The organism is Sphingomonas arvum, assembly GCF_026013565.1.
GTDB lineage: Bacteria > Pseudomonadota > Alphaproteobacteria > Sphingomonadales > Sphingomonadaceae > Sphingomicrobium > Sphingomicrobium arvum.
In genome coordinates, this window is the sequence record NZ_JAPDOB010000002.1 from 938,598 (window position 1) to 991,642 (window position 53,045).

Genomic DNA, 53,045 nt, shown 5'->3' on the forward strand with positions numbered 1-53,045 from the left:
CGAGCGGCAGGCCGGTGAGGATCGTCGGCTTGAGGTGCGCCACGGCGTCGAACAGCTCGCGCGCATCGGGCATCTCGGGCAGGGTTGCGTAGAAGTCCTTGGCGCGGGTCAGTTCGCGCCAGAAGGCGCGCTTGCCGTGTCTGGCCTCGAACTGTTGGACGCCCATGCCCAACACCTTGCGCGCGCCCGCGTCGAAGTCGGCCAGCACGCCGTCGCAATCGAGGAACAGGTGCGGTTCGGCCATCAGAAGCGGGCGGGGGTGAGCGTCACCGGCACCGGGTGATCCAGCTCCTGCCAGCCGCGCTGCTTCAGCACGTCATTGCTCTCGCGCGCCTTGCGCCCGGGCCCAAGCGACCAGGTGATGTGGTAGGTCGAACCGTCCGGCCGGTCCACGCTGCCATCGATGGTGACCACCATCGCCTCGACGCCGCTTTCGTCATCGGTGCGCCCGACGATGCTTGCCTTGACCTCGGCCGGCACCTGCTTGCCGCCGACTTCCAAGGTGACGTGATCGGCAACCGCCTGCTCGTAGCGGGGCGGGTGTCGTTCAAGCAGCTGCTCGCGCTCGGAACGATCGAGCTTCCAGCCAGTAACGGTGCCGGGTTTGGCCATGGCCGTTCAATCAGCCGCGGCGCTCCAGGTTCCGCACCAGCTCGGCGGTGAACTCGCTCAGCGTGTCGTCGCGGGCGCCGAGGATGGCGATCGTGTCGCCTTCGCGCGCTTCGGTGAGGAGGCGAGCGCCAATGTCCGAACGGGCCGCGATGTGCTCCGCGGTGCCCCCGGCGGTGCGGATCGCGTCCGCCAGCCAGTCAGACCCGCGCGAGCGGTCCACGGTGCCGCCCTGGTAAACGGGGTCGCTGAGCAGCAGTAGGTCTTGGCGCCGCATGCCTCGGGCGAAGGTGGCGGCCAGTTCCTCGCCCATCTTGGCCAGCGGCCCGTAGCCGTGCGGCTGGAAGAACAGCAGCAGCCGGCCCGACCGCGCGGTGAGGGTCGCCAGTGTGGCGGCGATCTTGTCGGGGTTGTGTGCGAAGTCGTCGATCACGGTGACGCCGGCGGCAGTGCCGACCGTCTCCAGGCGGCGCTTGAGGCCGGTGAAGCGGCCCAGCGCCTCCGCCGCGTCGGCCAGCGGAACGCCGAGCGCACGCACGGCCGCGAGCGCGGCAAGGGCGTTGGATGCGTTGTGGCGACCCGGCAAGGAGAGGGCGACCGGGTAGCTGCCGCCGTCGGCGCTGGCGGTGAACCGGCTGCCGTCGGGCGCGAGTTCCAGGTCGTGCCCGCTCACCGCCGCACCCGGGCTGTCGAAGCCGTAACCAGCGACATTGGGCAAGCGTTCTGACAACAGCCGGCTTTCGGGATCATCAAGGTTGACGACCGCTGTCGCCGCCCGATCGAGAAAGCCGCCGAACAGCTCGCGCAGTTCCGCCATCTCCTTATGGTCGAGGCTGACGTTGTTCAGCACCGCCACTTGCGGCCGGTAAAGGGCGATGGAGCCGTCGCTCTCGTCCACCTCGCTGACGAAGAGCCCGGCGTCGCCGACCAGCGCGCTGGCAAACGGCGTGTCGGCGGAAACGAAGTTCTTCATCACCGCGCCGTTCATCACCGTCGGGCGGCGGCCGAGCGCGTGGAGGATCCAGCCGATCATGCCCGTGACTGTGGACTTGCCGCTGGTGCCGCCGACCGCGACGCTGCTGCCCGCGGCGTTGAGCAACTCGGCCAGCAGCTGCGGCCGGGTCAGGTGCGGAAGGCCGAGTTCGCGAGCGCGGACCACATCTGGGATGGTTTCTTCCACGGCGGCGGAGGTGACCAGCGTCGTGCCTTCGGCGAGGCCCGACCCGTCCTGTGGGTAAAGCGCGATGCCAACTGAGCGCAGGAAATCGAACTTGGGCGTCAGACGGCCGGCGTCGAGCGCGCGGTCCGAACCGGCGACGGCATGGCCCTGCGCCCGGACGATACAGGCCAAGGGGAGCATGCCGCTGCCGCCCACGCCGCAGAAGAAGTAGCTGGATTCACTCATCGCAGCCGCCCTATTGGGCACCGGGGCACAAGACAAAGGAAAAGCCATGCGGATCGCGGTTGTCGCGCCGAGTTGCCCGTTGAAGGCCGAGGCCGCGGAGGCCGTGAGCGCGATCGTCGCGGCGCGGGGCGATGCCGAGTTGGTCGTTAATCCGCAATGCTACCTGAGCGACGGCCATTTCGCCGGCTCGGACAGCGAGCGGCTGGCGGCGCTGCGGGAGGTCATGGTTGATCCGGCGGTGGACGCCGTGTGGTTCGCGCGCGGCGGTTACGGCTCAAACCGGATCGCGGAAGCGGCGGTGCGGGACCTGCCGGACGCGGCGCGATTGAAGACGTTCCTCGGCTACAGCGATGGTGGCTTTCTGCTGGCGGCGCTGCATGGCGCGGGCTGCAGGGTGGCACACGGGCCGATGCCGCAGGACGTGCTGCGCGCTGGCGGCGAGGGGGCGGTCGGTCGCGCGCTCGACTGGCTGGTGCGGCGCGATCCTGGAGCCGTGGAGGGGCAGGTCGCGGGACCGGCCTTCGCATTCAACCTGACCGTGCTATCCTGCCTGCTCGGCACCGCGCTCGAGCCGGACTTCGCGGGCCGCGAGCTGCTGGTCGAGGAGGTGGACGAGGAGCATTATCGGATCGACCGGCTGATGTTCCACCTGACCGGCAGCGCGGCGGTGCGGCGCTGCGCCGGCATCCGGCTGGGTCGCTGCATCGTGCCGGAGAACGATCGGCCGTTCGGCAGCGACGAGGAGGCGATCGTGCGCGATTGGTGCGGCCGCTCGGGCGTGCCTTACCTCGGCCGGGCGGACATCGGCCATGATGCGGCCAACAAGATCGTGCCCTTTTTCTTGGGCGTTTAGCGCTTTTTGGTCACCCAACAGGCTCTTGCGCAGCGCTTCGCTTTGCGCTCTATCGATTGCGGAACAACAGGAGGGCCTAATGGCAAAAGAATCGAGCGGGACTGGTCGTAAAGCAGGGGGCGGCCTGGCTCGTCCGGTAACTCCGTCGCCGGACCTCGCCGACATCGTCGGCAAGGATCCGCTGCCGCGCAGCGAAGTGGTGTCCAAGGTGTGGGACCACATCCGCAAGAACAACCTGCAGAATCCGCAGAATAAGCGCGAAATCGTCGCTGACGACAAGCTGAAGAAGATCTTCGGCAAGGACCGCTGCACCATGTTCGAGATGAACAAGCACCTGTCCAAGCACCTGTCGTAACCGCCGGCCGCAAGGCTACGCGAACAGGAAGGGGACTCGCCGGGGGGCGGGTCCCCTTTCTCGTGGGGGCTCCAGTGAGTCGACCTTAGCGGCAGGCGCGCCAGCCGCCCGGACCGCGATAAGCCGTGTCGAGATGCAGGTGGTCGCGGTGCGCGGCGTTGTAATCGGGTGACAATACGGTCGTAAACAGGCGGCAGGCGCCGTCCCTGGCATCGCGCAGAAAGGCGGCGTCCTGTCCCGATCCGGGCCAGTCGCGCAACACGGAAACGGTGCGCCCGTCTGTGAGACGGAAGCCCAGAATATCGACGGCGTCGGCAGTGGCATGCTCCGACCAGGCCCCGCTTGCTCGCCCGTATAGGCGACGGCAGCTGAAGCTGCCCGCATGGCTGAAGGCGGTGACGCTGGTTCCGAAGTGGCGGCGGGCGGCCGGCTGAACCACCCGCTCGTCCCACAGCAGCAGGGCGGTTGCGACCGGGCAACTGGTGACGAGGCCGGCCGGCGCGAAGCCGCCCTGGCGGGCGTTGCCGCCGGCGAGGATCATGCCGTCGTCGTAGCCGCAGGTCGGCGCCGGGCGGCGCGGCGGCGCCGCGCGGTCGCGGGTGCCGGCCGCGGCCAGCAGCGCACGGCATTGGGCCGGTGCTTCGCCCAGGGCGGCGATCTTGCCGGCGGTGAAGCGCCCGACGGGATCGTCCAGGCGAAGCGCCGTCCACGGCAGGTCCTGCGGGCGGCGGTCAAACCGGGCCTTGAGCTCGATCACGGCAACGGCCAGGACACAGAACAGGAGAAACCAGCGGACGGCGCGAACCATGGCGGCCGAACGCTTGGCGGCTGGTTCAGGCCCGCATGGCCGTGTCTAGCCGCTCGCGAGTCACCGGATAGCCGAGGTGATCCGGGATGCGTAGCCACTGCTCGCCGCCGTCCTCCTCGACCCACGGGGTGATGGTCTCGACCGGAATCGCGCGGGCGTGGGCCTCGGCCTCGGCGAAGCTGCCGAACTGCGCCAGCCGCTCCAGGTTGCGCAGGGTAGGGAAGATGGCCCTCGCCTCGCCGCGCGCGATCTGCGCCAGGACCTCGGCCGCCGCCAGCCACTCCGCCCGCTCGCACTCGCCCGGCTGTGGACGCAGCGGGCCGGCATCGGCCGGGCAGGGCGCAAGGAAAAAGAAGGTGTCGAAGCGGCGGTGGTGGCGGAAGTTCGGCCGCCAGCGGGCGAACGGCACCAACGCCTCGGGTATGACCTCCAGCCCCGTCTCTTCCCGCGTCTCGCGCACCGCGGCGATGCGGGCGGCGTCGACCAGGGCGCCGCCGTCGGTCCAGTCCTCCGCATCGATCCGGCCGCCGGGAAAGACCATCGCACCTGCGGCGAAAGCCATGGTCCGCGGCCGTTCCACCATCAGCAACTCGGGCGGTCCGCCCGGACGGTCGCGTATGACCACCAGGGTCGCCGCGGGAATGGCGTCGTCGCTCATGCCGCCGACCTAGGGAGCCGTCGCCCAAAGAAAAAGGCCGGTCCGAGCCCGGACCGACCTTTCCCAATTCGCCAGAAGCGAAGCTTACATCGCGTTGACGGCGGCGTTCGCTTCGGCCGGGTTGGCGGCGTTGACGTCGGCGTCGTCGATCGCCTCTTCCTTGCGGTTGCCCTCGGCCTTCAGCGCATCGGCCTGGTTCTCCAGGCTGTCGGCGACGGCGGCGTTGCCGGTGTTGTCGGCCATCGCGTCGAGGTTCTCGGCGGCGTTCTCGTAGTTCGACTGCACGTTCTCGCCGAGCGAGTCGTCGCCCTTGCCGCCGCAAGCCGCGAGCGCCAGCGAAGCCGCGCCAACCAGCGCGAAAGTGATCTTCTTCATGTGTGCTTTCCCCTTACATGTTTATCGTTCTAGGCGGATGCTCTTATCCGCTTGGCGCGGCACAACGCTAGCCCCAACTGTTGAGTTCCGTGCGCATCGTGCTTGAGAGTCGGGGTCTGAAGCCTTAGATAGGTCGGGCCGGGCAACCGGCTATGCTGGTAGAGTGCACGTTGGAATAGGCACTTCGGACCCGGGGGGCAGTACCCCGGCGCCTCCACCAGCAGCGGCGCGATGAGGCTTAGCGGACCTCGGGTGCGCGCCGTTGCTGATGGGGGCGAAACAGGATCGACGGGTGCAATAAAGATCGGGCTGCCAGTCGGCTGAGGTGAGCCGTAAAACCGCCTTTCACACAAGTGCCAACGATAACGAGGCGCTCGCGATTGCCGCGTAACCCGATCCTCACGGATTAGGTTACTAGGACAAAAGCGCGGTCGGACCCCACCGGGCAACAGAAGGGGATTCCAGCGGCCTCCGAGGGAGCCGGGCAACAGAATCCCTCGGACTTTCTGTCCGAGGCGCAGGGCGCCGGGCAACCCAAGCTCCCCACCGTCCGTGCTCCCTGACGTTCGTGACTTGGACCCTCCTGCATTGAAACGGGTTGGTGTCCCATCTACCTAAGTCACCGAACAACGTTCTGCAGGGGAAACGACGCATGACCTTTCGTACGCGCCTGGGCCTTCTTGCCCCCGCCGCCGCGCTCAGCCTGTCGGCGTGCGGCGTCAACGCCGTCCCGACCTCGGAAGAAAACGTCAACGCCAAGTGGGCGCAGGTGCAGAACCAGTACCAGCGCCGGGCGGACCTCATCCCCAACCTGGTGAACACGGTGCAGGGCGCCGCGGCGCAGGAACGCAACACGCTTCGCGAGGTCACCGAGGCCCGGGCACGGGCTACCCAGATCACGCTCACGCCCGAGCAGCTGTCGGACCCGGAGGCGGTGCGCCGCTTCAGCCAGGCGCAGGGGCAGCTGTCCACGGCGCTGATCCCGCTCCGTCAGCTGCAGGAAGCCTATCCGCAGCTCCAGACGAACGCCAATTTCCGCGATCTTCAGCAGCAGTTGGAAAGCACGGAGAACCGGATCACCATCGCCCGGCAGGACTACAACGAGGCGGTGCAGAGCTATAACACCACCATCCGCACCTTCCCCAACGCGATCGGCGCCAAGATCTTCTACGGCGCCAAGCCTAAGGTGCCGTTCGAGGCAGTGACGCCGAATGCCGAGGTGGCGCCGACGGTGACCTTCAACCAGCAATGAGCGCCCGCACGTGAGCTTCGCTGGCATGACCAGGTGGTTGGCGGCGGTGCTGCTGTTGCTGGTCGCGGTCCCGGCAATGGCGCAGCAGTTTCCCAAGCTGACCGGTCGCGTGGTCGACGAGGCGCACCTGCTGTCACCGGCGGACGTGGCCGACCTCACGTCCAAGCTGGAGGCGCTCGAGACCAAGAGCAGCCGGCAGCTGGTGGTCGCAACCGTGCCGTCGCTCGGTGGCTACGAGATCGAGGATTATGGGTACCGGCTCGGCCGCGCCTGGGGCATCGGCCAGAAGGAAGCGGACAATGGCGCCATCCTGCTGGTGGCGCCCAATGAACGCAAGGTGCGGGTAGAAGTCGGCTACGGCCTGGAGCCGATCCTGACGGATGCCTTTTCCAACCGGGTGGTCGACGAGGTCATCGTGCCCCGGTTCAAGGCGGGGGACATGCCGGGCGGGATCAGGGCTGGAACCGATGCGCTGATCGCGCAGCTACAAGCGCCGCCCGAGGTGGCGGAGCGCGCCGCGATCGAGGCGGCGCAGCAGCGGGCGCAGCAGCGCCAGCATACGGGCCCCAGCGGTGGCGTGCCGTTCGGGCTGGTCTTCTGGGGCCTCATAATCCTGTTCGTGCTCATGTCCTTCGGCCGGCGTGCCGGTGGCCGTCGCTATCGCGGGCGCTCGCGCGGCGGGATCAGTCCTTGGGTCGTGCTGTGGGGCCTCAATGAACTGAACCGGTCGTCGCGGCGCGGCGGCTGGGGCGGTGGAGGCTGGGGCGGCGGCGGCTTCGGCGGCGGCGGTGGCGGCTTCGGCGGTTTCTCGGGCGGCGGCGGGTCGTTTGGCGGCGGGGGAGCGTCGGGGTCATGGTGAAGCTCAACATCGGCGAGGCCGATCAACAGCGGATCACGCAAGCGGTCGCGGCTGCCGAGGCGAGGAGCAACGGCGAGATCGTCACCATCCTGACCGACCGCTCCGACCCGTACCATGATGTGGCGTTGCACTGGGCAGTGGCGACGCTGCTGGCCGTGCTGGCCTGGGCGGCGGCGTTTCCGAGCTGGCTGACCTGGTGGCGCGACCTGCTGCTTGGCGGCGGCTGGGGCACGGAGCCGCGCCTCGGGCCCTTGCTGTTCTTCCTGATGGTGCTGGCCGTGCTCAAGTTCACCGCGGTGCTGCTGATCCTCAAGTACATGCCGCTGCGGCTGGCGCTGACACCGGGGGCGACCAAGCACCGCCGGGTGCGCCGCCGCGCCTGCGCGCTGTTCAAGGCGGCGGCCGAGCGGCGCACCGTGGGCCGCACCGGCGTGCTCATCTACCTGTCGATTGCCGAGCACCGGGCGGAGATTGTCGCGGACGAGGCGATCGTGGAGGTGACCGGACCGGAGACCTGGGGCGAGGCAATGGCGGGGCTGGTTGCCGAGCTCAAGCAGGGTCGCCCGGCCGAGGGGCTCATCGCGGCCGTCGGCATCGTCGGTGATGTGTTGGCGGAGCACTTCCCGCGGTCCGAGCGCGACGTGAACGAGCTTCCCGACCGGCTGATTGAGCTATGACCCTTCGACAAGCTCCGTTCGACTCCGGTCAGGGCAGGCAGGACGGGCGCGACCCCGACTTCGACGCGCCGGTCGAGACCATGTGGCAGGGCCGGTTCGTGCAGGCCTGCCGTCGCGGCAAGTGGGAATATGCCGGCCGGGTCGGCGGCATTCGTGCCGTCGTCATCCATGCCGAGCATGACGGCAAGTTGATCCTCGTCGAGCAATATCGGGTGGCGGTCGGCGGGCCCTGCCTCGAATTGCCGGCGGGGCTGGTCGGGGATCACGATCCCAGCGCGACGGTTGAGAGCACCGCCGTTGCGGAGCTTGAGGAAGAAACTGGCCATACTGCCGAGCGTATCGAGCGGCTCGGAGAATTCCATGCCTCGCCAGGCATGCTGACCGAGAGCTTCACCCTGGTCCGCGCGCATGGCGTCCGGCGGGTCGGCGAGGGCGGCGGCGTCGCGGGTGAGGAGAACATCACCGTCCACCTGGTCGCGCCGGCCGACCTGCCCGCCTTCGTGGCCGAGCGCCGTGCGGCGGGCGTGGCGATGGACGTGAAACTGCTGCTGCCGCTCGCTCCCTATCTACTCGGCACGCCGCCCGCCTGATCACTCCGCCGAGGCGTAAGCGGCCGTGGTGCTGAGCGCGTCCAGCTGGGCCGTGCAGCCGGCGCGGACGAACGCGCTGCCGAGGTCAGCGAAGCCCCTGCCGCCGTCCACGGCCTTCATCACCGTCTCAACCGAGCCCATGCGATAGCGGTTGCCGTCGGTGACCGGCAAGTTGGTCGGCCAGTCGGCCAGTTGCTGGGCGGCGTCGAACTCGACCTCTGCCGACTTGCCACTGGCTAGGTCCTTGATCGTAACCGTGCGAGTCGCCTGGATGTCCTCGCGACGGAGGCGCAGGCCGGTGCCCGGGGCGACAAAGCAGAAGGTCTCGGAGCGATCCGCGCTGACCTGCCAGACCTGGCGGGGCTGGGGCGCCGGACGCACTGCTCCGACCCGGCCGCGGCGACCGTTGGCGGAAGCGAGCAGCGCCGAAAAACTGGTGGCGCTGCCGCCCCCGCTGCCGCCGGCCGCAGGATAGGTGCCGGGCCCCTTAAGGGTGCGCGAGCCCTTGCCGTCCAGCACGACCACCATATCGCCGCCCTTGAGGCTGATCCTGGCGTTATCAGCGAGCGACTTGCCGATCGGATATTGCGTCGCGCTGGGTCCCGAAGAGCGCACCACAATAACCCCCGCGGATGCCGCGCCCGCCGCCGCCAGCAGCATTGCGCCGGCAAGCAGTCTCGGAAGGTTCGCCACCCTATTTCTCCCGAAGTTCGAAGTGGCGTCCGGGGCCACAATCCTCCAGACGATACACGAAAAACTGCAGCGCCGCATCATCCGGATAACGCGCGGTTAATGCGTGCAGGGTGTTGAGGGCCGAGAGATCGCCCGCGTCAAAGGCCGTCCAGGCCTGCGCCAGCGCGCGTCGGTCGGCAAACGGCATGTCCGGCGCCGGCTCCCACACCTCGATCGGGGTCGAGCGGCCAGCCAGGGTCACTCGGCCCATCGGCCGAAATGCATCACTGTTGCTCCGTTCTAGCGCCGTGGCGCTGATCAGGCCGGCGGTCTTCAACGCCTTGTTCGCCGACTCAAGCCGCGCGGCGGCGTTCATGACGTCGCCAAGCGCCGTGTACTGGAAGCGATCGCGGCCCCCGAAATTGCCGACGATCGCCTCGCCGTAATGGACACCGACGCGGGTTCGGCCAAGGCGCACCGCCGCCTGATCACCGCGGGTGCTGAAGTCGCGGGCAAAGGCGACCATCTCGAGCATCGCATTGGCGGCGCGCTCCCCATCGTCATCGCGGGCGATGGGCGCTCCCCAAAGTGCCACGATCGCGTCACCGACGAATTTGTCGATCGTCCCGCCATGCCGCAGCACGATCTCGCACATGCCGTCTAGATAGGCGTTGAGTAACGGTGCGACTTCCTCCGGCCGCAACCGGTGCGACAGCCTGGTGAAGCCTTCCAGGTCGGTGAACAGGGCGAAGATCGCCCTTTTCTCTCCCGTCAGAGACAGCTTGTCGGGGTCGCGCAGGATCTCGGCAGCAATGTCACGTGGGAGATATTTGCCGAGCGCCGCCTGGGCGAAGCGGCGCTGCTCCGAGCTTAAGGCGCGGACCGCCGCTTCCGTCGCCATGAACGCGAGCAGCCAGCCCGCCACCCAGCCCACGGCGGGCAGGTCGCGGGTGTCGACGCCGATGTTCTGCAGCCAGAAGGGCGTGGCGATGAAGAAGGCCATCTCACCGCCGAGGATTACCCCCAGTACCCACGGCCGCACGTCGAGCATCGCGGTGAACGCGCCGGCGAGGACCACCAGGAAGGCGAGCAGCCAAAGACCGCTTGCACCAGTTGGCGTCGGCATGCGGGTATCGAGCAATTGGGCGAGCATGGTGGCATGGACCTCCAGCCCCGGGATGTTTTCCCGGAACTGGCGGCCGAACGCCGTGTCCGGGTTGGCCAGGCGGCCTTCGGGCGTGACGAACCGGTCCGAGTCCGGCAGGTCGCCGCCGATCAGAACGATGCGGCCGCGCACCTGGTCGGCGAGCGCGGCGGCGGTCTCCGGCTGCGCGAACAGGTCGATGGGCAGGCTGAGGAACACCTGCCGTTCGGGATCCGCCGGCATCCGATAGCGGATGCTGCCGTCGTAGTGCGCCCCGTTCGAATTCCCGGCGAGCGCTTGCGGCAGGAAGGGCGGCAAGTCCCGCGGCGTGCGCGGCCAGCTGCGGATCGCATTGTCGCCGTCCGCTTCGAGGTGGATGCTGGCGGGGCGCACCCGGGAGCCCCGAAGGTCGCGGAACAGGGCGTCGAGCCGCGCTTGTTGCCAGGGCTGCATGTCGGCGCCGTTGTGGGCCGCGCTGGCGTAGGCGAGCCAAGTCGGCGTGCGCATGGCGCGCAGGGTGGAGCGGAGCGCATCGTCCTCGGGCTGCGGCTGGTCGATCAAGATGTCGATGCCGACTGCTTTGGCTCTAAGCCGATCGAGGTTGGCGAGCGCCCGTGCCAGGATCGCGCGGTCGAGGGGCGAGCGCTTGCCGGTCGCCTCCTGGGTCGCGGGAGTATAGACGACCAGCAGGATGCGCGGGTCCTGCGCGGCGGGCCGGTGCATCGCCGCCTGCAGCGAGCGTACGTCGAACGCCACCCGCTCGGCAAAGCTGCTCATCGGCAGGTCCCAGCTGAAGCGGGCGACCACCACCGCCAGCGCCAGCAGCAGGCCGGTGACCAGCGCCCGGGCGAACGGCACGCTTCCCAGGCCGCGCTTGGCGTCCGCAATGCTCGCCGCGGCGCCGGGGGGGTCGGATGAGCCTCCCTGGCGGACCGCGTCCATCGCCTGTTACAGCCGCGCCCGCTGCGCCTGTTGCCAGGCGAGTTCAGCCAGCGGCTCCAGCGCCTTGACCGATTCCGCGGCATGGCCGCTCGATGCATTGCCACGCACTAGCCGGCCCTTGATGCCGTGGATGATCGCGGCGAGGCGGAACAGCGAGAAGACGATCAGATAGTCGAACGCCGGAATGCCCGCGCGGCCCGTACGGCGGCAATAGGCCGTAACATAGTCGTCCTCGCTCGGAATGCCGAGCGAAGGCAGGTCGAGACCGGCCAGTCCGGTGAAGATGCCAGCGGGCATGCGGTACATCAGGCAATGGTAGACGAAATCCGCCTCCGGGTCGCCCAGCGTCGACAGCTCCCAGTCGAGCACGGCGCGCACCTGCGGCGCAGAGTTGTCGAAGATCATGTTGTCGCAGCGATAATCGCCGTGAACCACGCGGCTTTCGCCCCGGTCGGCCGGCACGTGCTTCGCCAGCCAGTCGACGAGCTTGTCCATCGTTTCCAGCCGGCCCGCGTCCGTGTCGGACAGATACTGCTTGGACCAGCGGCCGACCTGCCGTTCGACGAAGCCGGTGGCGCGGCCGTAGTCGCCCAGGCCGATGACTGCTGGCTCGTAGCTGTGCAGCTGGGCGATTGTGGCGTTCATCGCGTCGAAGTGCGCGGCGCGTGCCTGCGGCTCCAAGCCCGGGAACTGCGCTTCCCAGACGATGCGGCCGGGCACCATGTCCATGACGTAGAAAGCGGTGCCAATGACGCCTTCGTCCTCGCACAATGCGTAGACGCGGGGCACTGGGAAGCCTTGCGCACCGAGGGCGGCCAGTACGCGATATTCCCGGTCGACGGCGTGCGCGCCGGGCAGGATCTTGCCCGGCGGCTTGCGGCGCAGGACGTAGGCGGCGGCAGGGGTGTCGAGCTTGTAGGTCGGATTCGACTGGCCGCCCTTGAACTGGCTGACGGTGAGCGGGGCGCCGAAGCCCGGCACATGCTCCTCCATCCAGCGGGTCAGCCCCGCTTCATCGAAGCGCAGCCGTTCGGAGACGTCGCGGGTGCCGGTGTTAGCCTCTGTCCGATCCATGCGCGCCACTTTGCCGATGCGGCGGCCTGAAACAAGTTCAGCATGACGGGGGTTGGACGGCAATGCCTCGTCTCGTTCATCTGTCCGACCTGCATTTTGGCGCCCACGATCCGGCGATCGTCGCCGCGGTGGAGCGCGAGATCGACTCTGCCCGGCCCGACCTCGTGGTTATCAGCGGCGACTTCACCCAGCGCGCCAAGACCGAGCAGTTCCAGGAGGCCTGCCGCTTTCTCGAGCGGCTGCGGGAGGCTGGCCACGACGTCATGGCGGTGCCCGGCAACCATGACGTGCCGCTGTACGACGTGCTGCGCCGCTTCCTGTCGCCGCTGACCAGGTATCGGCGGTTCGTCGATGACGTGCTCTGCCCCTATCATCAGCTGCCCGGCGCGGCGGTGCTGGGGATCAACACGGCGCGCTCGTTCACGATCAAGGACGGGCGGATCAACCGCGAGCAGATCGACTTCATCCGGGAAGAGTTCGCGCGCGTGCCCAAGGAGCAGGTGCGGATCCTCGTCACGCACCATCCCCTCTTCGCGCTGCCCGTCGACGACACCGGAATCCTGGGCAAGCCGCTCGGGCGGCAGGAACTGGCGCTGGACGCGGTCAACGACCTCGACGTGGACCTGCTGCTGGCCGGTCACAACCATCGCGCCTCGACCCACCGGGCGAGCGACCTGGTGACTCGGGCCGGCGGTGCGCTGGTTGTGCAGGCCGGCACCGCGACCTCCGTCCGGCTGCGCGAGGAGGAGCAGAGCTTCAACCTGATCGACGCCGAGCCGGGCAAGGTCAGCATCGCCCTGATGCGTTGGACAGGCGCCGCGTTCGAGTCGGGCAAGCCGACCCAGTTCCGCAAGGAAGGGGACGGCTGGCATCAGGCGAGCCAGGCCGCGGCCGAGGCCGACTCGCCAGCGTGACGCTTGTCGCGCGGCGCGGGCTTGCCTAACGCCGGGCCCATGCTGCCCGCTGACTTCGATACCGCCCGCTTCGTCCACGACGTCCTGGCCGAGGACCTGGGGCAGGGCGGCGACGTCACCTCCGCCGCCTGTATCGACGACGGCGCGCGGTTCCGGGCGGAGATGAACTGCCGCGAGGAGATCGTCGTGGCGGGTATCGACCTCGCCGCCGCCTTCTTCCGCGCGCTGGACCCCGGCGTGCGGATCGACACTCCGGTGGCGGATGGTGACAAGGTGCCAGCCGGAACGGTGCTGATGCGGCTGGAGGGTGGCGCCCGCGCCATGCTGACCGCCGAGCGGTCGGCGCTGAACACGCTGCAGCACCTGTCCGGAATCGCCACGCTGACCCGTCGCTATGTCGACGCGATCGCCGGCACCGGCGCGACTTTGCTCGACACGCGCAAGACGATCCCCGGCTTGCGCGTGCTGGAGAAGCTCGCCGCGAGAATGGGCGGGGCGGCCAACCACCGGATGCGGCTCGACGACGGCGTGCTCATCAAGGACAATCACGTCGCGGTGAACGGCGGCGTGGCCGAGGCGGTGCGCCGAGCAAGGGCGGCGAACACCGGCCTTCAGATCCAGGTCGAGGTCGACCAGGTCGATCAGATCGAACCGGCGCTGACGGCGGGAGCCGAGCGGCTCCTGCTCGACAACATGGACAACGACACGCTGCGCAAGGCCGTGTCCCTGGTCGGCGGACGGGTGCCATTGGAGGCGTCGGGCGGCGTCAACCTCGACACGATCCGCGGCATCGCTGCCACCGGGGTCGACTACATCTCAGTAGGCCGGATCACCCAGTCGGCTCCTGCAGTCGATATCGGGCTCGATTTCGTTTTGCTGCCTTAACGGGAGCAAACGGACTATTCAGGACGGCGTCAATGGCGGGCGCGCATACCTCCTTCATCAAGAAGGAGTTTCTCCCATGTTCAAGAAAACCCTGCTCGCCGCTTCGGCCCTCGCAGCCATCGCCGTTCCCGGCGTCGCCAGCGCCCGCCCGCATTACAGCCAGCTCTATTACGGCAGCCAGTACGGCAACTACGGCGGTTACGGCACCTACGGCCGCGGCTATGCGCCGAGCTACAATTACGGCTACGGCAACGGCTACTACGGTAATGGCTATTACAACAACGGCTATGCCAGCCAGGGCTATTACGGGAACACCTACTATGATGGCCGAAATGGCTATCGCTGCGGCAACGGCACGGCCGGCACGGTCATCGGCGGCGTCGCCGGTGCGGTGATCGGCAGCCAGGTGACCCGCGGCGGCGGCTACAATCGCTACGGCTACCGTCGTGGTGGCAGCGGAACCACCGGCGCGATCGTCGGCGGTGCTATCGGTGCCCTGCTCGGCAACCAGGTCGCCAAAGGTAGCTGCTAAGCGCCCTTAACGGCTCGAATCAGGAGGCCGCCGGTACCCACCGGCGGCCTTTTGCGTTTCTCTAGCTATTCGGGCGCCGTCGCCTGTATAGCGCGCCCGAACCGGACAGGAGAGAGGCGTTGTTCAAGGGCCTGCAGCCCATCGTGTATCGCGGTCGCGAAGTGTGGCCATTGGTCGAAGGCGGCAAGGGCGTCAGCGCGACCAACCACATGAGCTCGGGCGCCTGGGCGGCCGCAGGTGGCATCGGCACGGTCAGCGCCGTCAACGCCGACAGCTACGATCCGGAAGGCCGCATTGTGCCGCAGGTCTACAGCGGCATGACCCGGCGCGAGCGGCATGAGGAGCTGATCCGCTACGCCATCGACGGCGCGGTGGCGCAGGTCCGCAAGGCGTACGACATGGCGTCCGGCAAGGGCGCCATCAACATCAACGTGCTGTGGGAAATGGGCGGTGCGCAGCATGTGCTGCACGGCGTCCTGGAGCGCACCAAGGGCTTGGTCGCGGGCGTTACCTGCGGCGCCGGTATGCCATACAAGCTGTCGGAAATCGCTGCCCAATACGGCGTATCCTACCTGCCGATCGTCAGTTCCGGCCGTGCGTTCAGCGCGTTGTGGAAGCGGGCCTATAGCAAGGTCGCCGAGCTGTTGTCGGGCGTCGTGTATGAGGACCCGTGGCTGGCGGGCGGGCACAATGGCCTCAGCAACGCCGAGGACCCGCGCAAGCCGCAGGATCCTTACCCACGCGTCGCCGAGCTGCGCGCCGTCATGCGCAAGGGTGGGATCGCGGACTCCGTTCCGATCGTCATGGCTGGCGGCGTGTGGCGCCTAGACGAATGGGAGGACTGGATCGACAATCCGGAGCTGGGCGCCATCATGTTCCAGTTCGGAACCCGCCCCCTGCTGACCCAGGAAAGCCCGATTCCGGTCGAATGGAAGCAGCGGCTGATGACCCTGGAGGAAGGCGACGTCCTCCTGCACAAGTTCTCGCCCACCGGTTTCTACTCGTCGGCCGTCCGCAATCCGTTCCTGCGGAGCCTCGAAGGCCGCAGCGAGCGGCAGATCGCTTACACGCGGGAGGCGATCGGCGACCATGCGTTCGAGCTGGACGTCGGCATCGGCACCAAGAAGAACTATTGGGTGACCAAGGGCGACCTGCAGCACGCCCGCGAATGGTTCGCCGCCGGCTTCACCAACGCGATGAAGACGCCCGACGACACGCTGGTGTTCGTGACGCCAGAGGAAGAGAAGCTGATCCGCAAGGATCAGGCGGATTGCATGGGCTGCCTCAGCCAGTGCAGCTTCTCGTCATGGGCCGACAATGAGAAGAACTCGACTGGCCGCCTGGCCGACCCGCGCAGTTTCTGCATCCAGAAGACGTTGCAGGACATCGCCCATGGCGGGCCGGTCGACGAAAACCTGATGTTCGCCGGCCACGCGGCATTCCGGTTCAAGTCCGATCCGTTCTATTCGAATGGCTTCGTGCCGACGGTCAAGCAGCTGGTCGACCGGATCCGGACCGGCGCCTGATGGCTCAGCTCTGGCTGGTGCGCACCGGCCAGAGCAAGACGTCGGCAAAGGTCCGCGGGATCTTGGCAAGGCCAGTCGGCGCAAAGCCGTCCGGCCGTCGGTAGGTCCCGAACAACAGGTCGTAGAAGGGGAAGAGCCCCGCGTAATTGCTGTTGAAATGTTCGGGCAGCGCCGAATGGTGGCGACGATGGTAGGCGGGGCTGTTCAGCAGCCACGACCAGCGGCCGAAATCGACCCGCAGGTTGGCGTGCACGAAATAATTATACAGACCGACCAGGGCGTAGCTCGCCAGGATCACGGGCGTGGGGCTGGTCAGGTAGGCGCACAACGGCCACACCGTGAGCCCTTTCACCAGCGGATCGCCCCAGAAGTGGCGAACGGTGGTTGTCACGTTCATGTTGGGGTCGGAATGATGCAGCGCGTGCATGCGCCACAACCAGGGAATCCTATGCTGCGCCCAGTGAAAACCGAACTCGCCGAAGTCCATCAGCAGGGTGAAGGTCAGCAGCCCAAGCCACAACGGCCAGGCGCCGAGCTGTATCAGTGCGTGCCCCGGAGTGGGCTGGATCAGCGGAAGCAGCTGCAGTTGGACAGCGGTGAACAGCAGATAGGCCACCGCGTTGATTCGCATGGCGGAGCGCGTGTCGGAGCAGGCCCAGCGCCGCTCGCACAGCATCAGCGTCAGGATGACGGCGAGCGTGAGTGCAAGATAGGTGAGGGTGCTCATCGCCGCCTTTCTCGTTGGTCATGGTTGCCGTCCGGTAAATTGGCCCTGCTCTCCGTGCTTGCAGGCGTAATGGCGGCGCCGGCCGCCGCGCAGGACAAGACGCCGCCGTACTGGGGCTCGATCGCTAGCGGCGAGGCGATGATGCGCACGGGTCCAGGCCGCAACTTTCCCGGCGTGTGGCTGTACAAGCGCCGCGACCTGCCGATCCGCGTGCTGCGGGTCTATCCCAACTGGCGCTACGTCGAGGACCCTGACGGCGTGCGGGGCTGGATGCTGGTGTCGCTGCTGAGCGCGCGCCGGACCGCCATCGTCCGCGGCACCGAGCCGCGCCCGATCCATGCGAAGCCCGACGAGAACAGCCGGGTCCGCTATAACGCGCAGCCCGGCGTGGTGGGCCGCATCGACGAGTGTAGCTCCGGCTGGTGCCACATCAAGGTGGGCGATCGGGACGGCTACATCCGCATCACCGATATATGGGGCGTATCGGACGGCGAAACGGTGGACTGACGCTTGCGGGCGATCCGGCAAAGGCGCAAGCGAGGCCGGACTGACGAGAAGTGGAGGCCAGGCCCATGAAGCTCTACTACGCACCCGGCGCATGCTCGATGGCGTCGCGCATCTCGCTGTACGAGATCGGCCGTGATGCCCAATTCGTCCGCACCGACATTCGCGCCAAGCGGACGGAAGACGGCCGCGACTTCCGCGAACTCAACCCGCTCGGCTACGTGCCCGTGCTGGAGCTCGACGGGGGCGAGGTCCTGACCGAGAATGATGCGATCCTCCCGTACATCGCCTCGCTTGCGCCCGGCCGGCTCGCGCCGGAAGGTGACGCGCTGACGCAGGCCCGGCTGCACCAGGCGCTCGGCTTCCTGTCGAGCGAACTCCACAAGGCTTTCGGACCGTTCTTCGGCAATCCGCAGGGCGAAGCGCGCGCGGCCGCGCTGGACAAGCTCAACTCACGCCTGGACTTCGTCGAGCAGCACCTGGCCGATGGCCGGGACTATTGGCTGGGCGACCAGTTCACGGTCGCCGACGCCTACGCGTTCGTAGTGCTGAGCTGGGCCGACCACTTCGGTATCAGCTACGAGGACCGCCCGAATATCGGCCGCTACGTGCAGCGGATCGGCGGTCGAGAATCTGTGCAGCGCGCGCTGAAGGACGAGGGCCTGCTGCAGGCCGCCTGATCAGACGGCCAGGCGCGCCATCCACAGCGCCATGGCGATCATCAGCAGGTTCTCGGTCAGCGACACGAAGCCGAGCGGCACGTTCGAACCCCCGCCGACGCAGGCGCACTTGAGCTCCCGCTTATCGATGTAAACCGCCTTGAACACGGACACGGCGCCGATCGTGCCGATGAACAGTGCGATTGGGACGGACAGCCAGGTGAGCGCTCCGGCGACCATCAGCACGCCCGCCGCCCCTTCGGCGAACGGATAAACGTAGCTGTACGGCACCCAGCGCTTCGCCAGCAGGTCGTAGTTCAGGAACATGGTGGCGAACGTCTCGACGTTCTGCAGCTTCAGCAGCGCCAGCACGCACATCGAGAAAGCAATGAACCACTCCGCCGCTCGCATCGTGAATGGTTGGCCGCTCACCGCATAACTTGCCGCCATCGCCATCAAAGCGGTGATTGCGAACAGGGCAGCGACTGGCCGGTAGCTGGTCGCCTTGGGATCGCGCATAGGCTTGCCGAGGAAGCGCCGCAGGTCGTCGTAGCCGCCGATTCGCTCAGCGCCGACGAATACCTGCGGCGTGGTGACGACGCCATGCTCGGCCTTGAACGCGTCCGTCGCGGCGCGGGTAGTGAGGTGATGATCCTCTACCGCGAAGCCGTTGCGCTTCAGCAGGTCGAGCGCCTTCAGCCCATACGGGCAGGTGTGGGTCGGCATCACCATGCGGTAGACGACCGCGCGGCGGGGCGTGGGGGCGTTCGACAAGTCCATGGACTGCTCTCCTCCATCCCAGATGGGAACGGAGGAGAGCGAAGCCAACGCTTAGACCAGCTCCACCGCAACGGCGGTGGCCTCGCCGCCACCGATGCACAGCGAGGCGATGCCGCGCTTAAGGCCCTTCTGCTTGAGGGCATTCAGCAAGGTGACGATGATCCTAGTGCCGCTGGCGCCGATCGGGTGACCGAGGGCGGTGGCGCCGCCATGAATGTTGATCTTGTCGTGGCCTATGCCGAGGTCCTTCATCGCGAACATGGCGACGCAGGCGAACGCCTCGTTCACTTCGAACAGGTCGACCTCGCCGATGCTCCAGCCGGCCTTGTCGAGCACCTTATGGATGGCCCCGATGGGCGCGATCGTGAACTCGGCGGGCGCCTGGGCGTGGGCGGCGGTGGCGACGATGCGCGCGACCGGCTGCAGACCCTTGTTCTGCGCCACCGACTCGCGCGCCAGCACCACGGCGGCGGCACCGTCGGAAATGGACGAGCTGGTCGCCGCCGTGATCGTGCCTTCCTTGTCGAAGGCGGGCTTGAGTTGCGGAATCTTGTCCGGCCGGCCGCGGCCGGGCGCCTCGTCGGTGTCGACCACGGTCTCCCCGGCGCGGCTCTTGATGGTTACCGGCACGATCTCGTCACCGAACCCGCCATTGTCGATTGCCGATTTGGCGCGGTTCAGGCTCTCGATGGCGTAGGCGTCCATCGACTCGCGGGTCAGCTGGTAGTCGTTGGCGGTCGCCTGGGCGAAGCTGCCCATGGCGCGGCCTTCCTCGTAGGCGTCTTCCAGCCCGTCGAGGAACATGTGGTCGTAGGCGGTGTCGTGGCCGACCCGCGCGCCCGACCGGTGCTTCTTCAGGAGGTAGGGCGCGTTGGTCATCGACTCCATGCCGCCCGCCACGATCACGTCCGCGTTGCCGACGCTGATCGCTTCGGAACCCATGATCACCGTCTGCATGCCCGATCCGCAGACCTTGTTGACGGTGGTCGCCTGAACGCTGGTCGGCAGCCCGGCCTTGATTGCCGCCTGGCGCGCCGGCGCCTGGCCGAGCCCGGCCGGGAGCACGCAGCCCATGTAGATGCGGTCGATGTCGGCGCCGTTCACGCCGGCCCGCTCGACCGCCGCCTTGACCGCGGTGGCGCCCAGGTCGGTCGCGCTGGCGTCCGCCAGCGCCCCCTGCATCGCGCCCATCGGCGTGCGGGCATAGGACAGAATGACAACGGGATCGGTGGCGGCAGTGGCCATGGCGACAGTTCCTCGAAAGGGTTATGTTGCACTGCACATAAGACTGAAGGCCGCCTTGTGGAAGATGCGGGCCCTCTGCTAGCGCCGCCTCATGTCCGCACCGACCCTAGACTTCGCCCTTGGCGAGATGGCCGACACCATCCGCGAGTCCACCGAGCGCTTCGCCGCCGACAAGATCGCGCCGCTCGCGGCCGAGATCGACCGCGACGACCGCTTTCCGATCGAGTTGTGGCCGCAGATGGGTGAGCTCGGCCTTCATGGCATCACCGTCGAGGAGGAATGGGGCGGCCTAGGCCTCGGCTACCTCGAGCATGTAGTCGCGCAGGAGGAGGTCGCCCGCGCCTCCGCGTCCGTCGGCCTCAGCTACGGTGCCCACTCCAACCTGTGCGTCAACCAGATCCGGCGCTGGGCGAATGACGAGCAGAAGTGCAAGTACCTGCCCGGGCTGATCGACGGATCATCGGTCGGCGCGTTGGCGATGAGCGAGGTGAGCGCCGGCTCCGACGTCGTCTCCATGAAGCTAAAGGCCGAAAAGAGCGGCAACGGCTATCGTCTGAACGGCACCAAGTTCTGGATCACCAACGGCGCCTATGCCGACGTGCTGGTGGTCTATGCCAAGACCGGCGAGGGCAGCCGCGGGATCACCACCTTCCTGATCGAAAAGGGCATGGAGGGTTTCTCCATCGGCCAGAAGATCGACAAGATGGGCATGCGCGGCTCTCCGACGGCCGAGCTGGTATTCGACGATTGCTTCGTGCCCGCCGAGAACATCATGGGTCCGGAGAACGGCGGCGTCGGCATCCTGATGAGCGGGCTCGACTATGAGCGCACCGTGCTGGCGGGTATCCAGCTCGGCATCATGCAGGCCTGCCTCGACGTGGTCCTGCCTTATGTCCGCGAGCGTCATCAATTCGGCAAACCGATCGGGACCCAGCAATTGATGCAGGCCAAGATCGCAGACATGTACGTCGCGCTGAACTCGGCCCGAGCGTATGTGTACCAGGTCGCCAAGGCTTGCGACGCCGGCAAGACCACGCGCTTCGACGCGGCCGGTGCGATCCTGCTGGCGAGCGAGAGCGCGGTAAAGGTGGCGCTGGAGGCGGTGCAGGCGCTGGGCGGGGCGGGCTATACCAAGGACTGGCCGGTGGAGCGCTTCATGCGTGATGCCAAGCTGCTCGACATCGGCGCTGGCACGAACGAGGTCCGGCGGATGCTGATCGGGCGGGAGCTCATCGGCGCGTAAGCCGATTCGGTTGCAAGCATTCGCGACCGAACAATGCTATAATGCTTAGGTGAGCGAGTGGCCTCGCCTGGACGGCGCTATCGACCGTGAAACCCTGACGGTCCTGCACCTGGCTTCCCAGATGCTGGGCAAGGTTCGGATCGCGAATGCACCTTGGGTCAACCACGGCTGGCATCTCGCCTTGCAACCGCAAGCCGGCGGCTTCGCAACCCTGCCGACGACGGTTGCCGACGGTCGCTCCTTTGCGCTCTCGCTGGATCTGTGCCGTCATGTGGTCGACCTTCGTGTCAGCGATGGAAGCGCGGAGGCCATCTCCCTTGAGGCGGGCAGCGTGGCCGCCATCCATGGCGCCCTACGTGATGCGCTTCGGCGACATGGCCTGCCGGCCCAATTCAACGACCGCCCGAGCGAGCTTCCCGATGCGCCGTCCTTCAGCGAAGACAAGGTGGAGCGGCACTACGACCGGGAGGTCGCTACCCGTTTTCGGGACGCAATCGGGCGTATGCTGCCGGTGTTCAACGATCACCGGGCGTCATTCGCGGGCAAGTCGAGCCCGGTGCATTTCTGGTGGGGCGCTTTCGATCTGGCGGTGAGCTTCTTCTCCGGCCGGCGGGCGCCGACCCACCCTGGGAACGTGCCCGGCTTGCCCGACCGCGTCGCCCGCGAAGCGTATAGCCACGAAGTCAGCAGCGCTGGCTTCTGGGCAGCAGGAGCGACCGCGGCCGAGCCGTTCTTCTACAGTTACCTCTATCCCGAACCCGCGGGCTACCGCCAGGCAGCCGTCAGGCATGGACGCTTCGACACGGGCTTCGGCGAATGGATCTTGCCCCACGCCGACGTCGCCGCGTCCGCCGAGCCGGAACGTATGCTGGCCGAGTTCTTCCGCAGCGCTTACGAGGTGGGCGCCGATCTCGCGAAGTGGGATCGTCAGTCCCTCGACCGCGAAATCGTCGCGCCCTGAGCGCGCCCTACCAGATCTTCACCCGGTCCTTCGGTGCTAGGTACAGCTTCTCACCTTCCTTCACCCCGAACGCCGCATACCAAGGATCGACGTTGCGCACGGTCAGCGCCCGGAACTGCCCCGGTGCGTGCCCGTCCGTGGCGATCCGTGCGCGCATGGCCTCGTCGCGCATCTTGGTGGCCCAGCTCTGGGCGTAGGCGATGAAGAAACGCTGGTCGCCGGTGAAGCCGTCGATCACCGGCGCCGGCTTGCCGCCCAGCGAAGCCTTGTAGGCGTCGTATGACGCGGCAAGGCCGGTCACGTCGGCAATGTTCTCGCCCAGCGTCAGCTTGCCATTGACGTTGAGGCCAGGCAGCGCCTGATACTGGTCGAACTGCTTGGCCAGCGCCTGGCCGGACTGCTGGAAGCGGGCGAAATCCTGCGGCGTCCACCAGTTGCGCATGTTGCCGCTGCTGTCGAACATGGCGCCATTGTTGTCGAAGCTGTGGCTGATTTCGTGCCCGATGACGGAGCCAATCGCGCCATAATTGTACGCCGGGTCCGCTTTCGGATCGAAGAACGGCTTGACCAGGATGGCAGCGGGGAAATTCAGCGCGTTCTGCACCGGCAGGTTGACCGCGTTCACCAGCTGCGGCGGCATCCACCATTCGGCCCGGTTCATCGGCTTGCCGATCTTGCCAATCTGGTGCCGGTACTCGGCCAGGCTCGCTTGCTTCTGATTGTCATAGGCGTTGTTGCCGATGTTGAGCGAGCCATAGTCACGCCACTGGTCGGGGTAGCCGACGCCGACCACGATCGTCTCGACCTTCTTCAGCGCTTCCTGCTTGGTGGACGGCGCCATCCAATCGATCGCCTGAACCCGGTTGCGGAAGGCGGCCTTGATGTTGTCGACCATGCCCTGCACCTCGGCCTTGGCCGACGCCGGGAAGTAGCGCTGCACGTAGGCCTTCCCGACCGCGTCCTGCAGCTGCCCGCTAACCGCGCTCAGCGCCAGCATGTCACGCCCGCGCTGCTGCGGCGTACCATTCAATGCCGTGCCGTAGAGGGCGAATTGGGCGTCGCGGATCGGCTTGGGCAGAACGGATGCTTGCTGGTTCAGTGTATGGAACGCCAGCCAATCCTTCCAGGCCTCGAGCGGCTCGGACCCGACCAGCGCGGCCAGTCGCGGGATTGCCGCGGCATGATAAGCTTGAAACTTCTGCGCCCCGCCAAGCTGCGCGGCGTTGAGCAACGCGCCCCAGTCGATGCCGGGCGCCTTCTGCTCGAGGTCAGCGCGGCTCCACACCGTCGCGCCCTTGGTGAAGTCCTCGCTTTGCTCGCGAGTCATGTGCGCCTGGGCAATCTTCGTATCGAGCGCCACCACCCGGTCGGCGGCAGCCTTGGCGTCTGCCAGCCCGGCATTGCGCATCAGCGTCTCGACGTAACCGCGGTAACCCTGGCGCAGCGCCGCCATCTTCGGGTCGGCGGAAAGATAATATTCGCGCTCCGGCAGGCCGAGGCCGCCCTGGAGAATGTAGGGGAGGGTCTCGCCCGGCGTGTTCAGCCCCTGGGTGACGAAGATGCCGAACAGGTTGTCGGTCTGGAAATTGGTCGCATTCAGCGGGTCGACGTCGGCCCGAAGCGTGCCGCCGATAGCAGCGGACAGCGCTCGTTTGTCGGCGATGCGCGCAATTGAATCCAAGTCCGCCTTGGCCGGCGCCATGCCCGCCTGGTCGATCGCGTCGGTGTTCAGATAAGCCTTGTAGAAATTGGCGATCCGGCCCTCGTCCGTGTTCGCGGCCGGGTTGGATTTCAGTATGCTGTCCAGCAGCTCGCGGGTCTGCCGCTCGCGTTGCTGGTCGGCGATGAAGAAGCCGCCGATGCTGGACCGGTCGGCCGGGATTTCGGTCTTCTTCATCCACGTGCCGTTGGCGAAATCGTAGAAGCTGTCGCCCGGCTTCACCGAACGGTCGAGCGCCGCGGGATCGATGCCCAGGGTGGTGCCCGCGGCCTGCGCCGTGGCTGCATCGCCCGTGTCCTGCGACTTGCAAGCGCCAAGGGCCAGAACGGAGGCGGAGGCAGCAATCAACAGAACGTGACGAGACATGAACATCCTTTCGTAAACCGCTTCTTTGCAAGCTCTGTCGCAGCCGCTAGGCGGGCGGCAGGCTTTTTCGACGAACGGACATGACTGCCGCATGAGCGCTCCGCGCCTGGAAACCAAGGTCCTGACCGACAGCGCGGAGTACAAAGCGCGGTTCGCCCACAACCAGGCGCTCGCCGAACGGCTGCGCGCCGACGTGGCGCGCGCGGCGCTCGGCGGCACGGAGAAGAGCCGCGAACGGCATGTTTCGCGCGGCAAGCTGCTCCCGCGAGACCGCGTGGAGCGCCTGCTCGACCCCGGCTCGCCGTTCCTGGAGATTGGCCAGCTCGCGGCCAACGACCTTTACGACGGCGAGGTGCCGGGCGCCGGCATCATCTGCGGCATCGGCCGAGTGTCGGGTCGGCAGGCGATGATCGTCTGCAACGACGCCACGGTGAAGGGCGGCACCTATTACCCCCTGACCGTAAAGAAGCACCTCCGCGCGCAGGAGATCGCCGAAGCCAACCGCTTGCCGTGCATCTATCTGGTGGACTCAGGCGGGGCGAACCTGCCGCATCAGGCCGAGGTCTTCCCCGACCGCGACCATTTCGGCCGCATCTTCTTCAATCAGGCCAACATGTCGGCGAAGGGTATCGCCCAGGTGGCCTGCGTCATGGGCAGCTGCACCGCCGGCGGCGCCTACGTTCCGGCGATGAGCGACGAGAGCGTCATCGTCCGCAACCAGGGCACCATCTTCCTCGCTGGCCCGCCGCTGGTGAAGGCCGCCACGGGCGAGGAGATCAGCGCCGAGGACCTCGGCGGCGGCGACCTCCACGCGCGCAAGTCGGGTGTCGTCGACCACCTGGCTGAGAACGACGAGCACGCGCTGACCATCGTGCGCGACATCGTAAGCACCTTGCCGGTGCACGATCCGGCGCTGACCGCCCGCGAGCCTCGCGCGCCGCATTACGACCCGCAAGAACTCTACGGTATCATCCCTGAAGACGTCCGCGCGCCCTACGACGTGCACGAAGTCATCGCTCGCATCGTGGACGCCAGCGAGTTCCACGAGTTCAAGCCGCTCTACGGCTCCAGCCTGGTGTGCGGCTTTGCCCACATCTGGGGCATGCCGGTCGCCATTCTCGCCAACAACGGCGTCCTGTTCAGTGAAAGCGCGGTCAAGGGCGCGCACTTCATCGAACTGGCTTGCCAGCGCCGCGTGCCGCTCCTGTTCCTCCAGAACATTTCCGGTTTCATGGTCGGCGGGAAGTATGAGGCGGAGGGCATCGCCAAGCACGGGGCGAAGCTGGTCACCGCCGTCGCTACCGCGCAGGTACCTAAGATCACCGTGCTGATCGGCGGCAGCTTCGGTGCCGGCAACTACGGCATGGCCGGCCGCGCCTACAACCCCCGCTTCCTGTTCAGCTGGCCAAACAGCCGCATCAGCGTCATGGGCGGCGAGCAGGCCGCTTCCGTCCTCGCCACCGTCCACCGCGACGCCGACAAGTGGAGCCCGCAAGAAGCCGAAGCCTTCAAGCAGCCGATCCGTGACGATTATGAGGCGCAGGGCAACCCGTGGCACGCCACCGCACGGCTATGGGACGACGGCATCATCGACCCTGCCCAGACCCGCGACGTCCTCGGCCTCGCCTTTGCCGCCTGCTTGAACGCACCCATCGCCGAGCGCCCGCAGTTCGGCGTGTTCCGGATGTGATGATGAACGATCCCGCCGAACAGAACATTATCGCTCATGTACGAGATCATGGCTGGAGCATCATGAAAGTAGCGCCAGCCACGGACAGCGATGATGCGGAGGAATGGTTTGCTTACACCATAGGATTACCCAACACCTTCGGGTGGCCCGAGCTTATCTGCCTCGGAATGGATAGCGATGTGGTCGGCCCTGTTCTCAACAACGCGGTCGCGGAGCTTCGCGACAGTAAGCTTACGCCGACGTCGGGTCTGCAACTCCACGACGTCTTGAACGGCTCCCCTGTGAAGCTCCAAGCCAACCCGCAGATCCCGAGCAATTATCTTGGTTATGCCAAGTGGTTCGCCGGCCATTCGGGTCGCGACATGCCGACTTGGCTGCAGCTTCTTTGGCCTGACAAGCAGGGCCGCTTCCCGGGTGAGGCGGGCTGCGTGACGGAAGTTGTTCAACTACAAACGCCGATCGGAGCACCATGATCAAGTCGCTCCTCATCGCCAACCGCGGCGAGATCGCCTGCCGCGTGATCCGCACCGCCCGCAAGCTCGGCATCCGCACGGTCGCGGTCTATTCCGACGCGGACGCCAAGGCGTTGCACGTGCGCATGGCGGACCAAGCGGTGCACATCGGCCCATCGCCCGCGCGGGAGAGCTATCTTGTCGGCGAGCGGATCATCGCCGCCGCCAAGCAAAACGGCGCCGAGGCGATCCATCCGGGCTACGGCTTCCTGTCCGAGAACGCCGACTTCGCGCAGGCGGTGCTCGACGCCGGGCTGGTGTGGGTCGGACCGAAGCCGGACTCAATCCGCGCGATGGGCCTGAAGGACGCCGCCAAGAAGCTGATGGCTGATGCCGGCGTGCCGGTCACGCCCGGCTACCTGGGCGAGGACCAGTCGCCGAAGCGGCTGAAGGCCGAAGCGGACGCGATCGGCTATCCGGTGCTGATCAAGGCGGTCGCGGGCGGCGGCGGCAAGGGCATGCGGCGGGTCGATGATGCGGCGGCGTTCCTGGACGCGCTCGACAGCTGCAAGCGCGAGGCGGCGTCGAGCTTCGGCAACAACATCGTCCTGCTCGAAAAATACATTCTGTCGCCGCGCCATATTGAGGTGCAGGTGTTCGGCGACGCCCACGGCAACGTCGTCCACCTGTTCGAGCGCGACTGCTCGCTCCAGCGCCGCCACCAGAAGGTGATCGAGGAAGCGCCCGCGCCCGGCATGGACGAGGCGACGCGCGAAGCTGTGTGCGGCGCAGCCGTTCGCGCCGCGCAGGCGGTTGACTACGAAGGCGCGGGCACAATCGAATTCATCGCCGACGCCAGCGAGGGCCTCCGTGCCGACCGCATCTGGTTCATGGAGATGAATACCCGCCTGCAGGTCGAACATCCGGTGACCGAGGAGATCACCGGGCAGGACTTGGTGGAGTGGCAGCTTTGCGTCGCCGGCGGCGAGCCGCTCCCCAAGCGCCAGGACGAGCTGTCGATCACCGGCCACGCGATCGAAGCGCGGCTTTACGCCGAGGACCCGGCCAAGGGCTTCTTGCCGAGCGTCGGCAAGCTCGAGCATTTCGACCTGGGCGAAGACGGGCGGATCGAAACCGGGGTAGAAGAGGGCGACGCCATCTCGCCCTTCTACGATCCGATGATCGCCAAGCTGGTTGCCAGCGGAGCCGACCGTCAGGATGCCATCACTGGTCTGGCCAACATGCTGGAGGGCGTCGAGGTCTGGCCCGTGCGGACCAACGCCGGTTTCCTGTTTGAAGCACTGCTCGACGAGGACTTTGGCGCAGCGCGGCTCGACACCGGCTTCATCGAACGCAAGCTGGCGCAACTCGTCCCCGATCCGGAGCCTTCGGACGATCTCTGGCGTGCGGGCGCGGTGGTCGCATTGGCGGCGAATGCGCAGGGCTCCGGCCCTGACGGCTTCCGGCTCAACGCACCGTCTCGCTCGGCCGTGGCGCTCGGCCGGAATGGTCAGTTCCGCACGGTCGACCTGGAGTCCGGTGGAACCTTCGCGGCGGCGTCGGGCTTCCGCGACGAGGACAGAGTGGTCGTCTTCTACGAAGGGCAGGCTTACGAATTCGCGCTGGCCGCGCGTGGCAAGGTGGGTGGAGCGGCGTCCGACGGCGCCCTGATCGCGCCGATGCCCGGCAAGGTGACCAGCGTCGACGTTGGGCCCAGCGAGCGGGTTGCTAAGGGGCAGCGCCTGCTCACGCTGGAAGCGATGAAGATGGAGCACGCGATGGTCGCGCCGTTCGACGGCACAATCGCGGAGCTGAACGTCGAAGCCGGCGCGCAGGTGCAGGTCGAGGCGGTGCTGGCGCGGGTTGAACCCAATGAGGCGTCATCCTGAACTGGTTCGAGGTCCACCTCACAACAGCCGCAGTTGGTTGCGGTTGGATGGATGCAGAAACAATCCTAGCATGACCGTTTCAGGGGCAAGAAAAGATTGTTTTGTCCTACATGCGTGCAGATCGATAAACGGCTGAGAGCAACACTAAGATATTGAAATCAGGCGAAGTGGACGAAGTGGACACTCGGCTTTTTTCACAACACGGGGAGTAGCCATGAACATCAACGGCATCGCGGCAGTGGTCACTGGCGGCGCATCGGGGTTGGGCGAAGCGACGGCGCGGGCGCTCGCCGCCAAGGGCGCCAAGGTCGCCATCTTCGACCGCAACCAGGAACAGGGAGAGAAGGTCGCGGGCGAGATCGGCGGCATCTTCTGCGAGGTGGACGTCACCAACGACGACACCGTTGCCGCTGGGTTCGAGAAGGCGCGCGCCGCGCATGGGCAAGAGCGGGTGCTGGTCAACTGCGCCGGCGTTGCCAACGCGGTGAAGACCGTCGGCCGCGACCGTGAGACCAAGGCCGTCAAGAAGTACCCGCTTCATCAGTTCGAACTGGTGATCGGCATCAACCTGATCGGCACCTTCCGCTGCATTGCTCATGCGGCCGCCGGGATGGTCGATGCGGAACCTGGCGAGGACGGTGAGAAGGGCGTGATCATCAACACCGCCTCGGTCGCGGCAGAGGACGGTCAGATCGGCCAGGCGGCTTACTCCGCGTCCAAGGGCGGCGTGCTGGCGATGACCCTGCCGATCGCGCGTGACCTGATGAACGAGGGCGTGCGGGTGAACACGATCCTGCCGGGCGTGTTCAAGACGCCGATGGTCGCGATGATGCCGCCGCAGGTGCAGGACGCGTTGGGCGCGCAGGTGCCGTTCCCCAAGCGGCTCGGCCGCCCCGAGGAATATGCCGAGCTGGCCGTCTTCATGATCGAGAGTGGCTACATGAATGCCGAGCATGTGCGGCTGGACGGCGGTATCCGGATGGCCCCAAAGTGAGCCGCCGAGCGCAGTAAGGACGGCTGGCAGAGCCGCTCGCAGCAGCGGGTAGAGCCGGCGAACCTCGGCCGCCCGCCGACAGTAGGAGCGACGGCGCGGATTAACTCCGCACCGGCCCGGTCAGAGAGGCAGATCTTGACCAACGACCAGCAACTCATCCAGGCCCTCAGCGACGCCGCGCGCGAAGCCGGCGAGGCGATCCGTGCCGTTCGCCGCCGCGGCTTCGATGTGGCGCACAAGGGCGACCAGTCGCCCGTCACGGAAGCCGACCACGCGGCGGAACGCATCATCCTCGCTGCCCTGGCGCAGGCTGCCCCAGGCGTTCCGGTGATTGCCGAGGAGGAGGTCGCGGCCGGACGCATCCCAGCGCATGATGACCTCTATTTCCTCGTCGATCCGCTCGACGGCACCAAGGAGTTCGTGCGCGGTGGGGACGATTATACGGTCAACATCGGCCTGATCGCCGGCGGCGCGCCGCGCCTCGGGGTCGTGCTTGCGCCGGAGCAGGAGCGGCTGTTCGCCGGGATCGTGGGGGAGGGCGCTTGGATCGAGGGGCCGGGTTCCCAACGCTCGTCGATCCGGACCAGGGAACGCGGCGTCGATCTGCTTGCCGTGGCCTCCAAGTCGCACTTCACGCAGAACACATCCGACTATCTCGACAGCCTGTGCCCGGGCTGCGGCCATGTCTCCGTCGGCTCGTCCTTGAAGTTCTGCATCGTCGCGGAAGGGCAGGCCGACATCTACCCGCGCCTGTCGCCGACCAGCGAGTGGGACACCGCAGCTGGCCATGCCGTCCTGCTTGCCGCCGGGGGCCGGGTGGACGCGCCGGACGGTCAGCCGCTGCGCTACGGCAAGCGCGCGTTCCTCAACCGCGGCTTCCTTGCTACAGCCGGCTGGGAAGCGCCCCCGATAGCCGGCTTCATGGGCGAATTTGCGGGCGGCGGCGACCTGCCTCAGGGCGTTTGAACGGCCGTGACCGTCGCGCTCCGGCGACCTGCTCAAGCAGGTCGACCTCGGCGCGGATGGCGGCCAGCCGGTGCAGCAGCGCTTTGGCCTGGGTCTGCACATCGGGCTCCGGCTTGTCGCACAGGCTGCTCGCTACCCGTTCGGCGGTGGTCAGAGCAGCACGAATCTGGATCAGTGAGGGCGGTCGCTGGTCCGGCGACTTGGGTAAGGTCGGCATGGTCATAGTGCTCGGTTGAACCAGCACGCTTGTTTGTTTCTCCCCGATCGCTCCATTCCCGACCCTTTCGGGAAAAGGGCTAGGAGGATGCGGGCGAGGCGTATATGCATGGCTTCGCTCGGGTCCCATTTCGGAAGAACACCATGACCGGAGCGCCGTCCTTCTCGTATCCCGACTATTCTCCGGCGCCCGCCAACGAGGCGCTGCTGATCGCCAATGTCGGCGTCGCGCGGGAGAATGCGAGAAGCGCGCTGATGGGCGAAGGATGGCGTGTGCCGCCCGGCTTCCGCCTTGGCGAAGAGGTTACGGTTCCTCCGTCCGCACAGCTGGTCTGGCTGGAGCTGGATGGAACCGTCGACGGTAACGCAGTGCGGCACCTCGCGCGGCTCAACCACGACGCCGGAAGTGGCCGGTACGCAGCAGTTGTAGCGGCGACCAGTCCATGGATCGACCTTGTTGCCGCGCAGGTCACCTCGCCCAGCGTGCAGCTGCTCATTGATCCAAGCCCGGTCGAACGGATCACTTCCATCGCCCTAGCCAGCGCCGCCGTGCAGGTCGGTGGGGTTCAGGAAACCAGTCCTGAACGGACCGAAGTGCGGCTGAAGCAGCTGAGCGACGAGGTGAACCGGATTGCGTCAGCGCTCGCGAGGCTGTCGAACACGCCGGTTTCGCTGGATACTGCCAGGCCGGTGCAGCCAGGCGAAGGTCCAGCCGTGTCCGCCGAGACTGTCCGCTCGATCATCCGGGCACGCCGGCTACGCGATCAGTTCATCCCCGGCGATCTGTTCGCCGATCCTGCCTGGGACATCCTGCTTGATCTGCTGCAGGCTGAGATCATCCAGCACCGCGTACCCGTGTCGAGCCTGTGCATCGCTTCCGCCGTACCCGCGACCACCGCACTGCGATGGATCCGAACCATGACCGATCGCGACCTGCTGATGCGCCGCGAGGACCCACATGATGCGCGCCGCGTGTTCATCGAACTGGCACCGCCGACCAGCCTGGCGCTGCGGCGTTACTTTGACAAAGTTGGGCCGCAAACGGTGATCTGAGATCTTCGGTCTTGCCGTGCCCGCCGCAAGCTGGCAGCAGCCGCCAGGAGGGCGCTTAGCTCAGTTGGTAGAGCATCTCGTTTACACCGAGAGGGTCGGCGGTTCGAGCCCGTCAGCGCCCACCACCGGCCCGATCACTTACTGGAACCAGCCGGCCTGCTCGAAATTGAACACGCCAAGAGCGAGCAGGATTATAGCCAGAATCAGAAAGCCGAGCACGGCGTAACCGATCAGGCGAATCGGGCTGGAGGTTCGAGCGCGCGGTGTGGGGTCTTCGACAGTTGGCATGGTGCTCTCTTTCGCTGCGATGGCGTGAGAACGGCCCTGCAGCAGCCGAGGTCCCTGACTTCTTTGTTGAAGCTCAATTGCCAGCCTAGAGCGACCGGATGAGCCGAACGGCGACCGCCGCCCAGGCCGGGTTGCTGACAACGCTCTGCCGAGCGCCTGCACCGGGCGGGAGGAGGTGGAGCTTGCCGTCTTCGAGGCCGATGAAGCGCCCGAACTGGAAGCGGCCGGCAGAGCGGGGAACCAGGACGTCGCGATTGATGGCCCGGCCGAAGTCCTCGGGCAGAAGGCGGTCGCACCAGATTTCGTCCCCGGTGCGGTAATCGCCGACGCCCGAGGTCACCAGGATGGCGATTTGGCCGGGCTTCGGCCGAGGCGGCATGACCTGCGCGGCGCGACGCGGCGCCGCGGCGCCGTCGCTCGACAGTTCCGCCAGCACCTCCAGGTCGTCACGATGAGGATGATCAACCAGATCGGCAGCCTCGACGCCCAGCGCCTTGGCGATGCGATTTAGCCAGCCGATCGACACCGTCCGGGTGCCCGTCTCCAGGCGACCAATGGTCTGCGGCGTCGTGGGCGGCTCGCAGGCCCGGGCGACATCGTCCAGGGTCATGCGCTTCGCCTTGCGCACGTCACGAATGCGGGTGATCATAATTCCAAGCCCCCAGTAACCAACTTGGTTTTCTCTGTCCTACACTTCCGACGCCATGGCAAGAGGGCGCGAATCGGACGGGAGTGGAGACAAATGGCAGCGATTCAGAACCGAGTGCTGGAGGAACGGGCGTTCGACGGTGAACACCAGCGAAGCCGATCGGCCAAGTCCAGGCGAACCGTGTCGGTAAACACGGTGGAGTCGCCGCTCGGCTGGCTGTTCGCCCGCGGGCACCTGACGCAGCGCCAGCACGACGCGGGCGAGCAGCTGCGGCTGGACTGGGAACGGGCGCAGCTGTCGCCGCGGGTAACCATGCGCTGGGATCCGGCGCCGGTCGCCAAGTCACGCGGCGGGTCGGCGGGAGCGTTGGAACCGGCCGAGAGCCAGCTCAAGGCGAAGCAGCGGTTCGACGATGCGTTAAGCGCGGCCGGCCCGGGGTTAACCGACATCCTGTGGCGGGTGGTGTGCGCGGGCGAGGGCATGCGCGACGCGGAAACGGCGCTCGGCTGGCCCGCACGCGCAGGCAAGCTGGTGCTGACGATCGCGCTGGACCGGGTGGCCGACTATTACCGCCTGCGTTGACTCAACCGCGCGGCTGACCGACACCGTCGCAACATATGTTGGGGCTACATGATGATCCTGTTCGGTTCGTCCTTCTCTCCGTACGTCCGCAAGGTGCTGGTGGTCGCGGCCGAGAAGGGGATCGAGTTGGAAGTGCGGCCAGTCGGGGTCGGTGATCGGGACGAGCAGTTCCGTGCAGCCAGCCCGCTGGGCAAGATGCCGGCGCTGGCCGACGGCGACTACCGCCTGGCCGATTCCAGCGCGATCGTCCACTATCTGGAGGCGAAGTATCCATCACCGGCTCTCATCCCGGCGGAGGCGAAGGCACGCGGCCGGACCATCTGGTATGAGGAGTTCGCCGATACCGTGCTGATGGGCTGCCTGGCCAAGATGTTCTTCAACCGGGTGGTCGCGCCCGTGTTCCTGAGGCGTGATGGCAACGCGGATATTGCAGACATGGCGGAGCGTGACGAGTTGCCGCCGCTGCTATCCTATCTGGAACAGACTGTGCCCGCTGAAGGCTATCTGGTCGGCGATGGCCTGACGCTCGCGGATGTCGCGGTGGCGAGTCCGCTTGGCAACCTGCCGCACATGCGGTGCAGCGTGGTTGCAGAGAGCTATCCGCGCCTGGCGGCCTATCTGGAGCGGATCCATGGCCGGCCAAGCTTCAAATCCTACCTGGATCGCGAACTGGCCTATCTGGCCAAGGTCGGCGCGCTGAGCGCCTGAACGGCGACAGCGCCGCACCCGGTTGGGTACGGCGCCGGCGCCCTTTGGGAGCTAGAGCGAGCTGCCTTCCACGTCGCTCTCGTTGCCCTGGCTGCGCTCGACCTCGATGTCGTTGGTGCTACGGCCATCGTCGCCCTGATCGCTGCCCATCAGGTCTTCGTTCATGGCGCCCTGACCCTGATCGGCAAAGTCCTGGCCGGACGCGTTCGGGGCGGCGCCGCCGCTGTCGAACGTGCTCGAACGCTGGGTGTTGGCCGAACCGCCGTAGCCGCCGCCGGCGGTGCCGAGCGGCATGCCCTGGCTAGATTCACCGGAGCCCTGCGAGCCCATCGAACCGCTGGATTGCTGCGAGCCCATCGATCCGCTCGAGCCCTGCGACCCCGACGAACCCTGCGAGTTCATCGAGTCACCGGAGCCTTGCGACATGGAGCCGCTCGAGCCCTGCGAGCCCATCGATCCGCTCGAGCCCTGCGAGCCACTTGAACCCATCGACCCGCTGGAGCCCGAGCCCATGTCATTGCCGGCGCTGCCCGAGCCGATAAAGCCCGAGTCCTCGCCGCCCTGACCCATATCGCTTTCCTGGCCCAGGCTGGAGCTGTTCTGGCTCTCGCCCTGGCTGCTGCCGCCGGCGCTCATGGTGTCGGTCTCGCCGCTGTTGCCGTAGCTGGCCTGGCCCGTGGACGCGCCGCCACCTTCGCCAGTCGAGCTGCCGCTGCTCATGGTCGTGCCCGAGCCGGAGCCGCTGTCGTTACCGCCGATCGGCTGCGCATTCTGCTGCGACGACTGGTTCTGCTGAGCCTGACCCTGCTGGCCCTGGCGCATGTTCTCGTCCTGACCGTAGCCTTGCTGCCCGGTCTGCTTGTCGTCGGTGTTCATGTGGAAATCTCCTCTTCCTGTGAATTGGTTAACAACCGGAAGAGGATGAGCGTTCCTACGGCCCGTGGACCTAGTGAGCAGGGGCGAGCATGGCCCGGGACAAGAGAAAGGGGCCGCTGGATTGCTCCAACGGCCCCTGCTCAATGATCCGACAGTAATCAGGCCTGAGCCGTATCGCCGTCCGTATCAGTTGCGGAAACCTCGGCGGTCGCGCCCGGCTCGGCGTTCGGATCATAGTCCTCGGTGAAGCCGGCGTTATCACGCTCGAACATCTGGGCCATGACGTCGACGCCCTGCGCCTGCAGCTCGGCCTCTTCCGGCGAGCGGGCGACGTTCACCTTAACGGTGACGTTGACCTCCGGATGCAGCGAGACGCGGATCTCGTGCATGCCGATCGCCTTGATCGGACGGTCGAGCACCACCTGGCTCTTGGTCACCTTGGCGCCATCGGCCTCCAGCGCATCGACGATGTCGCGGGCGCTGACCGAGCCGTAGAGCTGGCCGGTGTTGGAGGCCTGGCGGATGAGCTGAACCGTCTTCCCGTCGATGCCCTTGGACGCGGCTTCCGCACCGGTGCGGCGCTCGGCGTTGTCGGACTCGATGCGGGCGCGGTTGGCCTCGAACACCTTGCGGTTGGCTTCGTTGGCGCGGAGCGCCTTCTTGTTGGGCAAGAGATAGTTGCGGGCGAAGCCGTTCTTGACGGTGACGACATCGCCGATGCCGCCAAGCTTCTCCACGCGCTCGAGCAGAATGACATCCATTGCTCGCGCTCCTTACTTTACGACGTAGGGAAGCAGGCCGATGTGGCGAGCGCGCTTGATCGCCTTCGCCAGCTCACGCTGCTTCTTGGTGGAAACCGCGGTGATGCGGCTGGGGACGATCTTGCCACGCTCAGACACGAAGCCCTGGAGCAGACGAACGTCCTTGTAGTCGATCCGAGGGGCGTCCTTGCCCGAGAAGGGGCAGGACTTGCGGCGTCGGAAAAAGGCACGGGCCATCAGTTAGGCTCCCATCTCTTCGCGCGGGGCGCGGTCAGGGCGATCGCCGCGGGGGCCGCGGTCGCCACGGTCGTCACCACGCGGGCCGCGATCATCGCGGCCGCCACGCTCACGGTCACGCTCCGAGCGGCGCATCATGGCCGACGGGCCTTCCTCATGCGCATCGACGCGGATCGTCATGAAGCGGATGATGTCCTCGTTGATGCCGGTCTGGCGCTCCAGCTCGGCCACGGCCGCGGCCGGCGCGTCAATGTCGAGCATGACGTAGTGCGCCTTGCGGTTCTTCGCGATCCGGTAGGCGAGGCCGCGCAGGCCCCACGTCTCGGTCTTGGCGATCTTGCCGCCATTTTCGGTGATAATGTTGGTTGCGTTCTCCGCAAGCGCATCGACCTGGGCTTGAGCCAGGTCCTGGCGCGCGAGGAACACATGCTCGTACAGCGGCATGCTTGTTCTCACATATTGGCCGATCGCTGACGGACGCCCCATGCGCACCGCCCCTCCGGCTGTCGTTCCAAAGCAAGAAGGAGGCCAGGCAATATGCCGAGCCCCGATCCGGGCGGGCCTATGCACGAGGGGCGCGGAGAAGGCAAGCTGTCCGGCGAACAGAGCGGAGGGCCACAAACTAACCGGATAGGCACAAAAGTATTGACATCGTCACGCTGTTCTGGCACATACATGAACACTGGACGAATCGCCGGTTGAGCCGGTCGGGGCCGCGAGGCCGCTCACAAGGACAAACAGCATCATGAGTTGGTTCGGACGCAAATCGGCGCCGGCCAGCACGCCCGCGTGGCCGCCGTTCATGGCGGCCGCGGACAGCGACGCGTTGCCGCGGAGCTATCAGGGCCGGCTGGCAGAGGTGTTCATCAATAATCCGGTCGGTCAGCGGTCGGTGCGCCTCGTGGCAGGTACGGTGGCGGCGCTACCGATCGATCAGACCGAGGGCAGGGAACAGGTGCGAGCGCTGGTCGCAAGGCCGCAATTGCTTGAAACCATCGCGTCGCAGCTGCTGCTGCACGGCAATGCCTACCTATACTGCGTCGAGGGTCCGAACGGCTTGGCTGAGCTGTCGCCGCTGCGGCCAGAGAAGGTGTCGGTCAGCGTCGACGAGCGCGGCTGGCCGGCGGCGTATGTTTACCGCGCGGGTGGACGACCAGTGCGTTATCCGGCGCGAGACAAGCTTGCCCGGCGGCAGGTAATCCACCTGCGCGCGCTGCATCCGGGTGACGATCAGATGGGCCTTGGCTGCATGGACGCGGCGATTTCGGCAGCGTCGCTGCACAATCGCGCGACCCGGTGGAACAAGTCGCTGCTCGACAATGGGGCCCGCCCCTCGGGCGCGATGGTGTACGAGCCGGGTGATGGATCGTCTCTGACGGCCGACCAGGTGGGTCGGCTGCGCGAGCAGATCGAAGCGCATTTCTCAGGCACTCAGAACGCGGGGCGGCCGCTGCTGTTGGAGGGCGGTCTCAAGTGGCAGTCGCTGAGCTTGTCCCCATCGGACATGGACTTCGTGGCGCTGAAGGAAGCGGCGGGGCGGGACATCGCGCTAGCGTTCGGCGTTCCACCCGTGCTGCTCGGGCTGCCCGGCGACACGGCTTACGCGAACCTCCGGGAAGCAGGGCGGGCGCTGTATCGGCAAACGGTACTGCCGCTCGCCGAGCGCATGCTTGACGGGTTGGCGGACGGCCTCAGCGACTGGTTCGGTAAGGTGAGCTTTGCCGTCGACGTGGATCGGATCAGCGAACTGATCGAGGACCGCGAGCGGCTCTGGCAGCGGATCGAAGCGGCGACCTTCTTGTCGCGCAACGAGAAGCGCGAACAGCTTGGCTTCAAGCCGGAGAACCGCGAGTGAGCCCGGCGCAGTCGTCAGCGGAAGCACTCCTGACCCAACTGCTTAGGCAATCGGATACGGGAGCCCTGGACCCGATTAACATGCGCGCGCTAGTCGAGGAGGCGAGCCAGAGCGGGGCGCATCGCGCACTGGCGAGCCTTGGGCTCGACGACGACAATGCCCGTCGGGACATGGACGAGCTGCGCCAATTACTCTCGGCTTGGCGGGACGCAAAGCGCAGCGCCTGGCAGGCGGTGGTCGCATGGGCGGTGCGAATCTTCCTGGCCTGCGTGCTGATCGGGTTGGCCGTGCGGCTCGACCTGGCGGGACTTATTCATGCTGCGCGGTGATCGAAAGCCGGACGTGCGCTTCGCCGGCTACGCTGCCGTGTTTGACCGGATAGACAATGGCGGCGACGTCATCCGTCGCGGCGCCTTCGCCAGGTCATTGCAAAATGGCCGGACGATCCCGTTGCTGTGGCAGCACCGGACCGGGGTTGTGATCGGCGAGATCGAGGCGCTGGCGGAAGATGCGAAGGGGTTGCGGGTGATTGCTCGCGTCAAAGGCCACGCTTCAGAGGGACGCGTGGCCGGGCTGATCGAGAACGGCCGGTTGAACGGGTTAAGCTTCGGATACCGGGTTCGGCAGTCGCGCCAACTCGAGGGAACTCGTGAGCTGACCGACCTGGATCTCGTTGAAGTGAGCGTCGTCAGCAAGCCGATGCAGCCCCGGGCGCTGATCCACGCGGTCCGTCCAGGCTGAGCCACAACAAACAAGTGCAGCGCAATTCGGCCTCGTCGCATCCCGCGGCGGGGCCTTTTTCTTGTCGGAGGAAGTGCATGGTTGAAGTGAAAGCGGATGCGCTGGTGACGTCATTTGACGAGCTCGAGCATGATGAAGCGGGAATGTCGCTCAAGGATGAGCTGCAACTCCTGAAGGCCCGGCTCGCGGCAGGGGTGATTGCAGGCAAGCGACCCGCGCTTGACGGGGTCAAGTCAGCCGAGAGCAGCTTGTTCGTGGAGCGCTTCCTGCGCCGGGGCGTCGAGAGCGGCCTGGAAGCCAAGTCGGCGGACAATGCGTCAAGCGGTGCAGGCGGGTTCGCCATCCCGCGAGAGATCGACGAGCAGATCGACCGAACGCTGGTGACGATCTCGCCGATCCGCGCGATTGCCAATGTGGTGAAGGTCGGCACCTCAAATTACCGCAAGCTGATCACGACCGGCGGAACGCCATCTGGCTGGGTCGGCTTCGAGGCTGCCCGTCCGGAGACCGGGACCCCCACCTTCAGCGAAGTCGTGCCGGCTAGCGGCGAGCTGTACGCCAACCCGGCCGCCTCGCAGCACATGCTGGACGACGCGCTGTTCGACGTTGAAAGCTGGCTCGCCAGCGAAATCGCCACCGAGTTCGCTCGGGCGGAAAGCGCCGCGTTCATCAAAGGCACCGGCGTCAACCAGCCGCTCGGCTTTCTAGCCTCGCCGAATGCGACAACGGCGGATGGTGCCCGGCCAATGGGCACGCTGCAGACGATCGGCACCGGCCTGGCCGGTGCCTTCCCGGCGACCAACCCGGCGGACAAGCTGATCGACCTGGTGCAGAGCCTGCGCCAGCCGTATCGGCAGGGCGCCGTGTTCGTGATGAACTCGGCGACGGCGGCGGTGATCCGAAAGTTCAAGACCACGGACGGTGCGTTCATCTGGCAGCCCGGCATGATCGCCGGCCAGCCCGCCACCCTGCTCGGCTACCCGGTGATCGAAGCCGAGGACATGCCCGACATCGCCGCAAACAGCCTGTCGGTCGCGTTCGGCAACTTCAAGGCCGGCTACATCATCGCGGAGCGGGCGGAAACGATGATCTTGCGCGATCCTTACACCAAGAAGCCGTACGTCTACTTCTATGCGACGAAGCGGATCGGTGGACAGGTCGTGAACAGCGAAGCGATCAAACTGCTAAAGTTCGCCTGATCGGCGACCTCGCCGACCAATCTTCAAGCTAACATCAAAGAGGAGAAGCCATGCCGGCTGTCTTCACCCCCAGGTTCGTTGATCTCGTGCGAACCTACACGACAACTCAGGGGACGGGACCTGTCGTGCCGGGCGCGGCCGTGCAGGGCTTCTCCTCGTTCGCCGAAGCGCTCAACTTCGGCGACCAGTTCTATTATTGCATGCAAGGGATCGATCATCCGTCCGAGCGGGAGGTCGGTCGCGGGTCGTTCCAGGCCGATGGGACGATTACCCGCCAGCCCGTGAGCGGCACTGCGACCGACTTCAGCAGCGGGGCGAAGACGATCAGCCTGGTGACAGCGGCCGAATGGTTCACGCAGCAGCAGTCGGCGATTGGAACCGCAACGCCTGGTGCCGTCGTGAGCATCGCAACGCGGGCCGAGCTGTCAGAAGCGGGTGGCGGAAGCCCGGGCAACGGATCGGTACGCTGGTTGCGGGAGGGAGGCCGTGAAGGCCTCTTCGTGTTCGACAGCTCCGACCTTTCGGCGAAGGTCACGGCGGACCCGCGGCAAGGCGTGTGCGTGGCGCCAGCCGGTGATCCGACCGGCGCTGCCGGCTGCTGGATGCGCAAGGTCGACGGACCGTTCAATGTTCGCTGGTTCGGAGCGGTCGGCGACTATGTGGCAGACGACCTGCCGGCGTTCGTCGCTTGCCGCGACTTTATCTTGTCCCAGACCCAGGGCGTGTTCGCAGGCAATCACGTCATGTTCGTGCCGTCCGGCCGCTACTTTCTTGCGGACCGCTTCGACAGCAACGGGCTGCGGCTCGTTGGTGAGCACTCGGGCCAACCCGGCGGCGCCTCGACGGTGCTGCGCGCTGCGAAGAACAAGACGTGCGTACGGCTGACGGGAGGACCGAACAACGCGAGTTCGTCCCTCGAGAACGTGCAATTGGTCGGAGGCAACGTCACCGTCACCAGTTCCGGATCGGTCACGAGCTACGCCGCAGGTAACAGTCCCACCGGCAATGGGGTTGAACTGGCGGTAGACTGGGCGACCTGCATCAATGTTTCAGCGGTATGTTTCGGTGGCACCGGCTTCGTTGCGAACTCAGATCTACGGGCTGGCAATTGCAACAGCTTCTACCTCGAGCGTTGCCAGTCCATGTATAACCGTGGTGACGGTTACCTGTTCGCCGGGACGGACGCTAATGCCGGCACGACCATCAATTGTTCGTCGATCAGCAACGGTGGTGCTGGATTTCGCGAGTATACCTTTCTGGGAAACACCCACATCGCGCCGCACGTTCGGGACTGCGGTGTCGTCGACGCAACGGGTTGCAACGGGCCGGTAGGCACCTGCAAACATGGTACAACGCCGGCCCGCTACTTCTATGTCGTTGCCGGCCGCGAGGCGCAGGCCGCTACGGAGGTACCCGGTTCCGTGTCAAATGGTGCCGAGGCCTGGCGCGAGTTTTCAGGCCATCCAAGCTGCAAGGTTTGGACCGCCGGCCAGACTTGGACCAGTGCTTCGCCCTACCAGACCAACCCCGCGAACGTGAACGCACGCAATAGCTTTGTCGGCTGCTACGCGGAAAGTGCGCAAGCACCGGTGCAGGCTACTGCACCATCGATCTTCAGCGGCGGCCTGCTTGACGAGGTCGGGTTCGACAAAGACAGCTCGGCAAGCTGGCTGCGAGCCGGCACGGTGGAGCAAAAAGCTGCGCTGGTGGTGCCGGGCTTCATGGCGATGCAAAACGGCAGCGCCGAGCTGGCGTCGTTGCCAATTGCTGCAGTCAGTCGGCCTTGGAACGTACTGCAGCCCGGTCCGCAGCAGGGGAGTGTTCACCTTCGTCACAGCTGCATAGCCGGGCAAGGAACCGCGCTAACCTTCGGGTATGCAGGTGGGGGTGGAATGAGCGCGGGCGCCGGCGTTTACAGTCATTCGTATCCAACGAGCGGCTCCCGCTTGTCGCTGGCCACAACTGACAACTTCGGCATGGGCGCGCAGACCGCGCTGACCATCGACGAATGGGGCAACGTGGATGCGGTAAGGGGATCATTGAAGGGGCACTGCCCGGTGACGGTGCAGAGTGGCGCGGCTTACACCGCCGTCGCCGGCGATCGAGACTCCTATGTTCGCTTCACTAGCAACTCGGCCGTCACGTTCACCATCCCGCCGAACAGCGTGGCTGCCATGCCGCTGGGTGCCGAGATCACGATGGAGCAGGGCGGCAGTGGAAGTGTGACGCCTACCCCGGGGCCGGGAGTGATCATCAACAAGCGGGGAGCTGTCAGTGCAACAGCGGGGCAGTTTGCCGTCGCGACGCTCAAGAAGGTAGGAGCGGACGTCTGGACCCTTACTGGCGATCTCGCATGATCGCCCAAGGGATATTGGGTGCAACCCGCCGCCGCGCGGCTGCAGCGCCAGCAGCCAGCTTCGGCGGCATGCCGGCACTGTTTTCCGCAGGACAGAAAGGCGCCTATTACGACTTCACGAACCGCACCAAGCTGGCGGTCAACGCCGATGGAAGCGGCGGCAGCCCCGGCATCGGCGCGACCGCGCGTTGGGCGGTCGACCAGTCACCCAACGGCAATCACCTGCGGAACACCGTCGGGACGGTCTCCGTCGTCGACAATGGGATCGTCACGAGCGGGTCCAACTATGGCCTGTTCAACATGGGCGGCTTTGGTGACTGGCCGCGGGTCGACCCGCCGTTCGAGCTCATCGCGACCCTGCAGCAGGAAGGATATGGCGGGATCGACGCCCGCTTGCTCGATCTTGGCGGTGTAAGCCTCTTGCAAGGAAGCCGCAGCGGGAAGATCCGAGCCTTTGCGTCTGGCTATGGCAGCGAGGTCGCACCAGGATTGGCAGCCGACTTCACCGTTCACCTGATCTTCAATGGACCGGCTAGCTCAATTGCGATCAACGGAGCGCCGCCGAGCACGGACAATCTAGCCGCTCAACCCTGCACGCAGGTTGTGGTTGGGTCCGATGTGGGCGGCAACAATGCCGTGCCGGTGCGAGTCAAACGGCTGTTCATTCGCTCGGGCGCTCTCAACCAAGTCGATCGGGCCGGCGTGATGACGTGGGTCAGCGCGTAGGAGCAGAAAACATGAGCATCGCAGCCTTTGCGCTGGCGCACGCCGCCGTCAGCCAACCCGCCACCACAAGCACGCCAGTCAAGCCGCCAGCCATGCGAACCGCAACGGCCGTGCCGGATCAGACCAACGCTCCGGAGCCTCGGTAGCCCGCAGGAGAATTTGCATGTCATTGCTGATGAAGGATCCCTCCGCAGTCCTGGACTACGGGATCGACTGGGGACGCCAGTATCTTGAGGGCGACCTCCTCGCTGAGAGCTCCTGGAGCGTCGAGCCAGCGGAGGTGAGCGGCGTGGAGGTACTTGCCGCATCATTCAACGACCGCAGCAGCCGGGTTAAACTCGGCGGCGGCATCGCAGGACGGGTCTACCGGGTCCGCAATCATGTCGTCACGGCCATGGGTCGCGAGGACAGCCGATCGCTCGTCTTGCGCGTGGAGGAGCGCTGAATGAACCTGGTGCTCGCATCGCCCATCGTGTCGTTGAACGAAGCTCAGTCCTTTGTTCGGGTCGAAACAGGCGAGGAGGAAGCCTTGCTGGCGGGCCTGGTGCGCACCGCTAGCGCCATTTGCGAAACGTTCCTGAATCAGGTCGTCGTTTGTCGAGCCTTTCAAGAAAAGGTGCTCGGTTCGGGGTCGTGGCAAGCGTTACATGCGAGCCCTGTCCGTTCGATCGACAATGTCGCGGCTGGCGCCGGGACGCCCAATGAAGTGCTGCTGACCCCAGACGAGTACCAGATCGATATTGACGATCGCGGAGCGGGCTGGGTGCGGCTGCCTCATGGCGTTCGCCTAGTAGTGCGCGGAACGGCCGGGTTGGCGATGGAGCGGAACGCGGTTCCGGAGCCGATCAGGCAAGGTGTCCTTCGGCTGGTGTCGCACCTCTACACCGTTCGCGACAGCAAGGACGATCAGCCGCCCGCCAGCGTAACCGCGCTGTGGCGACCATACCGCCGAATGGTGATCGCATGAGCGCCGAGTTCGCCGGAACGCTGACGCAACGCGTCGAGCTTCAGCGGCTTGTTTCCGTGCGAACGGCGGCGGGCCTGAGCCGTCGCGTCTGGGAGACGTTCGCGAGCTGCGTGGCGAGCGTCACTCCGGACGGCACCGGATCGGAAGCGGAAGGAATGACGCTAAGCGCCCTGGCCAGGTACCGCGTGGTCATCAGGGCGAGGAAGGACCTCCGTATCGAACAGCGGCTTCGCTGGCGAGAACGTCATTTCCTTGTGAAGCAGATCATCGAAGATCCCCGATTACCGGATCGGATTCAGTTGCGGTGCGAAGAGGTGCGCGCGTGAAGGCACTCGATCAACATGGACAGCAGCTGGCCAGCGTGGCGGCGGAGCGGCGTCGGCGTGAAGTGGCGGACGAGGTCGGCCGTGAACTGGGGAGTGCGACCGTTTCGGTGCATGGCAACGACGTGGTCGTGACCGGCAGTCACCTCCTCCGATCCTGGCTCAGCAACGCGAGCCTGCGGCACCTGCGGAGGCATTCGTGAGCAGCGCCGGGCAAGCGCTGCAGGCGGCGCTGGTCAGCCGCTTTTCCCTGCTTTCCGACCTGAGCGGCATCTACGATGGACCGCCGGCGCGGGCGGCCTTTCCATATCTCGTCGTCGACGCGGGGACGGAAGGGGATTGGAGTACCAAGACAGAGGTCGGGCGCGAAGTAGCTGTGGCGCTGACGCTGTGGGACGACCAGCCCGCAAGGTTGCAGGCACTGGCAGACCGCGTTGCCGACGCCATGACAGCCGACCTGGAGCCCGTTGGATGGAGTCTTGTCACGTGCCGTCTCCTGAAGAGGCGTGTGCTGCGGGACGTCGCGGGGCCGTGGGCGGCCGCAATCGATTATCGCGCGCGACTTTTCGCGCTTGCTTGAAAGGGAGCTGACCATGGCCGCTGAACGCGGAAGCGCATTCCTGTTGAAGATCGGCACGGGTGCGAACCCGACGACCTATTCGACGGTCGCCGGACTGAAGACGACCCAGCTTGCAATCAACGGCGACGCGATCGCAATCACTCACAAGGGTAGCGGTGGCTGGCGGGAGTTGCTGTCCGGCGCCGGCATTCGTTCGGTGTCGGTCAGTGCGACGGGCATTTTCACCGGAAGCTCGGCCGAGGCCCAGCTGCGGTCCCTGGCGCTTGGGGGTGTCGTCGCCCCTTACCAGCTCAGTTTCGAAAGCGGTGAGGCGATGACCGGGCAGTTCCTGGTTACGCGTCTGGAATATGCCGGCGACTTCAATGGCGAGCGCAACTACAGCGTCGCCCTTGAGAGCTCCGGGGCGGTGCAGAGCGCATGAGGGCCAACCCACAGCGCGGCGAGGCAAGCTTGCGGGTTGGCGGGGAGACGATCCTGGTGCGGCCGACCTTCGCCGCGCTCGTGGCGGCGGAGGAAGAACTCGGATCGCTTCTCGGCCTGATCGAGCGGGCGAGTGAGAGCAAACTCAAGTTGGTCGAGATGGTCGCCCTACTGGATCATCTCACCACGTCCCGTCCGAGCGGCATCACTCGGGAGCGCATTGGCGAGGCGGTCACGGCGGCGGGTCTCGTCAACGTTACTCCTATTCTGAAGGTTATTCTCGCGCAGATCCTGCAAGGCGCTGCGGGGTGAGCTTCACGGCCGGTGCCCAGCGATGCTGGCGCGCTGCCTCCCTGTTGCTGAACTGGCGCCCCGAAGAGTTCTGGCGCGCCACTCCGGCCGAACTTGCGCAGTCGTTGCCTGCGCAGGACGCCGCGGCTGTCGGCATGTCGGTCGAGGAGTTCACGTCGCTGCGCTCGCTTCATCCAGATTTGGAGAGTTGATCAGATGGACGATACGGTGGAGCGACTGGTGATCAGTGTTCGAGCCGACACGGCAACGTTCGCGCGCGATGTGTCGAAAATGCGCGGCGAGCTTGAAGGGCCACTGGCGAACGGCGCAGCGCGAGCGGGCAGGGTGATCGAAGGCGCTCTGACCCGTGCGGTGACCGGCGGGAAGATCGGGTTCGACGATCTGCGCCGGGTGGCCACCGCGGCGATGGCGGACGTGGCGCAGGCCTCCGTCCGTTCGTTCCTGGGCGGCCAGGGCGCCGGTGGCGGCGGAAGCATGCCGACGACGCTGCTGTCGGGGCTGCTGGGCAGCCTTGCTGGCCGCGCGGCGGGCGGGCAGGTCACGGACGGTCGCCCGTACCTGGTCGGCGAGCGTGGGCCCGAAGTGTTCGTGCCGCAGCAGGCGGGCCGCATAGAGCACCTCGGCGGCGGCTCGCGCAACGTGCAGGTCACCATGTCGATTGTGGCGCCTGCAGGCAGCGAGCCGCAGGCTTTCAGCCGCTCCAGCCGGCAGATCGCCGCGGCATTGCGTGCTGCAGTGACGAGGCAGCAATGATCCGACATTGGGTGACACGGGAAGATGCGCCGCTCGAACGATCGTTCATCAAGCGGTTCGACCCGCAACATTTTACCGTGGACTTTCCTCGCGGAGCGCGCGCGTCGATTGTCCTCGGGGGTGAGCCACACAGCCTCCTGCTAACGGCCGAGTTCCTGAGGCCGAGCGACCTTGTCGGCCTGATCTACGAGAGCGAGGACCGCTACGCTCATCCGGTGCACAAGCGCGAGACAAAGCGCGACTACTCGCATTGTCAGCTACGGTTCCGGTGGCAGTCTGAAGGCCTAGTACGCCTCGACGCCGTGAACGGCCCAACGCTGACCATCGAAGGACGGGATTCGGGAGGGGCGCCGAGAACCTGGTATGTTCGTCTTTGGAACTACGCTTCCGGGCAGCCTGAAGATGCTGAGATTAAGATCGATTTCGACGATCTCAGGGAAGGTTTCGCGCTGTCTCGGGAGGCTGGTCGCGTCTACCCCGGGGACATCGACCGCATGTTCTTCAGCCTGGTTGCGCCCGGCTATGATCCATCGTCTTCGGCGCCGTTCGAGCGGGTCAGGTCCGCCGCGCTGCGCCTGACCAACATGGCCTGTGATGGGTCTGGAAGCGTTCTCGACATCGCCGACGCAATGGTGCCGGAGCACGCTGTGCGTATGTGCACGGCGTACGACGACCTTTATCAATCGGTGCCGGAGCGCGTCGTCGATCTCGTTGAGCGACTCGGGTATCGCAAGGTAATCAACCATTATGTTGGGATGAGCCACTATCAGCGGCTTCTACCCTCGGGACTCCTCGACAGTTCGGTTGCGGTGAACAGTGCGGCCGAGCGCTGGCACGAGGCTTTCGCCACTGCTGCGAAGGAGCGCGGGTTCGAGGTCATCTTCTCGCTATCCTTCGAACTGCTCGACATGTTCTGCCCCGAAGCATGGAAGCAGCGCGATTGGAGCGGGAGACCTGCTCTTACGGGCTATGCACCACCATCCACGCTCGTGTCGCCGGCCAGCGGAGATGCAGTGGATTACTTAAGGAGAGTGGCGCTGCGGTTCTGCCGCTTGCTGACGGAGGCGGAACTGCCCGTGCGGTTCCAGATCGGAGAGCCGTGGTGGTGGATTTCCTCTGATTATCGCCTGTGTGCGTACGACCCGGCGACCCGTGCCGCGATCGGCGGAGATGTGATCGACGTCGGTGACGTTCGCGGCGCGAAGTCGTCGCAGCAGAAGGCGATGCTGGATCGGGCTGGACAACTGCTCGCGGCAGCAACTGCCAGCATTGCGGGTGCGGTTCGCGCTGAACATGCAGGAGCGCAACTCGCGCTGCTCACGTATCTTTGCGGAACGCTCGACCCGCAGGCGCCTGAACTGCGTCGCGCCAATCTTCCGCTAGGCTGGTCGAGCCCCGCCTTCGATGTGCTTCAAATTGAGGACTACGAATGGGTGACCCGCGGCCGCAAGGCTCTAGCGAGCGCGGCGGGCGAGCTCGCGGCAACACGCCTGAATTACGCTCTGGGCATGCGGCACTACCTGGCGGGCTTCGCTAGTCAGGAGAGCAAGGCGGACGATTGGGAAGCAATCCTGGGGGCCATTCGCTCGGCCCTCCGGAAGGGCTTGGCAGAGGTTTTCGTATGGGCCCTGCCGCAGATCGTTCGCGATGCGATCACAATCTTCGATGATGGGAGTGAACGGTTGAACGCGTTTGATGACGTGGCCTTTCCGATCGAGATCGGAGCAGAAGCGAGCATCGCACCAGCTTTCTCCACCACGGTGGTGACCAGCGCGAGTGGGCACGAATTCCGCAACTCGAATTGGGCGCAAGCTCGATTGCGGTTTGACGCCGGACCGGGCGTCCGGGGGGAACGAGAGCTTGGTCGGTTGGTCGACTTCTTTCGAGCTCGCCGCGGCAGTGCTGTAGGTTTTCGCTTCCGTGATCCTTATGACTTCAGTTCCGCAAGCATGTCCGATGAGCCGGCGGCGAGCGACCAGTTGCTCGGCGTCGGAGATGGACGACGGACGGAGTTCCCGTTGCTCAAGCGCTATGGAACGGGGGAGCAAAGAAGGATCACCCGCCCCCTTCCGGGCAGCGTCAGGATAGCCGTCGGCAGCGACGAGCGCCATAGTGGATGGTCCATGGGCGAGCACGGTTTCATCCTGTTCGACATGCCGCCCGAAGCGGGAGAAGAGGTGCGCGCCGGCTTCCTGTTCGACGTTCCCGTCCGGTTCGCAAGCGATCAGCTCGAGATCAATCGTGCGAGCTTCCAGGCAGGCGAGGCGCCCAGCGTTCCGCTGATCGAAATTCGGGAGGATTGCTGATGCCGAGGCTGGAGGGCGAACTCACGGCGCTGTCGTTCTGCTGGACAGTTGAGCGTCGGGATGGAGCGGGCATCGCGCTGACGAGTCATGATCGTGATGTCCGCATCGGCGGCACCCTATGCCTCACAACGCCAGGGCTGATGCCGAACGCGGTGCAGGACGGGTCACTTGATCAGCCCCTGGCCGAGCTGGTCTGCTCCCTTGACAGTGCAGCCCTGAGCGCATCCGACCTGCAGTGCGGTCGTTGGGATGGTGCCCGAGCTACTTTGATCGCTGCGGATTGGCAGACCGAGACCGCCTTCGTTGAGCTGTGCCGTGGGGAGATCGGCGAAGTGGATGTCGAGGGTGACCAGTTCACGGTCGACTTCCAGGGACCAAGTCGGCATCTTTCCCGGTCCGTGTGCCCCGCGACATCGCCCGATTGCAGGGCTGCGCTGGGCGACAAGGCATGCCGGGTTGATCTTGCCGACCGAAGTGTACGCGCCAAGGTCGTCTCGGCGGACGGTGCGACCCTCACCCTGGATCGAGAGCTCGGAGCCAAATTCACTTTGGGGGACCTGCGTTGGATGAGCGGGCTAAACTGCGCTCTCCAGACGCAAGTCGTCCACGTCGGTGGAGCGGCGGTCCAGCTCCGGCAAACACCTTCAAGGCGCGTTGCAATCGGAGATGTCGTGAAGCTGACCGAGGGCTGCGACAAGCGCCTCCAGACCTGTCGTGACAGGTTCGCTAACGTGGTCAACTTCCGAGGAGAGCCACATCTCCCGGGGACTGACTTCCTCACGCGCTATCCAGGCGTTTAAGATGAGCGCTCTTGAGCGTGCTTCGGATCTGATCGGCACGCGCTTCCGACTTCAAGGCAGGCACCCTGATGTTGGCTTGGATTGCGTCGGCGTCATCCTTCACAGTTATGACCTGGATGCTGAAGCATACCCTGCGAACTATGGCCTTCGCGGCCATGGGCTTGCTTCCCTGGATCAGGCATTCGCCGAGCATTTCCGCCGTATACCAAGGCCGGCGATGCGCGCTGGAGACGCGTTGGTATTCCGCTGCAACGTCAATCGCCTACACCTTGCTCTGCATGCCGGGGATCGATTGATCGAGGCGAATGCTTTGGTCGGCCGTGTCGTTGAGCGGCCCTTCCCGGCCGAATGGCCGCTGATCCGGGTGTACCGCCGGCGAACTCGAAGGTGTCCCTGAAATGGCTACACTTGTTCTTGGCGGGGTCGGTGCTGCCCTGGGCGGCGGAATAGGCGGCCTCATCGGTACCTTCGTCGGGCAGACCATCGACACCAATATACTTGGCTCCGGCAGGGCTGGGCGGTCGCGTCTTGCAGACTTGGCGTTCCAATCGTCGAGCTACGGGGCGCAATTGCCTCGGATCTACGGAACGATGCGTGTCGCGGGCGCAGTCGTGTGGGCGACTGATCTGGTCGCAAACATTCCGGCTGGTGGTGGAAAGGCACCACCGACTGGCGGCGCTTACAGCTACTCGGCCAGCTTTGCCGTGGCGCTCTCTTCCCGGGGGGCGAACCGCGTGCGCAGGATTTGGGCGGACGGTAAGCTGCTGCGGGGGGAGGCTGGTGACTGGAAGGTGCCCACCAACTTCCGGTTCTATCGAGGCGACGAGGACCAGCGCATCGATCCACTAATCGCTTCCATCGAGGGTATCGATAATACTCCGGCGTACCGCGGTATTTCCCTCGCTGTGTTCGAGCAGTTGCAACTCCTTGAGTTCGGCAACCGCATACCCGTCCTCACCTTTGAATTGGAGGCAGATCAGGACCAGCCCACCACGGAATACATCTTGGCAGATCTGAGCAGCGGGCTGATCCAAGGCGGCGCAAGCAACACAGTTGCGGGTTATGCGGGTTCCGGCCCGACGGTTGGGGATGCCTTGTCGCCACTGCTGGAAGTGCAGCAGATCCAGCTTGCGGTCGCGGGGGAACAATTGAATGCGTCGCCAGCGTCTAATTTGCTTACCATCCAAGACCACGAACTTGGTTGTGGCCTGGAAGCAGCTGTTCCGCGCGCGTCCATTCGCCGGGCACCAAGTGCCGATCTCCCGACCCGGGTATCCTTGCGATACTTCGACGCTGCACTCGAATACCAAGGCGGGCAACAGCAAGCTACCTGGTCGACCAACGCTCGGGAAAGCCGCCTCATCGAGATACCTGCAGTTCTGACAGCCAGTGCGGCAAGGACGTCGGCCCATGATCTCCTCACGAAGATTTGGGATGAGCGTGAGACTGCCGAGTTCAAGCTCCCCCTAACATTCGCCGGAGCGCGCATAGGAGACCGCCTGGTCACCTCGGAAGATGAGCAATGGCGCATCACGGGCCGCATGCTGGAAAGCTGGGTGGTTCACCTCAGGTGCTGCCGGGTGCCGGGCCGATCCGTTCCGATCGAAGCAGATGCCGGCCGAACTATCGGTGCGCTCGATCGAATCGCGGAACCAAGCGACATTGTGCTGCTCGATCTACCGGCGATGAACGAAGTCGCCGGCGACCCAATGATCAGCATCGCCGTATCTGGAGGACAGCAGCCATGGCGCGCGCTTCCTCTCGTCCTTACCGCTGAAAGCATGGCCCCGCTTGAGTTGGCTGCACCCGCGCGAGCTGTGCTCGGTGTGGCTCGGTCGCGTCTGTCGCCCGGTTCGGAAAGCCTTTTCGACCAAGTTAATAGCGTAATCCTGGAGCTGCGGGATGACGATTGGCTCCAGAATTGCACTGCCGACGATCTTCTAGCCGGCGCAAACCTCGCTGCTCTTGGGAGGGAGCTGCTCCAATTCGCCAGAGTCGAACCGCTTGGCGGCCGACGCTTCCGTCTCAGTCAGCTGCTGCGCGGGCGGTTCGGAACAGAGTGGGCCATGAGCGACCATCGTGAAGGTGACCGCTTCGTGCTCCTGCGACGCTCCGATCTGACCACAGCGGGACTTCCACGCGTGGCGATAGGTCGGAGGATACTCGCGACCGGACGCGGAGTGGGAGACGGACTTGCACCGGGATCAGCTCAACTTGATTTTACATTCGAGGCTTGTCGGCCGCCGGCACCCTGTCAACTGCGTTGTGCGACGACCTTTGATGGTGGGCTGAAGGCGAACTGGATCCGCCGTAGCAGAGTAGGTTACGACTGGAACGACTATCTCGACGCGCCTCTCGGCGAAGAAAGCGAACGATACCTGGTGAGAGTCGGCGGGCAGCTTGGTTCGCTCACCAAGGAAGTCCAAGCACAAGACTGCTTCATCAGCTCGGCCGAGCTTTCTTCCGTCGGTGCTTATCCTTTCGAGCTCTCGGTGGTGCAACTCGGCACCTTTGCGCGGTCGCACCCCGTTTCCATCAATGTGGAGAAGCGTTCATGACTTCCGCCCGTTTTAGTTTGCCGCTGCTTTCTCCCGGGCAGAGCCAGAAAGAGGTTACTCATAACGAGGCGATACAATTGCTCGAATGCCTGGTTCAGCCCGTTGTCGAAGGTTCTCCGGGGAATTCGCCGCCAAGCGCTCCAACCATTGGACAACAATTTCTGATCGGATCGGCGCCTATAGGCGATTGGGGCAGCTTCGCAGGCGGGTTGGCGAGCTGGACTGCTGGTGGCTGGAGGGTCGTGCGCCCAACTGAGGGCTTGACGGTCATCGATCGAAACACCGCCCTGAGTTGGTGCTACATGGCAGGGGCTTGGCAGCAGGGAGTGTGCCGAGCCAGCGAAGTGCGGGTCAACGGACGCAAGGTCGTAGGCGGGCAGCAGGCAGCGATCCCGAATCCCACAGGCGGCACGAGCATTGATACCGAAGCGAGGGCCACCCTAAACTTTGTGCTGAACGCGCTTCGGCAACATGGCTTAATCGCAGTCTGAGGCGATTGTCTCAGGACCAAATTGGTTAGCAGCTTGCCGTACTTGGCATTGCCGGAGCTCGACTGAGCTGAGGCACATAGGTAGTGGGCTGCCATGCACCAGCCACTTAAATTGATGTGCAGCAAGCATGCCCTTGCAAGTAACTGGCGCTCCCTAGTTGAACGAGCCGGGGTACCGGCGGCGGCGGCTGTCAAGGCGAACGCCTACGGATTAGGTGCGGCGGAAGTTGTCCTGACCCTTGCGGAGGCGGGTTGCCGCGACTTCCTTGTGTCAAGCTGGTGGGAGTCTGAGGGGCTGCGAAAGGTTGCTCCACCAGGCTCCATCGCAGTGCTGCACGGCATAGGACCGGACGATCTGCCAGCTGCAATGGTGAGCGACGCGCGTCCCGTGCTGAATACGGTTGAGCAGGCGGCACGGTGGCGCGAGCACGCGGGTGGACGATGCTGCGACGTCATGATCGATACCGGAATGAATCGGCTTGGCCTCAGGCCAGACCAGCTCGACCACCTGAATGGCCTCCAAATCCATACCCTGCACAGTCATCTCGCCTGTGCCGACGAAGACCATGCGCTGAATGCGTTACAATTGACCCGCTTCAGGGAGGTCGCGTCGGCGGTGCAGGCCGTGAGGTACAGCCTTGCGAACAGTGCGGGCATTTACCTTGGGCGGGAGTTTAGCTTCGACTTGGTCCGGCCTGGGTTGGCGCTGTATGGTGGCATTCCCCGCGCAGAAGCTCGAGGCGAGATCACGCAAGTAGCGCAGCTGCAAGCTCAAGTCGTCCAGCGTCGGACGATCATGGCTGGTGAGACTTGTGGGTACGGAGCCACCTTCCACGCAGATCGCAATACCGAGGCTGCAATTATCAACATAGGTTATGCGGACGGCTACTGGCGCGGCTTCTCCTCCGTCGGCTCAGGGGAAGCCTCCGGTACGAAGCTTCCTGTACTGGGCAGAGTGTCGAT

The 53,045-nt window shown here is 65.7% G+C and carries 63 protein-coding genes, 1 tRNA gene and 1 other RNA gene (2 of these 65 cut by a window edge); 45 read left to right on the forward strand and 20 right to left on the reverse strand.

The genetic code is table 11. The features are described from left to right. The 3 genes in view from OMW55_RS12200 to OMW55_RS12210 are tightly spaced (at most 10 nt apart) and all read right to left on the reverse strand, a layout consistent with a single transcriptional unit that may run on beyond the window. Nucleotides 1-244, reverse strand: partial view of a 5' nucleotidase, NT5C type gene (locus tag OMW55_RS12200; protein WP_264883472.1) — the 5' portion only. It extends 239 nt beyond the left edge of the window; only the first 244 of its 483 coding nucleotides appear in the window; its start codon is at nt 242-244; its stop codon lies beyond the left edge, outside the window. Beyond that, nucleotides 244-612, reverse strand: a complete 369-nt coding sequence (locus tag OMW55_RS12205; protein WP_264883474.1) for a hypothetical protein — start codon at nt 610-612, stop codon at nt 244-246. The genes OMW55_RS12200 and OMW55_RS12205 overlap by 1 nt, the downstream gene beginning before the upstream one ends. Nucleotides 613-622: 10 nt before the next feature. After that, complete coding sequence (locus OMW55_RS12210; protein WP_264883475.1) at nt 623-2,014, reverse strand: Mur ligase family protein; 1,392 nt, start codon at nt 2,012-2,014, stop codon at nt 623-625. A 46-nt stretch (nt 2,015-2,060) separates the two neighbouring features. Between OMW55_RS12210 and OMW55_RS12215 the strand changes: the two genes are divergently transcribed. Beyond that, entirely contained in the window at nt 2,061-2,867 is an 807-nt protein-coding gene (locus tag OMW55_RS12215; RefSeq protein ID WP_264883476.1) for an LD-carboxypeptidase, read from the forward strand. Nucleotides 2,868-2,946: 79 nt separating this feature from the next. Continuing rightward, nucleotides 2,947-3,222, forward strand: a complete 276-nt coding sequence (locus OMW55_RS12220; protein WP_264883478.1) for an SWIB/MDM2 domain-containing protein — start codon at nt 2,947-2,949, stop codon at nt 3,220-3,222. Nucleotides 3,223-3,307: 85 nt separating this feature from the next. Here the strand turns inward: OMW55_RS12220 and OMW55_RS12225 are convergent, their stop codons facing one another. From OMW55_RS12225 to OMW55_RS12235, 3 genes are all read right to left on the reverse strand, one after another. Beyond that, nucleotides 3,308-4,030 (reverse strand): extensin-like domain-containing protein, encoded by a 723-nt coding sequence (locus OMW55_RS12225; protein ID WP_264883479.1) that lies wholly within the window; start codon nt 4,028-4,030, stop codon nt 3,308-3,310. 25 nt (nt 4,031-4,055) lie between these two features. Further along, nucleotides 4,056-4,688, reverse strand: coding sequence for an NUDIX hydrolase (locus tag OMW55_RS12230; protein ID WP_264883481.1), 633 nt, complete (start codon nt 4,686-4,688; stop codon nt 4,056-4,058). 84 nt (nt 4,689-4,772) lie between these two features. Beyond that, the gene (locus tag OMW55_RS12235; RefSeq protein ID WP_264883483.1) at nt 4,773-5,063 is read right to left on the reverse strand and encodes a hypothetical protein; all 291 of its coding nucleotides are present in this window, start codon (nt 5,061-5,063) and stop codon (nt 4,773-4,775) included. A gap of 98 nt (nt 5,064-5,161) precedes the next feature. Here OMW55_RS12235 and ssrA point away from each other — a divergent pair. From ssrA to OMW55_RS12260, 5 genes are all read left to right on the forward strand, one after another. Next, nucleotides 5,162-5,527, forward strand: a transfer-messenger RNA (tmRNA) gene (gene ssrA, locus OMW55_RS12240). Nucleotides 5,528-5,715: 188 nt separating this feature from the next. Then, nucleotides 5,716-6,315 (forward strand): LemA family protein, encoded by a 600-nt coding sequence (locus tag OMW55_RS12245; RefSeq protein ID WP_264883485.1) that lies wholly within the window; start codon nt 5,716-5,718, stop codon nt 6,313-6,315. A gap of 25 nt (nt 6,316-6,340) precedes the next feature. Beyond that, the gene (locus OMW55_RS12250) at nt 6,341-7,174 is read left to right on the forward strand and encodes a TPM domain-containing protein (RefSeq protein ID WP_264883487.1); all 834 of its coding nucleotides are present in this window, start codon (nt 6,341-6,343) and stop codon (nt 7,172-7,174) included. After that, nucleotides 7,168-7,851 carry a TPM domain-containing protein gene (locus tag OMW55_RS12255; protein WP_407822143.1) on the forward strand — a complete coding sequence of 228 codons (684 nt, stop codon included), beginning with the start codon at nt 7,168-7,170 and terminating at the stop codon, nt 7,849-7,851. The genes OMW55_RS12250 and OMW55_RS12255 overlap by 7 nt, the downstream gene beginning before the upstream one ends. Then, the gene (locus OMW55_RS12260; RefSeq protein ID WP_264883489.1) at nt 7,848-8,441 is read left to right on the forward strand and encodes an NUDIX hydrolase; all 594 of its coding nucleotides are present in this window, start codon (nt 7,848-7,850) and stop codon (nt 8,439-8,441) included. The genes OMW55_RS12255 and OMW55_RS12260 overlap by 4 nt, the downstream gene beginning before the upstream one ends. On the opposite strand, the gene OMW55_RS12265 is transcribed toward OMW55_RS12260, so the two are convergent. The 3 genes from OMW55_RS12265 to OMW55_RS12275 are packed head-to-tail and all read right to left on the reverse strand — an operon-like array spanning nt 8,442 to nt 12,273. After that, nucleotides 8,442-9,134 (reverse strand): hypothetical protein, encoded by a 693-nt coding sequence (locus tag OMW55_RS12265; RefSeq protein ID WP_264883491.1) that lies wholly within the window; start codon nt 9,132-9,134, stop codon nt 8,442-8,444. A gap of 1 nt (nt 9,135) precedes the next feature. Beyond that, nucleotides 9,136-11,199: an adenylate/guanylate cyclase domain-containing protein gene (locus OMW55_RS12270; protein ID WP_264883492.1), complete on the reverse strand. Its 2,064-nt coding sequence runs from the start codon at nt 11,197-11,199 to the stop codon at nt 9,136-9,138. 6 nt (nt 11,200-11,205) lie between these two features. Continuing rightward, nucleotides 11,206-12,273, reverse strand: a complete 1,068-nt coding sequence (locus OMW55_RS12275; RefSeq protein ID WP_264883493.1) for a phosphotransferase — start codon at nt 12,271-12,273, stop codon at nt 11,206-11,208. Nucleotides 12,274-12,335: 62 nt separating this feature from the next. On the opposite strand from OMW55_RS12275, the gene OMW55_RS12280 reads away from it, so the two are divergent. The 4 genes from OMW55_RS12280 (at nt 12,336) to OMW55_RS12295 (ending at nt 16,130) form a co-directional block, all read left to right on the forward strand. Continuing rightward, nucleotides 12,336-13,187, forward strand: a complete 852-nt coding sequence (locus OMW55_RS12280) for a metallophosphoesterase family protein (RefSeq protein WP_264883495.1) — start codon at nt 12,336-12,338, stop codon at nt 13,185-13,187. 39 nt (nt 13,188-13,226) lie between these two features. Next, nucleotides 13,227-14,072 (forward strand): carboxylating nicotinate-nucleotide diphosphorylase, encoded by an 846-nt coding sequence (gene nadC / locus OMW55_RS12285; RefSeq protein ID WP_264883496.1) that lies wholly within the window; start codon nt 13,227-13,229, stop codon nt 14,070-14,072. A 76-nt stretch (nt 14,073-14,148) separates the two neighbouring features. After that, nucleotides 14,149-14,604 carry a glycine zipper 2TM domain-containing protein gene (locus OMW55_RS12290; protein ID WP_264883498.1) on the forward strand — a complete coding sequence of 152 codons (456 nt, stop codon included), beginning with the start codon at nt 14,149-14,151 and terminating at the stop codon, nt 14,602-14,604. Between the two features lie 119 nt (nt 14,605-14,723). Then, on the forward strand, nt 14,724-16,130 hold the full coding sequence (locus tag OMW55_RS12295; RefSeq protein ID WP_264883499.1) for an NAD(P)H-dependent flavin oxidoreductase: 1,407 nt from the start codon (nt 14,724-14,726) through the stop codon (nt 16,128-16,130). Nucleotides 16,131-16,134: 4 nt separating this feature from the next. On the opposite strand, the gene OMW55_RS12300 is transcribed toward OMW55_RS12295, so the two are convergent. Continuing rightward, the gene (locus OMW55_RS12300) at nt 16,135-16,857 is read right to left on the reverse strand and encodes a sterol desaturase family protein (RefSeq protein WP_264883501.1); all 723 of its coding nucleotides are present in this window, start codon (nt 16,855-16,857) and stop codon (nt 16,135-16,137) included. A gap of 69 nt (nt 16,858-16,926) precedes the next feature. On the opposite strand from OMW55_RS12300, the gene OMW55_RS12305 reads away from it, so the two are divergent. Continuing rightward, a complete protein-coding gene (locus OMW55_RS12305) occupies nt 16,927-17,364 on the forward strand; it encodes an SH3 domain-containing protein (RefSeq protein ID WP_264883504.1) in 438 nt (145 codons plus the stop codon). A gap of 65 nt (nt 17,365-17,429) precedes the next feature. Then, nucleotides 17,430-18,041, forward strand: coding sequence for a glutathione S-transferase C-terminal domain-containing protein (locus OMW55_RS12310; protein ID WP_264883505.1), 612 nt, complete (start codon nt 17,430-17,432; stop codon nt 18,039-18,041). On the opposite strand, the gene OMW55_RS12315 is transcribed toward OMW55_RS12310, so the two are convergent. Together OMW55_RS12315 and OMW55_RS12320 are read right to left on the reverse strand one after the other, a co-directional pair. Beyond that, nucleotides 18,042-18,800, reverse strand: a complete 759-nt coding sequence (locus tag OMW55_RS12315; protein WP_264883507.1) for a glutaredoxin family protein — start codon at nt 18,798-18,800, stop codon at nt 18,042-18,044. A gap of 51 nt (nt 18,801-18,851) precedes the next feature. After that, nucleotides 18,852-20,045 carry an acetyl-CoA C-acyltransferase gene (locus OMW55_RS12320; RefSeq protein WP_264883508.1) on the reverse strand — a complete coding sequence of 398 codons (1,194 nt, stop codon included), beginning with the start codon at nt 20,043-20,045 and terminating at the stop codon, nt 18,852-18,854. 91 nt (nt 20,046-20,136) lie between these two features. Here OMW55_RS12320 and OMW55_RS12325 point away from each other — a divergent pair, with 91 nt between their 5' ends. Together OMW55_RS12325 and OMW55_RS12330 are read left to right on the forward strand one after the other, a co-directional pair. Continuing rightward, nucleotides 20,137-21,288: an acyl-CoA dehydrogenase family protein gene (locus OMW55_RS12325; protein ID WP_264883510.1), complete on the forward strand. Its 1,152-nt coding sequence runs from the start codon at nt 20,137-20,139 to the stop codon at nt 21,286-21,288. Nucleotides 21,289-21,337: 49 nt separating this feature from the next. Beyond that, entirely contained in the window at nt 21,338-22,249 is a 912-nt protein-coding gene (locus tag OMW55_RS12330) for a DUF5996 family protein (RefSeq protein ID WP_264883511.1), read from the forward strand. Nucleotides 22,250-22,256: 7 nt separating this feature from the next. Here the strand turns inward: OMW55_RS12330 and OMW55_RS12335 are convergent, their stop codons facing one another. Further along, complete coding sequence (locus OMW55_RS12335) at nt 22,257-24,335, reverse strand: M13 family metallopeptidase (RefSeq protein ID WP_264883512.1); 2,079 nt, start codon at nt 24,333-24,335, stop codon at nt 22,257-22,259. 91 nt (nt 24,336-24,426) lie between these two features. Here OMW55_RS12335 and OMW55_RS12340 point away from each other — a divergent pair, with 91 nt between their 5' ends. The 5 genes from OMW55_RS12340 (at nt 24,427) to cysQ (ending at nt 30,326) form a co-directional block, all read left to right on the forward strand. Then, a complete protein-coding gene (locus OMW55_RS12340; RefSeq protein WP_264883514.1) occupies nt 24,427-26,025 on the forward strand; it encodes a carboxyl transferase domain-containing protein in 1,599 nt (532 codons plus the stop codon). Continuing rightward, on the forward strand, nt 26,025-26,498 hold the full coding sequence (locus OMW55_RS12345) for a DUF4262 domain-containing protein (RefSeq protein WP_264883517.1): 474 nt from the start codon (nt 26,025-26,027) through the stop codon (nt 26,496-26,498). The genes OMW55_RS12340 and OMW55_RS12345 overlap by 1 nt, the downstream gene beginning before the upstream one ends. After that, nucleotides 26,495-28,366, forward strand: coding sequence for an acetyl/propionyl/methylcrotonyl-CoA carboxylase subunit alpha (locus tag OMW55_RS12350; protein WP_264883518.1), 1,872 nt, complete (start codon nt 26,495-26,497; stop codon nt 28,364-28,366). Before OMW55_RS12345 ends, OMW55_RS12350 begins: the two co-directional genes overlap by 4 nt. Before the next feature lie 214 nt (nt 28,367-28,580). Continuing rightward, nucleotides 28,581-29,360, forward strand: coding sequence for an SDR family oxidoreductase (locus OMW55_RS12355; RefSeq protein WP_264883520.1), 780 nt, complete (start codon nt 28,581-28,583; stop codon nt 29,358-29,360). Between the two features lie 135 nt (nt 29,361-29,495). Continuing rightward, the gene (cysQ, locus tag OMW55_RS12360) at nt 29,496-30,326 is read left to right on the forward strand and encodes a 3'(2'),5'-bisphosphate nucleotidase CysQ (protein ID WP_264883522.1); all 831 of its coding nucleotides are present in this window, start codon (nt 29,496-29,498) and stop codon (nt 30,324-30,326) included. Here cysQ and OMW55_RS12365 read toward each other — a convergent pair. Continuing rightward, entirely contained in the window at nt 30,280-30,570 is a 291-nt protein-coding gene (locus tag OMW55_RS12365; RefSeq protein WP_264883524.1) for a hypothetical protein, read from the reverse strand. The two genes, cysQ and OMW55_RS12365, sit on opposite strands and share 47 nt — an antisense overlap. Nucleotides 30,571-30,686: 116 nt before the next feature. On the opposite strand from OMW55_RS12365, the gene OMW55_RS12370 reads away from it, so the two are divergent. Beyond that, entirely contained in the window at nt 30,687-31,595 is a 909-nt protein-coding gene (locus OMW55_RS12370) for a MarR family winged helix-turn-helix transcriptional regulator (protein WP_264883525.1), read from the forward strand. Nucleotides 31,596-31,644: 49 nt separating this feature from the next. Continuing rightward, nucleotides 31,645-31,720: transfer RNA gene (locus tag OMW55_RS12375), tRNA-Val, on the forward strand. Between the two features lie 13 nt (nt 31,721-31,733). Here OMW55_RS12375 and OMW55_RS12380 read toward each other — a convergent pair. Beyond that, the gene (locus OMW55_RS12380) at nt 31,734-31,883 is read right to left on the reverse strand and encodes a hypothetical protein (protein WP_264883527.1); all 150 of its coding nucleotides are present in this window, start codon (nt 31,881-31,883) and stop codon (nt 31,734-31,736) included. Between the two features lie 85 nt (nt 31,884-31,968). Further along, nucleotides 31,969-32,532, reverse strand: coding sequence for a helix-turn-helix domain-containing protein (locus tag OMW55_RS12385; protein WP_264883529.1), 564 nt, complete (start codon nt 32,530-32,532; stop codon nt 31,969-31,971). A gap of 93 nt (nt 32,533-32,625) precedes the next feature. On the opposite strand from OMW55_RS12385, the gene OMW55_RS12390 reads away from it, so the two are divergent. Both OMW55_RS12390 and OMW55_RS12395 read left to right on the forward strand, forming a co-directional pair. After that, a complete protein-coding gene (locus tag OMW55_RS12390) occupies nt 32,626-33,114 on the forward strand; it encodes a DUF6456 domain-containing protein (protein WP_264883531.1) in 489 nt (162 codons plus the stop codon). Between the two features lie 48 nt (nt 33,115-33,162). Next, on the forward strand, nt 33,163-33,822 hold the full coding sequence (locus OMW55_RS12395; RefSeq protein ID WP_264883533.1) for a glutathione S-transferase family protein: 660 nt from the start codon (nt 33,163-33,165) through the stop codon (nt 33,820-33,822). 51 nt (nt 33,823-33,873) lie between these two features. Here OMW55_RS12395 and OMW55_RS12400 read toward each other — a convergent pair whose 3' ends face one another. The 4 genes from OMW55_RS12400 to rpsF all read right to left on the reverse strand — a co-directional run bounded on the left by OMW55_RS12400 (nt 33,874) and on the right by rpsF (nt 36,140). Further along, complete coding sequence (locus OMW55_RS12400; RefSeq protein WP_264883534.1) at nt 33,874-34,698, reverse strand: hypothetical protein; 825 nt, start codon at nt 34,696-34,698, stop codon at nt 33,874-33,876. Between the two features lie 158 nt (nt 34,699-34,856). After that, nucleotides 34,857-35,459: a 50S ribosomal protein L9 gene (gene rplI / locus OMW55_RS12405; RefSeq protein WP_264883535.1), complete on the reverse strand. Its 603-nt coding sequence runs from the start codon at nt 35,457-35,459 to the stop codon at nt 34,857-34,859. 12 nt (nt 35,460-35,471) lie between these two features. Next, entirely contained in the window at nt 35,472-35,696 is a 225-nt protein-coding gene (rpsR, locus tag OMW55_RS12410) for a 30S ribosomal protein S18 (RefSeq protein WP_264883537.1), read from the reverse strand. Between the two features lie 3 nt (nt 35,697-35,699). Continuing rightward, nucleotides 35,700-36,140 carry a 30S ribosomal protein S6 gene (rpsF, locus tag OMW55_RS12415; RefSeq protein ID WP_264884001.1) on the reverse strand — a complete coding sequence of 147 codons (441 nt, stop codon included), beginning with the start codon at nt 36,138-36,140 and terminating at the stop codon, nt 35,700-35,702. 301 nt (nt 36,141-36,441) lie between these two features. On the opposite strand from rpsF, the gene OMW55_RS12420 reads away from it, so the two are divergent. The 21 genes from OMW55_RS12420 to alr form a co-directional block, all read left to right on the forward strand. Then, nucleotides 36,442-37,551, forward strand: coding sequence for a phage portal protein (locus OMW55_RS12420; RefSeq protein WP_264883538.1), 1,110 nt, complete (start codon nt 36,442-36,444; stop codon nt 37,549-37,551). An 80-nt stretch (nt 37,552-37,631) separates the two neighbouring features. Beyond that, on the forward strand, nt 37,632-37,880 hold the full coding sequence (locus OMW55_RS12425; RefSeq protein ID WP_319950670.1) for a DUF6127 family protein: 249 nt from the start codon (nt 37,632-37,634) through the stop codon (nt 37,878-37,880). Between the two features lie 13 nt (nt 37,881-37,893). Further along, complete coding sequence (locus OMW55_RS12430; protein WP_319950671.1) at nt 37,894-38,292, forward strand: HK97 family phage prohead protease; 399 nt, start codon at nt 37,894-37,896, stop codon at nt 38,290-38,292. A gap of 77 nt (nt 38,293-38,369) precedes the next feature. Beyond that, nucleotides 38,370-39,491 carry a phage major capsid protein gene (locus OMW55_RS12435; protein WP_264883542.1) on the forward strand — a complete coding sequence of 374 codons (1,122 nt, stop codon included), beginning with the start codon at nt 38,370-38,372 and terminating at the stop codon, nt 39,489-39,491. Between the two features lie 50 nt (nt 39,492-39,541). After that, the gene (locus tag OMW55_RS12440) at nt 39,542-41,848 is read left to right on the forward strand and encodes a hypothetical protein (protein WP_264883544.1); all 2,307 of its coding nucleotides are present in this window, start codon (nt 39,542-39,544) and stop codon (nt 41,846-41,848) included. Next, the gene (locus tag OMW55_RS12445) at nt 41,845-42,573 is read left to right on the forward strand and encodes a hypothetical protein (protein ID WP_264883546.1); all 729 of its coding nucleotides are present in this window, start codon (nt 41,845-41,847) and stop codon (nt 42,571-42,573) included. The genes OMW55_RS12440 and OMW55_RS12445 overlap by 4 nt, the downstream gene beginning before the upstream one ends. A 163-nt stretch (nt 42,574-42,736) precedes the next feature. Continuing rightward, nucleotides 42,737-43,018 (forward strand): phage fiber-tail adaptor protein, encoded by a 282-nt coding sequence (locus OMW55_RS12450; RefSeq protein WP_264883547.1) that lies wholly within the window; start codon nt 42,737-42,739, stop codon nt 43,016-43,018. Beyond that, entirely contained in the window at nt 43,019-43,540 is a 522-nt protein-coding gene (locus tag OMW55_RS12455) for a head-tail connector protein (protein ID WP_264883548.1), read from the forward strand. Next, nucleotides 43,537-43,866, forward strand: coding sequence for a head-tail adaptor protein (locus OMW55_RS12460; protein ID WP_264883550.1), 330 nt, complete (start codon nt 43,537-43,539; stop codon nt 43,864-43,866). The genes OMW55_RS12455 and OMW55_RS12460 overlap by 4 nt, the downstream gene beginning before the upstream one ends. Further along, nucleotides 43,863-44,066, forward strand: a complete 204-nt coding sequence (locus tag OMW55_RS12465; protein WP_264883551.1) for a hypothetical protein — start codon at nt 43,863-43,865, stop codon at nt 44,064-44,066. The genes OMW55_RS12460 and OMW55_RS12465 overlap by 4 nt, the downstream gene beginning before the upstream one ends. Continuing rightward, a complete protein-coding gene (locus OMW55_RS12470) occupies nt 44,063-44,443 on the forward strand; it encodes a DUF3168 domain-containing protein (protein WP_264883552.1) in 381 nt (126 codons plus the stop codon). The genes OMW55_RS12465 and OMW55_RS12470 overlap by 4 nt, the downstream gene beginning before the upstream one ends. A gap of 13 nt (nt 44,444-44,456) precedes the next feature. Beyond that, complete coding sequence (locus OMW55_RS12475; RefSeq protein ID WP_264883554.1) at nt 44,457-44,864, forward strand: phage major tail protein, TP901-1 family; 408 nt, start codon at nt 44,457-44,459, stop codon at nt 44,862-44,864. Continuing rightward, nucleotides 44,861-45,175: a gene transfer agent family protein gene (locus OMW55_RS12480; RefSeq protein WP_264883556.1), complete on the forward strand. Its 315-nt coding sequence runs from the start codon at nt 44,861-44,863 to the stop codon at nt 45,173-45,175. The genes OMW55_RS12475 and OMW55_RS12480 overlap by 4 nt, the downstream gene beginning before the upstream one ends. Then, a complete protein-coding gene (locus OMW55_RS12485) occupies nt 45,172-45,366 on the forward strand; it encodes a phage tail assembly chaperone (RefSeq protein ID WP_264883557.1) in 195 nt (64 codons plus the stop codon). Before OMW55_RS12480 ends, OMW55_RS12485 begins: the two co-directional genes overlap by 4 nt. 4 nt (nt 45,367-45,370) lie before the next feature. Beyond that, a complete protein-coding gene (locus tag OMW55_RS12490; RefSeq protein ID WP_264883558.1) occupies nt 45,371-45,928 on the forward strand; it encodes a tail tape measure protein in 558 nt (185 codons plus the stop codon). After that, the gene (locus OMW55_RS12495) at nt 45,925-48,234 is read left to right on the forward strand and encodes a DUF2460 domain-containing protein (protein ID WP_264883560.1); all 2,310 of its coding nucleotides are present in this window, start codon (nt 45,925-45,927) and stop codon (nt 48,232-48,234) included. Before OMW55_RS12490 ends, OMW55_RS12495 begins: the two co-directional genes overlap by 4 nt. Continuing rightward, nucleotides 48,234-49,034: a DUF2163 domain-containing protein gene (locus tag OMW55_RS13995; RefSeq protein ID WP_407822144.1), complete on the forward strand. Its 801-nt coding sequence runs from the start codon at nt 48,234-48,236 to the stop codon at nt 49,032-49,034. Before OMW55_RS12495 ends, OMW55_RS13995 begins: the two co-directional genes overlap by 1 nt. Nucleotide 49,035: 1 nt before the next feature. Then, on the forward strand, nt 49,036-49,431 hold the full coding sequence (locus OMW55_RS12505; protein ID WP_264883565.1) for a peptidoglycan endopeptidase: 396 nt from the start codon (nt 49,036-49,038) through the stop codon (nt 49,429-49,431). A gap of 1 nt (nt 49,432) precedes the next feature. Then, nucleotides 49,433-51,592: a phage tail protein gene (locus tag OMW55_RS12510; protein ID WP_264883567.1), complete on the forward strand. Its 2,160-nt coding sequence runs from the start codon at nt 49,433-49,435 to the stop codon at nt 51,590-51,592. Beyond that, nucleotides 51,589-52,083 carry a DUF2793 domain-containing protein gene (locus tag OMW55_RS12515; protein ID WP_264883569.1) on the forward strand — a complete coding sequence of 165 codons (495 nt, stop codon included), beginning with the start codon at nt 51,589-51,591 and terminating at the stop codon, nt 52,081-52,083. The genes OMW55_RS12510 and OMW55_RS12515 overlap by 4 nt, the downstream gene beginning before the upstream one ends. A 93-nt stretch (nt 52,084-52,176) precedes the next feature. Beyond that, nucleotides 52,177-53,045: the 5' portion of an alanine racemase gene (alr, locus tag OMW55_RS12520; protein ID WP_264883570.1), read on the forward strand. Its footprint extends 160 nt past the window's final position; the window shows 869 of its 1,029 coding nt (coding positions 1-869); its start codon is at nt 52,177-52,179; its stop codon lies off the right edge, out of view.

What these genes read in the sequence shown, in the direction of transcription:
- OMW55_RS12205 (WP_264883474.1), bottom strand. Translation starts at nt 612, where the DNA reads ATGGCCAAACCCGGCACCGTTACTGGCTGGAAGCTCGATCGTTCCGAG.
- OMW55_RS12210 (WP_264883475.1), bottom strand. Translation starts at nt 2,014, where the DNA reads ATGAGTGAATCCAGCTACTTCTTCTGCGGCGTGGGCGGCAGCGGCATG.
- OMW55_RS12215 (WP_264883476.1), top strand. Translation starts at nt 2,061, where the DNA reads ATGCGGATCGCGGTTGTCGCGCCGAGTTGCCCGTTGAAGGCCGAGGCC.
- OMW55_RS12220 (WP_264883478.1), top strand. Translation starts at nt 2,947, where the DNA reads ATGGCAAAAGAATCGAGCGGGACTGGTCGTAAAGCAGGGGGCGGCCTG.
- OMW55_RS12225 (WP_264883479.1), bottom strand. Translation starts at nt 4,030, where the DNA reads ATGGTTCGCGCCGTCCGCTGGTTTCTCCTGTTCTGTGTCCTGGCCGTT.
- OMW55_RS12230 (WP_264883481.1), bottom strand. Translation starts at nt 4,688, where the DNA reads ATGAGCGACGACGCCATTCCCGCGGCGACCCTGGTGGTCATACGCGAC.
- OMW55_RS12235 (WP_264883483.1), bottom strand. Translation starts at nt 5,063, where the DNA reads ATGAAGAAGATCACTTTCGCGCTGGTTGGCGCGGCTTCGCTGGCGCTC.
- OMW55_RS12245 (WP_264883485.1), top strand. Translation starts at nt 5,716, where the DNA reads ATGACCTTTCGTACGCGCCTGGGCCTTCTTGCCCCCGCCGCCGCGCTC.
- OMW55_RS12250 (WP_264883487.1), top strand. Translation starts at nt 6,341, where the DNA reads ATGACCAGGTGGTTGGCGGCGGTGCTGCTGTTGCTGGTCGCGGTCCCG.
- OMW55_RS12255 (WP_407822143.1), top strand. Translation starts at nt 7,168, where the DNA reads ATGGTGAAGCTCAACATCGGCGAGGCCGATCAACAGCGGATCACGCAA.
- OMW55_RS12260 (WP_264883489.1), top strand. Translation starts at nt 7,848, where the DNA reads ATGACCCTTCGACAAGCTCCGTTCGACTCCGGTCAGGGCAGGCAGGAC.
- OMW55_RS12270 (WP_264883492.1), bottom strand. Translation starts at nt 11,199, where the DNA reads ATGGACGCGGTCCGCCAGGGAGGCTCATCCGACCCCCCCGGCGCCGCG.
- OMW55_RS12275 (WP_264883493.1), bottom strand. Translation starts at nt 12,273, where the DNA reads ATGGATCGGACAGAGGCTAACACCGGCACCCGCGACGTCTCCGAACGG.
- OMW55_RS12280 (WP_264883495.1), top strand. Translation starts at nt 12,336, where the DNA reads ATGCCTCGTCTCGTTCATCTGTCCGACCTGCATTTTGGCGCCCACGAT.
- nadC (WP_264883496.1), top strand. Translation starts at nt 13,227, where the DNA reads ATGCTGCCCGCTGACTTCGATACCGCCCGCTTCGTCCACGACGTCCTG.
- OMW55_RS12290 (WP_264883498.1), top strand. Translation starts at nt 14,149, where the DNA reads ATGTTCAAGAAAACCCTGCTCGCCGCTTCGGCCCTCGCAGCCATCGCC.
- OMW55_RS12300 (WP_264883501.1), bottom strand. Translation starts at nt 16,857, where the DNA reads ATGAGCACCCTCACCTATCTTGCACTCACGCTCGCCGTCATCCTGACG.
- OMW55_RS12305 (WP_264883504.1), top strand. Translation starts at nt 16,927, where the DNA reads ATGGCGGCGCCGGCCGCCGCGCAGGACAAGACGCCGCCGTACTGGGGC.
- OMW55_RS12310 (WP_264883505.1), top strand. Translation starts at nt 17,430, where the DNA reads ATGAAGCTCTACTACGCACCCGGCGCATGCTCGATGGCGTCGCGCATC.
- OMW55_RS12315 (WP_264883507.1), bottom strand. Translation starts at nt 18,800, where the DNA reads ATGGACTTGTCGAACGCCCCCACGCCCCGCCGCGCGGTCGTCTACCGC.
- OMW55_RS12320 (WP_264883508.1), bottom strand. Translation starts at nt 20,045, where the DNA reads ATGGCCACTGCCGCCACCGATCCCGTTGTCATTCTGTCCTATGCCCGC.
- OMW55_RS12325 (WP_264883510.1), top strand. Translation starts at nt 20,137, where the DNA reads ATGTCCGCACCGACCCTAGACTTCGCCCTTGGCGAGATGGCCGACACC.
- OMW55_RS12335 (WP_264883512.1), bottom strand. Translation starts at nt 24,335, where the DNA reads ATGTCTCGTCACGTTCTGTTGATTGCTGCCTCCGCCTCCGTTCTGGCC.
- OMW55_RS12340 (WP_264883514.1), top strand. Translation starts at nt 24,427, where the DNA reads ATGAGCGCTCCGCGCCTGGAAACCAAGGTCCTGACCGACAGCGCGGAG.
- OMW55_RS12345 (WP_264883517.1), top strand. Translation starts at nt 26,025, where the DNA reads ATGATGAACGATCCCGCCGAACAGAACATTATCGCTCATGTACGAGAT.
- OMW55_RS12350 (WP_264883518.1), top strand. Translation starts at nt 26,495, where the DNA reads ATGATCAAGTCGCTCCTCATCGCCAACCGCGGCGAGATCGCCTGCCGC.
- OMW55_RS12355 (WP_264883520.1), top strand. Translation starts at nt 28,581, where the DNA reads ATGAACATCAACGGCATCGCGGCAGTGGTCACTGGCGGCGCATCGGGG.
- OMW55_RS12370 (WP_264883525.1), top strand. Translation starts at nt 30,687, where the DNA reads ATGACCGGAGCGCCGTCCTTCTCGTATCCCGACTATTCTCCGGCGCCC.
- OMW55_RS12380 (WP_264883527.1), bottom strand. Translation starts at nt 31,883, where the DNA reads ATGCCAACTGTCGAAGACCCCACACCGCGCGCTCGAACCTCCAGCCCG.
- OMW55_RS12385 (WP_264883529.1), bottom strand. Translation starts at nt 32,532, where the DNA reads ATGATCACCCGCATTCGTGACGTGCGCAAGGCGAAGCGCATGACCCTG.
- OMW55_RS12390 (WP_264883531.1), top strand. Translation starts at nt 32,626, where the DNA reads ATGGCAGCGATTCAGAACCGAGTGCTGGAGGAACGGGCGTTCGACGGT.
- OMW55_RS12395 (WP_264883533.1), top strand. Translation starts at nt 33,163, where the DNA reads ATGATGATCCTGTTCGGTTCGTCCTTCTCTCCGTACGTCCGCAAGGTG.
- OMW55_RS12400 (WP_264883534.1), bottom strand. Translation starts at nt 34,698, where the DNA reads ATGAACACCGACGACAAGCAGACCGGGCAGCAAGGCTACGGTCAGGAC.
- rplI (WP_264883535.1), bottom strand. Translation starts at nt 35,459, where the DNA reads ATGGATGTCATTCTGCTCGAGCGCGTGGAGAAGCTTGGCGGCATCGGC.
- rpsR (WP_264883537.1), bottom strand. Translation starts at nt 35,696, where the DNA reads ATGGCCCGTGCCTTTTTCCGACGCCGCAAGTCCTGCCCCTTCTCGGGC.
- rpsF (WP_264884001.1), bottom strand. Translation starts at nt 36,140, where the DNA reads ATGCCGCTGTACGAGCATGTGTTCCTCGCGCGCCAGGACCTGGCTCAA.
- OMW55_RS12420 (WP_264883538.1), top strand. Translation starts at nt 36,442, where the DNA reads ATGAGTTGGTTCGGACGCAAATCGGCGCCGGCCAGCACGCCCGCGTGG.
- OMW55_RS12425 (WP_319950670.1), top strand. Translation starts at nt 37,632, where the DNA reads ATGCGCGCGCTAGTCGAGGAGGCGAGCCAGAGCGGGGCGCATCGCGCA.
- OMW55_RS12435 (WP_264883542.1), top strand. Translation starts at nt 38,370, where the DNA reads ATGGTTGAAGTGAAAGCGGATGCGCTGGTGACGTCATTTGACGAGCTC.
- OMW55_RS12440 (WP_264883544.1), top strand. Translation starts at nt 39,542, where the DNA reads ATGCCGGCTGTCTTCACCCCCAGGTTCGTTGATCTCGTGCGAACCTAC.
- OMW55_RS12445 (WP_264883546.1), top strand. Translation starts at nt 41,845, where the DNA reads ATGATCGCCCAAGGGATATTGGGTGCAACCCGCCGCCGCGCGGCTGCA.
- OMW55_RS12450 (WP_264883547.1), top strand. Translation starts at nt 42,737, where the DNA reads ATGTCATTGCTGATGAAGGATCCCTCCGCAGTCCTGGACTACGGGATC.
- OMW55_RS12455 (WP_264883548.1), top strand. Translation starts at nt 43,019, where the DNA reads ATGAACCTGGTGCTCGCATCGCCCATCGTGTCGTTGAACGAAGCTCAG.
- OMW55_RS12460 (WP_264883550.1), top strand. Translation starts at nt 43,537, where the DNA reads ATGAGCGCCGAGTTCGCCGGAACGCTGACGCAACGCGTCGAGCTTCAG.
- OMW55_RS12475 (WP_264883554.1), top strand. Translation starts at nt 44,457, where the DNA reads ATGGCCGCTGAACGCGGAAGCGCATTCCTGTTGAAGATCGGCACGGGT.
- OMW55_RS12480 (WP_264883556.1), top strand. Translation starts at nt 44,861, where the DNA reads ATGAGGGCCAACCCACAGCGCGGCGAGGCAAGCTTGCGGGTTGGCGGG.
- OMW55_RS12490 (WP_264883558.1), top strand. Translation starts at nt 45,371, where the DNA reads ATGGACGATACGGTGGAGCGACTGGTGATCAGTGTTCGAGCCGACACG.
- OMW55_RS12495 (WP_264883560.1), top strand. Translation starts at nt 45,925, where the DNA reads ATGATCCGACATTGGGTGACACGGGAAGATGCGCCGCTCGAACGATCG.
- OMW55_RS13995 (WP_407822144.1), top strand. Translation starts at nt 48,234, where the DNA reads ATGCCGAGGCTGGAGGGCGAACTCACGGCGCTGTCGTTCTGCTGGACA.
- OMW55_RS12505 (WP_264883565.1), top strand. Translation starts at nt 49,036, where the DNA reads ATGAGCGCTCTTGAGCGTGCTTCGGATCTGATCGGCACGCGCTTCCGA.
- OMW55_RS12510 (WP_264883567.1), top strand. Translation starts at nt 49,433, where the DNA reads ATGGCTACACTTGTTCTTGGCGGGGTCGGTGCTGCCCTGGGCGGCGGA.
- OMW55_RS12515 (WP_264883569.1), top strand. Translation starts at nt 51,589, where the DNA reads ATGACTTCCGCCCGTTTTAGTTTGCCGCTGCTTTCTCCCGGGCAGAGC.